This is a genomic window from Stenotrophomonas sp. TWI169 (assembly GCF_039674705.1).
GTDB lineage: Bacteria > Pseudomonadota > Gammaproteobacteria > Xanthomonadales > Xanthomonadaceae > Stenotrophomonas > Stenotrophomonas maltophilia_P.
Window position 1 is genome coordinate 170553 of sequence record NZ_JBDJOB010000002.1, and the last position, 54911, is coordinate 225463.

Consider the following 54911-nt stretch of genomic DNA (forward strand, 5'->3'; position numbering starts at 1 on the left):
GACAACCGGCGGGCCAGATCCTCTTCCTTGCGCTCACCGGAGTCGGCCGGCAACTGCAGGCCCTTCAGCAGCTGCGGCAGCGCCACGCTGGCGCCGACCAGCGAGAACAGGATCACCGCTGCAGCCAGGAAGATCACCAGGTCGCGTGCGGGGAACGGGCTGCCATCGGGCAGGAACAGTGGCAGCGTCAGCACGCCGGCCAGGGTGATCGCACCGCGCACGCCCGCCACCGAGGTGGCCACCACGATGCGCCAGTTCGGCGCCTCGCCCCGCTCCAGGCCACGCCGACGCGCACGCAGCAGGTTCCAGCGCAGTGACAGCCACACCCACAGCAGGCGCAGGGCGATCAGGCTGGCATTGATCACCAGCACGTACACCAGCAGCCACCACGCGCTCTGGTGACCGGTCTCGTTCATCGTGGTGGTTGCACGCTCGACGATGCCCGGCAACTGCTCGCCCAGCAGCACGAACATGATGCCGTTGAAGCTGAACTGCAGCATGTTCCACACGCCCGCGCGCTGCACGCGCATGCTGCCGGAAACACGGCCGGTCATTTCCACGTAGCTCATCGAGATGCCGGCCGCGACCGCCGCGAGGATGCCCGAGGCATTGATCTCTTCGGCCAGCAGGTAGGCCGCGAACGGGATCAGCAGGTTGACCAGCATCGCCGCACCCGGCTCTTCACCGAAACGGCGCCACAACCAACGCTGGAAGGTCGACACGCCCAGCGTCACCGCCACGCCCACCGCCAGGCCCGCCACCGCCACCCACAGGAAGGTCAGCGAAGCGGTGGCCAGCGAGAAGGTACCGGTCATCACCGCCGCCACCGCGAAGCGGAAGCAGACCAGACCGGAGGCGTCGTTGAGCAGTGATTCGCCCTCGAGGATGTGCATCAGCCGCTTGGGAATGGGGGCCTTGGAGGCGATCGCTCCAACGGCCACCGGATCGGTCGGCGAAACAATCGCCGCCAGCGCGAAGCACACCGCCAGCGGCATCACCGGGATCATCCAGTGGATCAGCAGGCCGGCGCCGATGACGGTGAACACCACCAGGCCGAACGCCAGCTCGAGAATCGCGCCCTTGTCGCGGAACAGGCCCTGCTTGGGGATGCGCCAGCCGTCAAGGAACAGCAGGGGCGGCAGGAACAGCAGGAAGAACACTTCCGGCTCCAGCGCATGGCCGCGGTTGAACACGCCCGCAATGACCGCGCCCAGACCGATCTGCACCAGTGGCAGCGGCAGTGAGAACGGCAGGACGCGGACGAGGTATCCGCTGGCGACGACCGCCACCAGCATCGCCAGCACGACTTCAATGGTATGCATGCTTCTTCCAGGAAGCGGCGCGCGGGGGGGGGGCATGAAGCCAGCGCCGGAAACCCGGAAAAAACTACCACAGGCGACCACGGCTGCGACAACCGCGGCGACGCTGCGTCAGCACAGGCTCATGCCCCGTCGAAGCGGTAGATGTCCATCGCCAGGAAGCCGCCATCGACGCCGGCATCGATGCGACGTGCGCCGAAGCGGTGGTCACCGGCCGCACCCATCGCGAAGAACAGCGGCAACAGGTGTTCATCGGTGGGATGGGCGCGTTCGGCGAACGGTGCCTGCCGGCGGTAGTCAAACAGCGCCGGGCGGTCATCGGCCGCCAGCCGCTGCTCCACCCACTCGATGAACGGCCGCACATAGGGCGCTTCCTTGCCGTCCTGGTAGTCGCCCCAGTCGTGCAGGTTGTGGGTGATGCTGCCCGAGCCGACCAGCAGCACGCCCTGTTCGCGCAGAGGTGCCAGCGCGCGGCCCAGCGCAAACTGGTGCGCAGGCCCCAGCAACGGCTGGATCGATACCGGCACCACGGGAATGTCGGCCTGCGGACGCAGCAGGCGCAGCGGCACCCAGGCGCCGTGGTCGAGACCACGCTGGGTATCGATGGCCACCGGCAGGCCTGCCGCGGCGATGCGCCCGGCTACGTCTTCGGCCAGCGCCGGATCGCCCGGTGCCGGGTACTGCAGTTCAAACAGCGCGCGCGGGAAGCCGCCGAAGTCATGGAGGGTCGGCGGTTGCGGGTGGGCGCCGACCAACGGCTGCCGCCCCAGCCAGTGGGCCGAGGCGATGACGATGGCGCGCGGCGTGGGCAGGTCGCGGGCCAGTTCGGCCAGGCGCACGCCCACCTCGCCCGGCTGCAGCGCAGTCATCGGGGAGCCGTGCGAGATGTACAGCGAAGGCAGGCGGGACATGGAATTCTCCGTTTGCAGTATCAGCCAGCGCTCAACGCGAACGCAGGGTCCAGCGACCGTCACCGACCAGGAACAGCACCACCAGCGCCAGCGCCCAGAAGGCCGGGTACTCCCAGCCACCGCCAGCATTGGCAAAGCCGAAGCCGTTCGCGCCGTGCACGGTGACGATGGTGCCCAGCAACAGGGGCACGCCGGCCAGCCCGAACCAGCGCGCGTAGACACCGAGCAGCAGGGCTGCGGAAATCACCAGTTCTGCCGCGAGGGTGAGGTAACCCAGCACACCCGGCAAACCGAGCGACTCGAAGAACGCCGCGGTACCGGCTGGGGTGAACACCAGCAGCTTGGTCAACGCGTGGACCAGGAACAGGACGCCCAGGGCCAGGCGCAGCAGCGTCGCGCCATAGGGCGCCAGGGGCGGAGCGGAAGCAACAGAGGTCGTCATGGCGGGGCCTCGAAGGGAAGAAGCACAGCTTATTGCGCCGACCCATGCCAATAAATACGATGATTCGACCGTATTTATTTCATAAGGCGCAACAATGGACACTCTGGACGCCATGCGTGTGTTCGTGGCCGTGGTCGAGCGCAACGGCTTCAGTGCGGCCGCCCAGGCACTGGATCTGTCCACCGCCGGCGTCACCCGGCAGGTTGCGGCGCTGGAGAAGCGCCTGTCGACGCGGCTGCTCCACCGCACCACCCGCCGGGTCAGCCCCACCAGTGCCGGCGCCGCGTACTACGCGCAGTGCGTGCGCCTGCTGGCGGAGTTCGACGCACTGGAGGCCAGCATCGGCGCACAGGCACTGGAACCGTCCGGTCTGCTGCGCATCAATGCGCCGGTCAGCTGGGGCATCGCCCGTCTCGGCCCGCTGCTGGCCGGCTTCCGCGAGCGGTTCCCGCAGGTGGAACTGGACCTGGCCCTGTCCGACCGCCTGGTGGACATGGTCGAAGAAGGCTACGACGTGGCCATCCGCATCACCCGCGAGCCCGGGCCCACGTTGATCGCGCGTCGCCTGGGCGAATCGCGGATCAGTCTGTGCGCGGCGCCCTCCTACCTGGCTGCGCACGGCACGCCGGCCACGCCGCAGGCACTGCAGGATCACGCATGCCTGGGCTACAGCTACTGGGCCGGCGGCGACCAGTGGCCACTGCACGGCCCCGGAGGCGACGTCCAGGTCACGGTGAACAGCGTGCTGCGCGCCAACAACGGCGACGTGCTGCGCGAGGCGGCCATTGCTGGCATGGGCGTGATCCTGCAACCGGATTTCCTGCTCCAGGAGGCGCTGGCCGACGGCCGCCTGGTGCGCATCCTGCCGGACTGGGAAGCGGCGCCGATCGGCATCTTCGCCGTCTACACCAGTCGCAGCCACCTCGCGCCGAAGGTACGCAGCTTCATCGATTACCTGGTGGAGGCCGGGGTCTGACCGCACCACCGGACAACACCCGTGACACGCGGGCGCAAGGCCGTGCCCGGCGAGCCGCAACATGGGCTAGACAGCGACCTCGTCCAGCATGCCGATGATCCGCTCCAGAGGGGCCGGACGTCCCAGCAGGTAGCCCTGCACCTGGTCGCAGCCGTGCGCGGCCAGCCAGTCGAGCTGCCCCGGCGTTTCCACGCCTTCGGCAATGATGGTCAGGCCCATGCTGTGGCCCAGCGACAGCAGCGCCCTGCAGATCGATGCGTTGCGCGGATTGGTCTCCACGTCGGCGACGAAGCTGCGGTCGATCTTGAGGATGTCCAGCGGCAGGTGCTGCAGGTAGGACATGCTGGAGTAGCCGGTACCGAAATCATCCAGCGACACGCAGATGCCCTGCTCGTGCAGGCGCTGCATGGTCTGCATCGCCTGCGCCGGCTTGCGCATCAGGCTGCTCTCGGTCAGCTCCACATGCAGCGCGCCGCGGGCCAGGCCGAAGTCCTGCTGGGCACGGGTGAACTCGGCCACCAGGTCGCTGTTGAAGAACTGCACGGCCGACACGTTCACCGCGATCGGCAGATCGCCCCAACCCGCCTCCACCAGGCGCCGCTGCGCCTGGGCCGCCGCACGGATCACCCAGCGCCCCAGGGCCAGGATCAGGCCGGTGTCCTCGCACAGCTGGATGAACTCGTTGGGAGGAATGAAGCTGCCATCGGCCTGCGGCCAGCGCAGCAATGCCTCCAGTGCCGCCGGACTGCCGTCGCTGGCGTGCCGGATCGGCTGGAAGTACAGCTGGAACTCGCTGTCGATCGCCGCATGGATGCGCCCGGCCAGGCGCAGGCGATCAGCCAGGCGCGTGGTCACCGCAGCGTCGAACCAGGCCACCACATCCCCTTCGGCGCGCGCGGCGTGCGCCGCCTGTGCCGCCATGCCGATCACCTGCTCGGCGCTGTGGCCATCATCTGCCGTGTGCACCGCCACGCCGATGCGCGGCTCGAACTGGTGCAGCGAATCCTTGCCACGCATCGGTGCCGACACGATCTGCAGCAGATCGTCGAGTACGCGCCGGGTGTCATGCGCGGCGCCGATGGCGAACACGAAATCTTCCGCCGGCTGGAAGGCCAGCGCGCCGTAACGTGCCGCCAGCACAGCCAGGCGCGAGGCCATCGACTGCAGCACCGCATCGCCGATCTCCCGGCCCAGCGTGTCGGCCACCAGTTGCAGGCCACGCAGCTGCACGAAGGCGATGGTATAGCCCTCCGCCTGGGCATCCAGCTGCTCGGTCAGCGCGCGCACGTTGAGCAGCCCGGTCGCCGGGTTGTGCCGCGCCTGGTAAGCCAGGTCGCGCTCATAGGCCATCCGCTCGCTGACATCCTCGGCCAGTACCAGGCAGGCCGGCTGGCCATCGAAATCCAGCCGGGACAAATGCGCGCGCACTTCGAACACACTGCCATCCTTGCGCCGGTGCAGGCGCACGGCAGCATCGGGAAGGTCGCCCACGCGCGCCCGCGCGATGGCTCCCTTGACCTCGTCCCACCCTTCCCGCGGCCGGATGTCGAGGATGCTCATGGTGAGGAATTCCTCACGGCTGTAGCCGTACTGCCGCACGGCCGCATCGTTGACCTCGATGAAGCGCAGCGTGTCCGGATCGAACACCCAGAACGGCGCAGGATTGCGGTCGAACAGCAGGCGGAAGCGCCGTTCGACCTGGTTCATCTGTTCACGGGCCTGATACCGCTCGCTGAGATCGGTGAGCGCGCCGATCATGCGCCGCTGGCGATCGGCCACCGGCACGCGCTGGCCCCGCGCGCCGACCCAGCGCACCGCCCCCCCCGGCAGCACCAGGCGGAATACCTCATCCATCACCGCGTTGCCGGCAAATGCCTGGTCAAACGCCTTCTGCAGCCGTGCGGCATCATCGCGGTGCACCCGGGCAAAGAAATCGGCCACCGGCAGCGCGTCGGTCTGTACGCCGAAGATCTCGCGTGCCAGCGGTGACCAGCGCAGCAGTGCAGCGTCCTCATCGACGTACCAGGTGCAGACCCGCCCGACCTGGTGGGCCAGCCGCAGTTCCGCATTGCCGGCCTGCAGTTCCTCGGCCATCGATTGCTGCCGGCGGATCGTTCGCCGGACGGCGAACAACAGCACCAGCAGCACGGCCACATAGACCAGCACGATGGCCACCGATGCCTGCAGGTAGGGCCACCACGGCGCCAGCACGTCCTTTTCGGCCAGGCCCACCTGCACCGCCAGCGGGTTGCGCTCCAGCGTACTGATGGTGGTGATGCGCGGCACGCCATCGACCACGCCGGGCACGTTCCCCAGTTCGATCACCGCCTGCCTGCCGAGCAGATCGCGCCCGGGCAGCGCGTAGCGGTGGCCGACCGTGCCATGCGGATCGGGCACGCGCGCCAGCATGTAGCCTTCGGCATCACTGATCGACACCAGGCCGTTCGGGCCCACGTCCAGCCCGCCGATGATGCGCTGCAGTTCGCCGCAGCGCAGGCGCGCCAGCAGCCAGCGGTCGTCGTCCAGCGGCAGCGCCAGCGGCACCACCCAGCCATCATCGCTGCCCCGCTGCGGCGGCCCGATGTACAGCGCACTGCCAGGGCCGCGCCGTTGCGGATCGGTCCACAGGGGCAGCTGCAGGTCGCCCTGGCCCGCGGTCAGCGCACGTCCGTAGCTGTCTAGCACCACGATGCTGTGCAGCTCGGCGTGCCGTTGCAGCACGCCGGCCACGGCCGCATCGAGCAGCCGCGGTGCCTGTGCCGGCACGCTCCGGAACAGCTCGGCGGCGTCGGCGGAAATGCCGCCCATCGCCCGCTCCAGATTACGCAGCTGCAATGCCAGCAGGCGCTCGCTGCCGACCGCCAGTGCCCGGCTTTGCCGCTGCGCCGCTTCCAACCGCCGATGATGGTCATTGACCAGCATCATCGCCAGACCGGCCACCAGCAGCACGCCCAGCACCACCCCGCCCCAGGTGATGGCGCGCAGTGGCCGGGCCAACGCGCGTTTCAGCGCGGGCATCGGTGGGTGTTCCCTGTCCAGTCGGCTGGCTTCATGCGCGAACGATTCCTCCACATCCCCGACCTCAGCGGCCGGCGACTGCCATTCTTGACCGCCGGGCCCGCCACGCCGGATCACCGCCCTGCGTCCGCGCAGGGGTCCGGCATGCAGCATGCACCACGGCGGTGACGGCGTGAAGATCGCCGCACCGCGTTCAGCCAGATCGTGCACAGCCTTGCGCCACAACGGTGCGACCCATCGCATCGGAGCGGATTAGACTTGGCGTTTTCCCGCCGCAAGAGAAGTCCATGTCCAAGCTGCCCCGTCCCACCCTGGCACTGGCCATTGCTGCCAGCCTGTCCCTGGCCGCCTGCGACCGCGCCGCCGATCCGGCGGCCAGTACCGCCGCGCCGGCCGCATCCGCCCCCGCAGCCGCCAAGCCGATGCTGGGCAGCTTCGGCTTCGATGCCAGCGGCATGGATCGCAGCATCGCCGCCGGCGACGATTTCTTCGGCTTCGCCAATGGCACCTGGGTGAAGAACACCCAGATCCCCGCCGACCGCTCGCGCTTCGGCAGCTTCAACGTCATCGCGGAGAAGACCCAGGCCGACACCCGCGCCATCCTCGAAGGCGCTGCCGGCAATGCCCAGGCCAGCGGCGAGGACAAGCTGATCGGCGATTACTACGCCGCCTTCATGGATGAGGCCGGCATCGAGCAGCGCGGTATCGCGCCGGTGCAGCCGCAGCTGAAGGCGATCGATGCGATCACTGACAAGGCCGGCCTGGCCCGCGCGCTGGGCGGCGACATGCGCGCCGATGTCGACCTGCTCAATGCCACCAACTTCTACACCGACCGCCTGTTCGGCCTGTGGGTCTCGGTCGATCTGCTGCAGCCGGACCGCACCGCGCCGTATCTGGTGCAGGGCGGACTTGGCATGCCCGACCGCGACTTCTATCTGGGCGACGGCCGCATGGCCGAACTGCGCAAGCAGTACCAGGCCTATATCGCGCAGCTCCTGCAGCTGGCCGGCAGCGCCGACCCGGCCGGCAAGGCGCAGCGCATCGTTGCGCTGGAAACGAAGATCGCGCAGGCGCACGCCACCCAGGAAGAAACCAACGACGTGACCAAGGGTGCCAACCCCTGGACCCAGGCTGACTTCAACGCCAAGGCCCCGGGCATGGACTGGACCGCCTTCCTCGATGCCGCTGCACTGGGCAAGCAGCAGGACTTCATCGTCTGGCAGCCCAGGGCGGTGGCCGGCCTGTCCAGGCTGGTGGCCACCGAGCCGCTGGAGGTCTGGAAGGATTACCTGGCCTTCCATGCGCTGGATCGCGCCGCGGCGTACCTGCCGAAGAAGTTCGCCGATGCCCGCTTCGCCTTCCACGGCACCGCGCTGAGCGGCACGCCACAGCAGAGCGATCGCTGGAAGCGCGCGGTGGATGATGCCAACCACGCCGTCGGTGAGGCCATCGGCAAGCGCTATGTCGAGAAGCACTTCGACGCCAGGACCAAGGAGCGCGCGGACGAAATGGCGAAGAACATCATCGCCGCGTTCGCCAGGCGCATCGACGCGCTGTCGTGGATGTCGCCGCAGACCAAGGCCAGCGCCAAGGCAAAGGTGGCCGGCCTGACCGTGGGCATGGGGTATCCGGAAAAATGGCGCGATTACAGCGGTCTGGAAATCCGCCGCGACGACCCGCTGGGCAATGCACAGCGCGCCGAGCTGTTCGAGTACCAGCGCAACATCGCCAAGCTGGGCAAGCCGGTCGACCACGGTGAGTGGGCGATGCTGCCGCAGACCATCAACGCGATGAACGTGCCGCTGGAGAACCGCCTGGTGTTCCCGGCCGCGATCCTGCAGCCGCCGTTCTTCGATGGAGCCGCCGATGATGCGGTGAACTACGGTGCGATCGGTGCAGTGATCGGCCATGAGATCAGCCACGGGTTCGACAATGCCGGCGCGCTGTTCGACGAGACCGGCAAGCTGCACAACTGGTGGACCGCCGAGGACCTGAAGCAGTTCAACGCCGCCGGCGACGCGCTCGCGGCCCAGTTCAGCAGTTACGAGCCGTTCCCCGGCGTGCACGTCAACGGCAAGCTGACGCTGGGCGAGAACATCGCCGACGTCGCCGGTCTGGGAACGGCGTACGACGCCTACCAGCTGTCGCTGCAGGGCAAGCCGGGCCAGACCCTGGAAGGCTTCACCCCGGACCAGCGCTTCTTCCTCGGCTTCGCCCAGGCATGGCGCAGCAAGAGCCGCGAGCAGGCGCTGCGCAATTCGCTGCTGACCGACGTGCACGCGCCGGGCCAGTTCCGCGCGCTCACCGTGCGCAACATCGACGCCTGGTACCCGGCGTTCGAGGTGAAGGAGGGCCAGAAGCTGCACCTGGCCCCCGACAAGCGGGTCAAAGTCTGGTGAGATGAGGGAAACGGGCGCCGCGAGGCGCCCGTTTTCATCCGCACCGGGCCTGGCAGGCTGCGCGGTCGGTGCCGATTCAGGCCGAAGACGAGGCCGATTGCCGGGATCCCTGCTCATCCCCGGTTTCATGTGCGCCCGCAGCACGTTTCACCCTGCGACATCCTGTCGCAGGGTGCGGGCACTGTGCTGCATCGCACAAAACTTCACCCGGCCGGATAAGACCCTTACGCCGCTTGGCGTTCCGCCCATTGCACCGCTCGCTGGAAGTGCTAGAACTGAACCCGCCACACCGTCCAACGCTGATCGACGCACGTTCCACAAGGAGCCAGCCATGATTGCTTTGTTCAAGGGTTTGGGAATTCTGCTTCGCGACAACGAGCTCTACAGCAGCCCGTTCGACAAACAGGTCGCGCACTGGCGCAATCTCAGCGAGCAGCAGATCCGCGATGAAGTGGCGGTGCTGGCCCAGGCCAAGTGCCAGTGGCTGATCGCCTCCATCATCGGCTGGCAGGCGGCGTCGCTGGTGATTCTGGGCCTGATCGCCAACTACCTGTGGCGTGACGACTTCCATATCACCTTCACCCGCGTGGTGATCGTGTTCGGCTCATGGGTCTCGATCCTGTTCGTGATCTGGTTCATGGCCAACATGTTCGACCAGCAGGCCGGGTTCGAGCGCTGGATGAAAGCCTTCAACAGCCGGGCCCGCATCAGTTCCAAGGCCGACAGCGTCGAGCATGTGGCCGAGGCGCTGGACCTGGCCGAGCACTACCCGGAAGTGCTGGACTACAAGCAGGCGGTCACCGCCAGGCGCGAGCTGCGCCATGAGGACATCCGCATCATGACCGAGATCGGACGGATGAAGCAGCACTCCGAACTGGTCGGGCGGCTGAACCATGTAGGCGAAACCGAACACCATCACGAACTGACGCTGCAGCCTGCCTACTGACCCTTGCGGAAAACGGGGGGGTCCACAATGCCACCGTGATCACTCACGGTGGCATTGTTCTATCGGGTCCTGGCTGACGCATTGGTGGAAGCCCTCGGGCAGGCCTCGCATGGTTTCGGTTTGGCCTACGGCCACCGAAAAACGCCGCAGGGGCGGCGTGGCGCAGGTGGCCTCGGTGCTGCAGGCCGGATCCAGCACGAGATAGTGGCACCTGCCACTGCTGCTGGCGATGCATTGGAACCGCGCCTGACCATCGACGACGGTGCCCTTGCTGTACAGCGTGTCCACGCCGTTGGCGCGCGCGCGGGTAATCGAGGAATTACTGGATTTTTCGCAGCCGGCCAGTGCCAGCAGCACAGCACACACAAGCAGCAGACGGGGCATGGTCATTCCTCGGGGCAGATGCAACGTCGCGGCTACATGCCGCGGAACAGGCTCATGAAGGGCTGGCTGACCACCAGCGTTTCCGGCCGCTGGCGCAGGCGCAGCACACCGCGCCCGGTATCGTCGCGGCTGACCGCAGCGACCGATTTCATGTTGACGATGGTCGAGCGGTGGATCTGGCGGAAGTGCTGCGGATCGAGCAATTCCAGCAGTTCGCGCAGCGGGGTGCGCAGCAGGCTCTCGCCGGCGGCGGTGATCACGGTGGTGTACTTGTTGTCCGCGCGGAAGTAGACCACGTCCTCCAGCATGATCAGCTGGGTCTCGCGGCCATTGCTGGCGGTGATCCACGCCAGCGGCGGGCGGTCATCGTTCTGTCCCGGTCCCAGACGCTGCAGCAGGCGTTCCAGCACCGCATCATCGTGGCGCGTGGAGGGCAACCGCGCCAGGATGCGCTCGCGCGTGGCCAGCAGGCGCTCATCGCTGACCGGCTTGAGCAGGTAGTCCATCGCACCCTGTTCGAAGGCATCGATGGCGTACTGGTCGTAGGCGGTGACGAACACCACCTGCGTGCGCGGGCTGAGCTCGGACAATGCACGCGCGACCTCGATGCCGGTGATGCCCGGCATGCGGATGTCGAGGAACGCGATGTCCGGCTGCTTCTCGGCCAGCTGCTCCAGTGCACTGGCGCCGTCTTCGCACTCGGCCACCAGCTTCAGCTCCGGCCACAGCCGGCGCAGCTGGTCCACCAGCGACTGCCGCAGCAGTTCCTCGTCCTCGGCAATCAGGGCTTCAAGCGGCATGGCTGCGCTCCTTGCTGGATGGCGGCAATGTCATGGTCGCAGCAACGCCGCTGGGGAAATTGGCGACGATCGCTACGCCGGACTGCTCGCCGCAGGTCAGGCGCAGCCGCTCGCGCAGGTTCTTCAGGCCGATGCCGGTGCCACTGGTGGTGCCTTGGCTGAAGCCGAGCCCATCATCGGCCACGGTCACCGTCACGTGGTCGTCGAAGCCGCGCGCCAGGATCCAGATCGTTCCACCTCCGGGCTTGGGCTCCAGGCCGTGCTTGATCGCGTTCTCGACCAGCGTCTGCAGCGCCATCGCCGGCAGCTTCACCGCATGCAGTTCCGGCGGCACCTGCACCTCCACCGCGAGCCTTGCGCCCATGCGGATCCGCAGGATCTCCAGGTACGCGCGGGTACGCTCCAGCTCCACGCCGAGGGTCGACATCGATTCGTCCACCTGCGGCAACGAACTGCGCAGGTACTGGATCAGGTGCCCCAGCATCTGCTCGGCCCGCGCCGGATCGGTGCGGGTCAGCACTTGGGCATTGGCCAGCGTGTTGTACAGGAAGTGCGGCTCGACCTGCGCGTGCAGCAGGTTCAGGCGCGCCACCGACAGCTCCTTTTCCACCTGGGTCTGCTCCGCGGCGGCCTGCTCGGTGCGGCGCTGGTCGGCCACCCGACGGCTGATCGCACGGGTGACCGCTTCGGCATTCTCGTAGTTGCTGCCTTCGTCCAGCGCCAGCAGATCGGCCCACCAGCCCGCATCGGGCTCGAACAGCAGGGTGACGGTACTGGTGCCCTGCCCGGGCGTGACCGTGGCCAGCACACCGTTGCGCTTGATCGCCAGCCGCGCGGGCAGGTTCCAGCGCGAGGGCTGGCGGCCGTTCCAGGGGTCGACGCGGCGCACGTAGGCGCGCACCTGCAGGCTGCCGGCCGCGCTTTCCACGTCCTCCACCCGGGGCAGCTCGGCCACGGCCGCCTCGACCACGGCAAAGGCCTGGCCGGCATCCATCGGCAGTTCCACCTGCCGACGCTGGCGCCCGGACAGCGTGCTCGCGTCCAGGCGCCCGGCCACCAGCCAGACCCGGCGCACATGGCTGATCGCACTGCCCAGCGCGGTAATCATCAGGAACATCGCCAGCAGGCCGAAGATCCAGCCCGGGCCATCGTTCATGCCGCTGAAGATGCCGCTCCAGACCATGCCGGCCACGACCAGCGCCGCGGCCCAGGCCAACAGATGACGGAAAATGAGAGTGAGGCTGGCGAACACGGCGGCGCCTTGGTGAAAGGGGTAAGCCGAGCATAGGGCGGCCTGCCGGGCAGACAAGCGGCCTGCGACGAAGTGCGGGAAAGCCGCGATGGAACCCCTCACGGAAACGCCGGGCGTGGCCCGGCGCTACCGGGGGGGGGCGGGGCAGCGCCCCGCCTTCCCTTACTTCCGCTGCCCCGCGCTTTCGTCACGCACGGCGCGGAACGATTCGTCCTTGCTCCAGTTCGGCCAGCTGCGCGAGTTCGCCAGCTGGTTGCCCAGGGTGTACAGCACCTCCAGGTCGCGGGCGGCGCCGGCGAACACCCAGTCCGGCTGCCACTCGTCGCCCTGCTGGTGGTAGCGCTTGGCGGTGTAGTCCTCCGACGCCTTCCTGCCAGCAGCCACGCCCCCGTCCACCCAGTCCTGTCCGGCCGACCAGGACAGCGCCGGCACGCCGCGCTTGGCGAACGGGAAATGGTCAGAGCGGAAGAACAGGCCCGCTTCCGGCTTCGGATCGGGCGTATAGCGGATGTCCCAGCCCTTGGCCACCTCTTTCAGCTGGTCCAGCAGCTCGAAGCGCGCGGCACCGTAGATGCCGAAGTCGCGCGAGGGGCCGAACGGCGCCATGCCATCCATGTTGATCACCGCCACGGTCTTCTCCAGCGGATACAACGGGTGGGTCGCGTAGTACTCCGAACCCAGCAGGCCCTTTTCTTCGGCGGTGACCGCCAGGAACAGCAGCGAGCGCTGCGGCTGCTTGCCCTTGGCGAAGCCACGGGCCAGTTCGAGCAGCGAAGCGGTGCCACTGGCATTGTCCAGCGCACCGTTGAAGATGCGGTCGCCGCGGGCATCGGGCTCGCCCACGCCGATGTGGTCCCAGTGGGCGCTGTAGATCACGGTCTCGTCCGGGTGGCTGCTGCCTTCCAGCCGCGCCGCCACGTTGTGCGAGGTGATCACCTCGGTCTTCACCGCATACTTCGCATCCAGGCTGGCGCCGGTCAGCGTGATCGGCGTGAAGTCGCGCTGCTGCGCCTTTTTCTTCAGTGCCTCGAAATCCTGGCCGGCCGCGCGGAACAGGTCCACGGCCAGGTCGCGCTGGATCCAGCCTTCCAGCAGAGGGTGACTGTCGGCCGGGTTGTCGCGCACCACATCGAACATGGTGTTGGTGTTGGAGCCGGCGACCGTGGCCCAGCCGTACGAGGCCGGTGCGGTCTCATGCACGATCAGCACGCCCAGCGCGCCCTGGCGTGCGCCTTCCTCGTACTTGTAGGGCCAGCGGCCGTACCAGGTCATGCCCTTGCCGTCGAAGTCGCCCTTGCCGGTCTCGAAGTCCGGGTCGTTGATCAGCACGACCGCGATCTTGCCCTTCAGGTCCACGCCCTTGAAGTCGTCCCAGTTGCGCTCCGGTGCCTTCACGCCGTAGCCGAGGAAGACCAGCGGCGCCTTGCTGATGTCCACCGTGCTGGCGCCGTTCATGGCCGCGCGCACGGCGATCTGCTTGCCCTGCTCCAGCGCGATGGTCCTGTCGCCCTGATGCAGGGCCAGCTGCGGCGTACCCACGATGTCGCCCTTGCGCAGCGGCACGGCCTGGGTCCACAGGCGCTTGCCATCCTTCAGGTCGCCACCCGGCTGCAGCCCGGCGTCGGCAAACTGCTTGCTCAGGTAGGCGATCGTCTTCGCTTCGCCTGCCGTGGCCGGCGAACGGCCCTCATAGGCGTCCGAGGCCAGCTCCTTCACGTCGGCGGAAATCCGCGCGCCATCGAATTTCGGCGTGGCCGCCATCAGTGCGCCCGACACCGACAGGGCCAGCACGCCCAGTGCTACTCGCTTCATTGCTCTCTCCAGCAGGGAAATCCCAGCCGAGTGTACAAAAGGGGCCCGAGGGATTTAAGGCGCTTTTGGCACTGTCGGATGGGCCCGCGCCAGCAGGTGATCGCGTTCGCGCACGTTGTCGGTGAGCGCGGCAGCGGCCTGGAACGCCTGCCGGGCGTCTTCGACCCGACCCAGGTGCTGCAGCACTTCACCACGGACGACCTGCAACGGTGCGTAGTCACGCAGACGCTCATCGGAGAGCAGCGGCTGCAGATGCGCCCAGGCAGCGAACGCGCCCTCACTGCGCAGGATGGCTACCACCCGGTTCAGCGCCACCACAGGCGAAGGCTGGATCTGCAGCAGCCGCGAATACAGCCCGGCGATGCGTGCCCAATCGGTCTGGTCGGCCTGGCGCGCCGTTGCATGGCACTCGGCAATGCAGGCCTGCAGCACGTAGGGATCGTCGCTACCGCCGGCCGACAGCGCGCGGGCCAGCGCCTGCCGCCCGCGTTCGATCTGCAGCCAGTCCCAGCGTGCGCGGTTCTGCTGGTCCAGCAGCACCGGCCGGCCCTGCGCATCCACCCGCGCCGCGGCGCGCGACGCCTGCAGTTCCATCAGTGCCAGCAGTCCCAGCACGGCGGCGGCCGGCATGCGGTGGGCGAGAATGCGCACCAGGCGAAGCGCCTCCTCGCACAGCGCTGGTCGCATCCAGTCATCGCCGCCACTGGCGGCGTAGCCTTCGTTGAACACCAGGTAGATCGCTTCCAGCACGGAGGCCAGGCGCGCGGGCAACGCCTCGGCACGCGGCACTTCATAGGGCACCTGCTTCTGCGCGAGCGTGCGCTTGGCGCGCACCACGCGCTGGGCGATGGTCGGTTCCGGCTGCAGGAACGCGCGCGCGATCTCGCTCGTGGTCAGCCCGCCGAGCAGGCGCAGGGTCAGCGCCACGCGCGCGTCCGCGGGCAGTACCGGATGGCACGCCACGAACATCAGGCGCAGCAGATCGTCGCCAAGATCGTCTTCCAGCGCGGTGCTGTCGTCCGGTGCCGGCAGCGCGGCCGGATGCAGTGCCTCGCCCCACTGCGCATGCTGCTGCGCCACCCGCTGGTGCTGGCGCAGTACATCGATGGCCCGGTTGCGCGCAGTGGTCATCAGCCAGGCTCCAGGATTGTCCGGGATGCCCTGCTCCGGCCAACGCTCCAGCGCGGCCAGCCAGGTGTCCTGGGCCAGTTCCTCGGCACGGCCGACATCACCGCCGAGCAGCCGCGCCAGGCGCGCGATCAACACTGGCGATTCCATCCGCCAGAGAGTCTCCAGGCGCTGGGTCAGGGCGGGCTCGTGCATGCGCCGATCACAGCATGCACGATCCCGCCGCACAAGCACCGGCAGTCACGCTTCGACGATGGGCCTGAAACCGCCCCAGAACATCCGCCGGGTATCGAACGGCATGTCCTTCGGGCCGATGCCGGCCAGGCGCGGATCGGCCATCACCTTCGCGTTGATGCGGTCACGTGCCGCACGCGATCGGAACACCACGAAGGCCACGATCACGGTCTCGCCCGGCTTGGCCTTCACCGCACGCGGGAACGAGGTCGACGTGCCGGGTTCCACGTCGTCGGCCACGCATTCCATGTACTGAAGCGCACCGTGATCCTTCCACACCGCACCGGCCTTGCGGGCAAGGCGGCGGTAGGCCGCGACCTTGTCCTCGGGGCACGGCAGCACATAGGCATCGACGTAAGCCATGAGCGTTCTCCTGTCGTCGGGCGTGGCCGCTCAGCCCGGCTCGCCGTCCATGTGGGCGATTTCCCAGAGATGTCCGTCCAGGTCCTGGAAGCCACGCTGGTACATGAAACCATAGTCGCGCGCCGGCTGCGGTTCAGTGGCACCGGCGGCAAGTGCCTTGTCCACCATCACGTCCACTGCGTTGCGGCTGTCGGCGGACAGGCAGGTGATCACCTCGGTCTGCGCCTGCGCGTCGGCGATCGCCTTGGTGGTGAACTGCTGGAAGAACGGCTTGACCAGCAGCATCACGAAGATGCTGTCGCTGACCACCATGCAGGCCGCGTTCTCATCGGTGAACGCCGGGTTGAAGCGGTAGCCCAGTGCGGCGAAGAAGGCCTTGGACTTGTCCAGATCCTGCACGGGCAGGTTGACGAAGATCATCTGCGGTTGCGGTGTGCTCATTGCTCAGGTTCCCTGGGAAATGGAAAGAAGGCGGGCGATCAGGGCTGCTTCATGCAGTTGACCATCCACGGCTTGCCGTAGCGATCGGTCAACATGCCCCAGCGGTGCGCCCAGAACGTCTCGGCGATCGGCATCTGCACCTGGCCCCCATCGGCCAGCGCGGCGAACACGCGCTCGGCCTCCTCGATGCTGTCGACATCGACATTGATGGTGGTCGAGCCGCCTTCGCCGGCACCGGGGCCGTCGGCGGCCATCAGGATGGCACTGCCGATTTCCAGCTGGCTGTGGGCCACGTGGTCAAGGGTGTCGGCCGGCATCTCGTTGCACCCCGGCGAGCCGTCGGAGGGGGGCATGTCGCGGTACTTCATTTCCGAGGTGACCTGGCCACCCAGGGCCTTGGCGTAGAAGGCCATCGCCTCGTGGGCCTGGCCGCTGAAGCCAAGGAAGGGAATCAGTTTCATCGGGGTGCTCCGTTCGGTTGAAGATGTCGAGTGTTCGCGGCGTGGCGGGGCTCAGCCTTCGAGCTGCTCGCGCAGACGCTGTTCCTGCTGCTGTAATTCGGGGGTGAAGGCTTCGCCGAAGTCTTCGGCGGAGATCAGCGGGCGCACCTCGAGCGTGCCACCACTGCCAAAGGGGGCGCGGCTGGCCCATTCCACGGCCTCGTCGAGCGAGCGGACGTTCCACAGCCAGAAGCCCGCGATCTGGTCGGCGACGGGCGCGAACGGGCCGCTCTCGACCTGCGGTCCGCCGCCGCCGAAGTGAATGCGGCGGCCACGCGCGGTGGCATGCAGGCCTTCACCGGCCAGCATGATGCCGGCGGCAACCAGCTGTTCGTTGTAGGCGCCCATGGCCGTCAGCTCCTGCTCGCTGGGCAGGCGTCCAGCTTCGGAATCGGCGTTGGCTTTGACGATCACCATGACTTTCATGTGGGTCTCCCGTGGGACGCAGGTGCGCGCCCTTCACTGTTACAACGAACGAGGGGACGGGGAATCGACAAATTCTCAAAGTTTTTTTTGGGGGGACCGGGGACCGGTCTCCCGCGCTGCAACATGCCCCGGCGCAAACCTGCGCGATCATGCAGGTCCGCCCCGCCCCGCCAGGATCGCGCCATGCAGCAGTACCTGCTTCTGATCTACATCGAACCTGCCTTGCTGCAGGCCCTGCCGACCGAGGCGTTCAACACCTTGATGCGCGACTGCCTGGCCCACGCCGACAGGCTGCAGGCCGAAGGCACGCTGCTGCTGGCGCAGAAGCTTCAGCCGGTGGATACCGCGCAGACCCTGCGTGTCCGCGATGGCCACAGCCGGGTGCTGGATGGCCCGTTCGCCGAAACCCGCGAGCTGCTGGCCGGCTTCAATCTCATTGTCGCGCGCGACCGTGACGAGGCGATGCGCATCGCGCGCGAGTTCCCGTGGGCACGGTTCGGCAGCATCGAAGTGCGCCCGCTGGAGGACATGGACGCCGAGCGTGAGCGCTGCGGCGCCCCGCCCGCTATGGCAGCAGCCGTACTCTGACCTCGCGCTTGCCGATGCCCTCGTTGCCGCTGTAGTCGCGCACGCTGGCACGCACGATGTAGTCCCCCGGCGGCAGGGCTGCCGGCTGCCAGCGACCGGTCTCCATCAGGCCATCGCGCACGGTGTTGGTGACCAGGTAGCGGAAACGGGTGACGGCGCTGCCGTGCACCGTGATGCCGCTGTCCGGTGCGTAGGCAACCTTTACGGCGGCATTCTGCGGCGGCATGCGGTTGAACACGATGTTCCAGCGCGGCTGCTCGTAGCCCTGCAGCGGCCGACCGGCCGCATCCAGGATCTGGTAGCCCACCTGGTACGCGCCCAGCCTGCGCCGGGCCAGGTTGTTGTCGACCTGGTCCCAGGCCTCGACCACGATCTGCACGCCCCGTCCCTGCCGCGCGACCATCACGCTGCCGTCGCTCCCCGCCGTCATCGGTTGGTCGTTGGCGTCCAGCAGCGCCACATCGGTGATGCGCGGCGCGAAGTGATCGGCGAAGTTGCGGAACCCCAGCGCGACCGCGTTGGTTTCAAAGCCGCTGGTGCCCACCGCCAGATGCACGTGCGCCTGGCTGTTGATGCTGCCCAGGCGATCGCCCACGTGGATGCGCGTGCCCCGGCGCACGCGGATGCGTTCCAGCGCGCCCTGGTCGTCATACAGCGCCTGCCAGCGCGCGTCGAACGGTTCCCCGCGCGGCGTGCGGCCCACCCGCATGTGGATGTACTTCAGCCGGTCCACCGCCAGCCCTTCGCCCTGCCCGCCCAGGCTCCAGCTGGCCACCGGGCTGCTGATCTTGCCCTCGGCAATGGCCAGCACGGTCTGGCCGACATCGCCGCGCACATCGAAGCCGCCGTGCAGATGGTGCCGGCTCTCACCCCTGAAATTGCCCCGCACCTCACCCAGCGTGCCGACCACTTCGTGCCAGCCCTCCTGCGGTGCCAGCGGCCAGCGCCCGGCCGTGTCCGGCAGCGCTGCATCAGCGGCGGGTCCAACCAGCGCAGGGGCCGGAAGCTCGCCCACCGGCAGCGGCCGCAGCCGATGCAGCCGGTATCCGGCCGCGTCGGCCACCAGCAGGCTGCCATCCGCATCCAGCGCCAGGCCGCTGGGGCGCGCCAGCCGCGGCAGTCGGTCATTGCCCACCAGTGCGATCTGGTGGCCCTGTGCGGTGACCTGCACCACGCGTCCCTCAAGGTCGCCCACGTACAGCACGCCATCATGGGTCGCGGCCAGCGACAGCGGCCCGTTGATGACCCCGCCACTGCCGACCCACGTTCTGACCGTGCCATCGGCACCGACACGACGCACCGCGTTGTTGAACAGATCCGCCACCAGCAGGACCCCGTGCGCGTCGAAGGCCAACGCCACCGGTGTATCGAACCGCGCCTCGCCTCCTGCCGCGTCGATGAAACCAGGCCGATCGCCCCCGGCGAGGGTGCGCACACTGCCGTCGGTGCCGATCACCCGGATCCGGTCGTTCCAGGTATCGGCCACGTAGATCTGCCCCTGCGCATCCACCGCAATACCCATCGGCGCATCGAAACGTGCCTGCGCGCCGGGACCGTCGGCGTATCCCTGCTCGCCGCCGGCCAGCGTGGTCACCTGGCCATCGACGCCAATGCGGCGGATCGCATGGTTGCCGGTGTCGGCCACGTACAGATTGCCCTGTGCATCGGCGGCGATGCCGGACGGCGTGTGGAAGCGTGCCTGTAGTGCCGGGCCATCGACGCGACCTTCGCCCTGCCCGGCCACGGTCTCGACGCGGCCATCGGGCAGGCGGCGGCGGATGCGGTTGTTGTCGCCGCCATCGGTGAAGTAGACGCTGCCATCGGCCAGCCGCAGCAGCGCGTAGGGATCGGCGAAGCGCGCCTGCGCGGAGGCGCCATCCCGATCGCCCGGATGGCCATCACCGGCCAGCAGTTCGATCTGCGCGGTCCATGCCAGCGGCGTCGGCGCCGGTCCCGCAGGTGTCTCGGGGTGGGGTTCGTCCGGCAGCCAGAAGGTCGCCGCCAATGCACCGGCGGTTGCCACCGCAACCGCCGCCATCCAGTATCGCCGCGCCATCGTGTTCCATCATTCAACGGGGAGCGACGAACTTAGCCAGTAGTTCCACCAATGCCAACCCGCATCGGCCTCAGCCGCACGCTCGGGTGCTGTTGCAGCGCGCACTTTTATTTCGTCAGGCCAGGCATCGCTGTGCTTCAGCGGCCCTACCCTGCGCTCGCACAGCGCAGCCTGGTTGGCCGGCTCCAGCGCGGTGTCGAGCAGCAGCGCGTCCGCGAACAGCTTCCAGTCGCCATCCTGCATGTAGGACGCTACCGCATGGGGATGCGATCTCAGCGCGGGCTGCGGAAACGCGACGGCCCACACCTGCTTTCGCCCGTGCGATTCGCTGCTGCGCAGGTAGCGCCGTACCGCTGCGCAGGAATAGCGGATGTGGGTGGCCATGCAGGTGTTGCCCGCCATCCTGCACGACCCCAGCCGGCGGCCCTTGCCGGTGGCGAAATCGTGCCGGCTCAGGCCCAGGATCAACCGGTCGGGGATCGTGCCGAAGGTCTGCTCCAGGCGCGGATGATGGTAGTTGGCCATCGCCGTCGGCGGCTGCGCCGGCACCAGCATGGCCATGCGCAGGTTGCGCAGCGGCGGGAATCCATAGCCATCCAGACCGGCAGCGCGACGGTAGTAAGCGTCCTGCATGCCGCGCAGCGGCGAAGAGCCGTTGCCCAATGCGTTGTTCATCACGTACGCACCCGAGCTGTGGGTGAACACCCGCAGCGGCATGTCCGTGTTGTCCACACCCGCCAGCACCCTGCGCAGCTCCAGTCCCACGTAGGGCCCGTTGAGCTGGGCGGCCCCCCAGATCAGGAACGCGTTGCCATGCATGCCATCCCAGTACACGCGCACGAATGACAACGTCTGCCCGCTGGCCGCCCCGCGCTCGCGGAAATCACGCTCCACCCGTTCGTACCAGGCGGCCGCCTCGCGGTAGTCGTTGTTGTAGCCGTGCACCAGCAGCACCACCACACGGCCGTCCTCCGCAGCACGATCCAGCTGCTGCGAGGCGCGCGCACGCAGCACCTGCTGGATCTGCTGCCAGGTGTCAGTGAAGGCGGCGTCGGGCGTCACCCCGGTATCGGCAAGCAGGCTGCGCCACGCCGCTGCCGAGGCGGCACCTGGCACTGCCGACTGCTGGTAGAGATGCCGGAGCGTCGCGAACTCCGCCGACGACGGGCGTGCCCCTTCCAGCATCTGCTGCACCGGCACCGCCACGCTGGCTGCGGGGTAGAGACTTCCTTCACGGTCCAGGAACAGCGCGGTTGCGTCCTGTCGTCGTTCGGCATCGCGATACAACACGTTCTTGCTGGCACAGCCATTGCATGCGATCGCGAACAACAATGCCGCGACCACGCTCCTGATAGGCTTCATGCACATCCCCCTGTGGATTCGATGCTGCAGGCCGGATCGTCCCTCGACGCCCGGGCCGGCGCTCCCCGCCCACCCGTGCAGCGCCATCCTGCCGCGGCCGAGGGGCGCCCACAATCACCGTCCGACGAGTGGCTACTTTGCCGGCACCTCGATGCGGATGCCCATCGCCTCGCGATAGCGCGTGTACAACGCCATCACCTTGTCCACGTAGGCCAGCGTTTCCGCGTAGGGCGGTACGCCCTTGTAGCGGGTCACCGCGCCGATGCCGGCGTTGTACGCGGCCGCGGCAAGCGTGCGGTCGCCGTTGTAGCGGCGCAGCAGCGCGCGCATGTAGCGCGCGCCACCGTCGATCGACTGCTGTGGCGAGAACGGGTCGCTCACCCCGTACTCCAGTGCGGTCTCGGGCATCAGCTGCATCACGCCCTGGGCGCCCTTGCTGGACACCGCCAGCGCGTCGAAGTTGCTTTCTGCGTGGGCGATGGCACGCAGCCAGGCATCATCAACACCGGTCGCCTTCGCTGCCACCCTGAACTGCCGCGCGTGCGGTGCCAGCTGCGGCTTGCCGACCCGGCCCAGGCCCTCATGCGCAGGCTCGCCCGGCGGCGTGGCCACGGTGAATTTCAGGAACACCCGCGAGCCCGGCAGATTGCGGGTGGAATAGACCAGCCGGCCGTCCTGCTCACGTTCGTACAGCACGCCGCTGAACACCCCCATGTTGCCCCACAGGTTCGGGGTCTGGATGGCGTTGTCGTCGATATCTCGCGCGGTGCAGCGCGAACCGGGTTCCGGCGCGGTGGCCAGGCTGACGGTGTTGCCCTGCACGCAGCGGTACACCGTGCGCGCAGCCGCCGTCCCGGCCCACAGGAGGGACAGCAGCATCAGCGCAGCGAGGACGGGGCGGCGGGTCATGGCGGCCGGATCATCCGGCCGCCCCCGCTAACGATGGGTGAATGCGGTGGCGGCCGCGCCCCTAGCGGGCCATCCGGCCGCGCAGCGCGTAGCCCACGCCCAGCAGCACGAACCACGCCGGGCTGGCGATCAGGGCCTGGCGGGTATCGGCCTGCAGGCTCAACAGGACCAGCACGCCCGCGAAGAACACCAGGCACGCCCAGCACATCGCCACGCCACCGGGCATCTTGAAGATCGAGGCCTCGTGGCGCTGCGGGTAACGGCGGCGGTAGACCATGTAAGCCACCAGGATCAGCGACCAGACGAAGATGAAGAGCACCGTCGCCAGCGTCGTCACCAGGGTGAAGGCGGTCACCAGATTCGGGATCAGGTAGATCAGCAGCGTGCCGCCCAGCAGGCACAGGCAGGAGAACAGCAGCCCGCGGGCCGGCACCGCCGCGCGCGACAGTTTCGACAGGCCGCGCGGCGCGTGGCCTTCTTCCGCCAGGCCATACAGCATGCGGCTGGTGGAGAAGATGCCGCTGTTGGCCGAGGACGTTGCCGAGGTCAGCACCACGAAATTGATCAGGCTGGCGGCGGCAGGGATCCCGGCCAATACGAACAGCTGCACGAACGGGCTCTTGTCCGGCACCACCTGCCGCCACGGCGTCACTGCCATGATCGCCACCAGCGCAAGCACGTAGAAGATGATGATGCGCACCGGGATCGAGTTGATCGCCTTGGGCAGGTTGCGCTCCGGGTCGGCGGTTTCAGCGGCGGTGGTTCCCACCAGCTCGATGCCGACGAAGGCGAACACCGCGATCTGGAAACCGGCAAAGAAGCCGACCAGTCCCATCGGGAACATGCCACCGTCGTTCCACAGGTTGGCCAGCGAGGCGGTGTGCCCGCTGGGCGAGGTGAAGCCCCACGCCACCAGGCCGGCGCCGGTGATGATCAGCGCGCAGATCGCCACGATCTTGATCAGCGCGAACCAGAACTCCATCTCACCGAACAGCTTCACTGTCACCAGATTCAGCCCCAGCAGCAACAGCACGCACATCAGTGCCGGAATCCACGCATCCAGGCCGGGGAACCAGAACTGTGCGTACGCAGCGATGGCGATGACATCGGCGATGGCGGTGACGATCCAGCAGAACCAGTAGGTCCATCCACAGAAGAAGCCGGCCCAGGGCCCGAGCAGATCGGTGGAAAAATCGATGAAGGATTTGTACTGCAGGTTGGACAGCAGCAGTTCGCCCATCGCGCGCATGACGAAGAACAGCATCGCGCCGATGATCAGGTAGACGAACACGATGGACGGCCCGGCCAGGCTGATGGTCTTGCCCGATCCCATGAACAGACCGGTGCCGATGGCACCGCCGATGGCAATCAGCTGAAGGTGGCGGTTGGACAGGCTGCGGCGCAGATGTTCGGGGGGCTGGGCAGGGTCGGTCATGGCGCGGAATCGGCGGGCGAAGCGTCCGACGGTAGTCCTCCCGGGCCGGTTGCGCCAGCTGGGGACGGGCTGAATCCGGCAAAGTTGGCCGCTTTCACCACAATGTGACCGAATACCTGATTCGTCCCATTCCGCCCGGCGCGGCGGCATGCTCAGATAGCCGCATCTGCCCAAGGATCGGCCCGACCATGCGCCCTGCCCTGCCTGCCTTGCTGGAGCCCCGGACGTGAGCCGACTGCGGATCATCATCGGGGGAACCGCGCTGGCGCTGCTGGCGGCGGCCATTCCCATCGCCGTCATGGCCTACGCCACGTGGGACCGCGCCGTCAGCGTGGAGCAGCAGCGCCTGCATGACATCGCCGAACGCACCCTGCGGCGTGCGGACCTGTCCTACCAGGAAGCACTGGCCGCACTGAAATCAGCCGAGGCCACCGCACTCCCCGCCTGCAGCCCGGAGCACATCCGGCGCATGCAGACGCTGGTGATGACCACCCCTTCGGCCGATCAGCTGGGCTATTTCGAAGGCGGCAAACTGCGGTGCACCTCATGGGGGCCGTTCCTGTCCGACGTGAACCAGCCCAGGCCGGACCACGTCACCAGCGACGGCGCCGGCATCGCGGTCGATGTGCGTCCCGAGACCAGCGGCCGCCGCAAGGTGCTGTCGATCCTGTATGGCTCCTACGACGTACTGGTCGATCCCCGCCGCTTCGTCGATGTCATCGTTGATCCGAACGTGCGGCTGGCCCTGGCCAGCCCCGACGGCCGCCTGCTGGCCCGGCAGAACGACATGGATCCGGCGCTGCTGCAGAGCCTGCTGCGCGATCCCGGCATTGGTCTGGACCAGAACACGCTGTACGCCACCGCTCGCAATGAAGAATGGCTGGCCATCGCCACCACCCCGCGGACCGCGCTCACCGCCAGCTTCCGCCAGCAGGCGTGGCTGTTCGTGCCGCTGGGCGTGCTGCTGGCCGCCGCCGGTGCCGGCCTGGTGATCTGGTTGTCGCGCCGCCGGCTGTCGCTGCGGGGTGAACTGGCCACCGCCATCCGCCGTCGCGAGCTGTACCTGCATTACCAGCCGATCATCGAACTGGACACCGGCATCTGCGTGGGCGCCGAAGCGCTGGTGCGCTGGCAGCGTCCGGACGGCACCCAGGTGCGTCCGGACCTGTTCATTCCGCTGGCCGAAGAGGCCGGCATGATCGGCGATGTCACCGATCTGGTGATCGAGAACGTGGTGCGCGACCTGCGCGAACTGCTGGTCGGCGATCGCAGCGCGCACGTGGCGATCAACCTTGCGGCCGAAGACATCAGCAGCGGCCGCGCGTTGAAGATGATCGCCAAGCACATGACCGGCAGCGGCATCCTGCCGCAGCAGATCTGGATGGAGGCCACCGAGCGCGGCTTCCTCGACCTGGACCGCGCCCGCACGATGCTGGCCGCGGCACGCCGCGCCGGGCACAGCGTCGCCATCGACGATTTCGGCGTGGGCTATTCCAGCCTGCAGTACCTGGCACAGCTGCCACTGGATGCGCTGAAGATCGACAAGTCCTTCGTCGATGCGATCGGCACCGACAGTGCCACCAGCCCGGTCACCCCGCACATCATCGGCATGGCGCGCGAGCTGGGCCTGTGGGTCGTGGCCGAAGGCGTGGAGACAGAAGCGCAGCTGGCCTATCTGCACGGTCAGAAGGTGCAGTTCGGGCAGGGCTGGCTGTTCTCCCGGCCGCTGCCACGCGACGAATTCGTGGCGTTCCACCACAAGCGGCAGCAGCGCTACGGCGCAGCGCGCGAACAGATGCAGAACCCGCGCAGCGTACCGATCGAACAGGAGCCACTGCCGTAAGCGTTACGCCCAGGCCTTCGGGCGTGCGATCAGCCACACCGCACTTGCCGCCAGCAACAGCAGCGGCAGCCAGCCCAGATGGCGCGCGTCGCCGGACTGCAGCACCAGGCCACCGGCCACGCCGCCGGCCGCAATGGCCAGGTTCCAGCCGGTCACCAGCATCGACTGCGCAAGGTCGGCCGCCGCGCCGGCGCGCCGCGCCAGTGCCGTCTGGAACAGGGTCGGCACCGCACCGAACGCCATGCCCCACACGATCGTCGCCAGCAGCAGTGCGGTCGCGCTCACCGGCCACAACAGCAGCGCCATGACGGCGGCGATGAAGCCCAGCACCGTGCTCCAGACCAGCGCATGCAGGTGGCGGTCCACACCCCAGCCAGCGATCGCGATACCGACAAGGGCCGCCATGCCGAACGCCAGCAGCAGGCGGTCCAGCCAGGCCCCCGCACCGGCCTGCAAGGCCAGGGGCTCGATGTAGGTGTACAGCACGTTGTGCGCGAGTACGTACAGCGCCATCACCAGCAAGGTGCTGCGCACGCCCGGCATGCGCCATACCGCAGCCAGCGACACACGCCGTCCGGAGCCGGCTGCGGGCAGGGCCGGCAGGGCCCAGCGCGCATAGACCAGCAGCAGCACCGCCAGCACGCTCATCAGGGCGAACGCCCAGCGCCACCCGATCTGCTGGCCCAGCAGGGTACCGGCTGGCACGCCCAGTGACAGGGCCAACGGCGATCCGATCATCGCCACCGCGATGGCGCGTCCCTGCAGCTCAGGCACCACCATGCGCGCGGCGTAACCTGCCACCAGCGACCACAGCAGGCCGCCACTGACGCCGGCCAGGAAGCGCGCCGCCAGAATCAGCGCGTAGCTGCTGCTCAACGCGGTCAGCGTATTGACCAGCACGAAGCCGGCGATCGCGGCCAGCAACAGGGGACGACGCGGCAAACGCTGGGTCAGCGCGGTCATCGGCAGCGCCGCCAGTACCGAACCCAGCGCGTACACGCTGACCAGCTGACCCACCGCCGCATCGCTCACACCCAGGCTGGCGCCCATCGGCCGCAGCACCCCGGCCGGCAGTGCTTCCGTCAGCAGGGTGATGAAGGCACCGCCGGCCAGCGCCAGCAGGCCGGCCCAGGGCAGGCGCGAGGCCGCACCCGCGGGGGCTGCCGCATCGATCGCGTGGCCACTCATCGTGCAGCCTCCAGATCGGCGTAGATCGCATCGCGCAGTTCATCCACGAATGCACCGTCCATGCCCTCGTACAGCGTATTGGTCAGCGCCACCACGCTCAGGCCCCGTGCCGGGTCGACGAACCAGCTGTGGCCGTACGCACCGCCCCAGCGCCAGCTGCCTGGCGCCTGCGGCGTTGCGCCGGCAACCGCATCGCGCAGCACGGCAAATCCCAGGCCGAAGCCCCAGCCTGCCGGCTCCGGCGGCCCCGCCTCACCCACCTGCGGCGTGCCCATCTGCGCCAGCAGCGGGGCCGGCAGCAGCGCAGGCGCCTGCCCGTCGCGCAGCGCCTCGAGCACTGTCATCAGATCGTCGGCCGTGCCGACCAGGCCCGCGCCGGCCGATGGATAGCGGCTGGCATCGGTGGCCCGGGCCAGGCTGTACTCGATACCGACCGTTTCCGGGAACACCGGCACGACCTCGCCCTCGCGCAGGCGGTGCGGCAGCGGGTCGTCGCTGACATAGGGCGTGGCCAGGCGGCTCGCGTCGCCGGTTGCGAAGGCGGTGTCGCGCAGGCCGAGCGGCGTCGCCAGCAGGCGCTCGAACAACGCCTGCAGGGTCTCGCCCGTTGCGGCTTCGGCCACCGCCCCGGCCACGTCCACGCCCAGCGAATACATCCACTGGCTGCCCGGCGGGAACAGCAGGGGCACCTGTGCGATACGCCGCACGTTGTCGGCCAGCGACAGCGGATTGGCATCCATGCCATCACTGACGCCGGCCCGCGCGTAGGGGCCGTGCGCATCGGCTTCCAGGAAGCGGTAGCCCAGGCCGCTGCTGTGACTGAGCAGCTGGCGCAGGCTGATGGCCGGCGTGCTGCCGTCGGCGAGCGCCGGCCGGAAATCGGGCAGCCAGCGCTGCACCGGCGCATCCAGATCAAGCACGCCCTCGGCGACCAGGCGCAGGATCACCACCGTCAGCAGAGGCTTGCTCACCGATGCCAGGCGGAACAGATGGTCACGGCGCATCGGTTCGCCGCGTTCACGGTCGGCCAGGCCGGTGGCGCTGGCGTGGCGCAGCACCCCGTGCACGCGCACCTGCACGACCGCACCGACCAGCCGGTGAGGGTGCACCTGCTGCAGCAGGCGCTGCACCGACGGCAGGGCGGGTTCAGTCACTGGGGAAAGAGCGGCATTCATGGCGGCAGTCCGTGGGAGGAGAGGCCGCCACCTTAGGCAGCCTGGACGCCGGCAAAAAGCCGGTTGCCGCTCCGCGCATCATGGACCGGGGAGTCCGCAATGGGCATGATGCCCGGAACCGGAAGGCCATCATGCCGCTCCCCTGCCTGCCACGCCCATGTCCGTTCTCGACAATCTCGCCAACCTGCAGACCTTCGTGCACGCCGCCGACACCCGCAGCTTCGTCGAAACCGGCCGCCTGCAGGGCATTTCCGCCTCCGCGGCGGGCAAATGCGTGGCGCGGCTGGAACAGGCTCTGGGCGTACGCCTGTTCCACCGCAGTACGCGCAGCATCACCCTCACCGCAGAGGGCCAGCTGTTCCTGGCCCGTTGCCGGCGCATCCTCGACGAGCGCGATGCCGCGCGTACCGAACTGGCGCAACCGCATGCCACGCCCAGTGGCACCCTGCGCATCAGCCTGCCGCTGGTCGGCGACCTCACCCTGCCGCTGATGGCCGAATTCATGGCGGCGTATCCGGACATCCGCCTCGACCTGGACTTCAGTGACCGCCTGGTGGACGTGATCGAAGAAGGCTTCGACGCAGTGCTGCGCGTGGGTGAGCCCAGCGATTCGCGCATGAACGCGCGTCGGATGGGGGTGTTTCCCCGGCGTGTCGTTGCCTCGCCTGCCTATCTGCAGCGGCGTGGCACGCCCCGCACCCCGGCCGACCTGCTGCAGCACACGCTGCTGCACTACCGCTTCCCCAGCAGCGGCAAGCTGGAGCCATGGCCGATCCACTGGCCCGAAGGCGAACCCGTGCAGGAACTGCCCGTGCACATGGTCGCCAACACCATCGAAGCCCGCGTGGCCCTGGCCCTGCGCGATGTCGGCCTGGCCTTCGTACCCGTGCATTCAGTGCGCGATACGCTGGCCGACGGGCGCCTGGTGACGGTACTGGACGAGTACGTGCACTCCTGCGGCACCTTCCACCTGTTGTGGCCCTCGGGGCGCCACGTACTGCCGAAGCTGCGCGTGTTCATCGACTTCGTCGGCGCGCGCCTGGACACCGTGCCGTAGCCACGCCGCGGCGCGACCATTCAGCCACCGGCGCTATACTGGCCGCTCATTCCTCCTTGAGGCTCGCGACCGATGCGCCATTGATGCCGCCGTCTTCGAACTAGACGGCCCGACGCTTCCCGCCCCTGTGCGCAGGGGAGAACACGGCATCCATGGAGGTCGCATGACCGCACATTTCCTCACGCTCGATCGCGTGTCGTATCGACTGGCCGATGGCCGGTCGCTGTTTTCAGACCTGTCGTTTTCCTTTGAACCGGTCGCCACCGGCCTGGTCGGCGCCAACGGTGCCGGCAAGAGCGTGCTGGCGCGCCTGCTGGCGGGGCAGATCACGCCGGACAGCGGCGACGTGCACCGCAGCGGCAACGTGTTCCTGCTGCCCACGCCCGGCCACCCACCCCGTGGCAGCGTCGGCGAACTGGCCGGCGTCGGCCCGCAGCTGGCCGCACTGGCGCGGATCGAGGCTGGCAGCATCGACGAGGCCGACTTCGCCTGCATTGGCGAGCATTGGGATCTGCGCGAGCGGCTGGCACAGCACTGGCAGGCGCAACAGCTACCGGACAATCTCGATCCTGCGCAGCCGGCGGCCCGCCTCAGCGGTGGCCAGGCGATGCAGGTGGCGCTGTCCGGCGCCTGGGCCAGTGGCGCCGACTGGCTGATTCTGGACGAGCCGAGCAATCACCTCGACGCCCGCCATCGGCAGCAGCTCTACGCGCAGTTGCAGCAGTGGACCGGCGGTCTGCTGGTGATCAGCCACGACCGCGAACTGCTATCGCACATGCAGCAGATCGTCGAGCTGGACGCGCACGGCCTGCGTCGCTACGGCGGACCCTGGCAGCACTATGCCGAGGCACGCGCCGCCGAGCGGGACGCAGCGGACGCACAGCTTGACCACGCACGTGCACAGCACCGGCGGCAGCAACGCAGCGCGCGCGAGCAGCACGAACGCCAACAGCAGCGGCAGGCACGCGGCACGCGCGAGGCGAAGCAGGCCAACCAGGCACCGATCCTGCTCGGCCGGCAGAAGCAGCGCGCAGAAGCCAGCCACGGGCGTGCGCAGCAGATCCAGAACGAGCGCCTGCAGGCCAGTGCCGCGCAGGTGCGCGCCGCTTCATCGGCCGTGCAGGCCATACCCGAGCTGGCCCTGTTTGCAGGCGAGGGCGAACGTGGCAGCACGCGCCTGCTGCAGGCAACTGATCTCGTACTGCCATACGGTTGCAGCCTGCCGTTGCAGCTGGAGATCCGTCGCCGGCAACGCATCGCCGTGATCGGCGACAACGGCAGTGGCAAATCGACCCTGCTGCGTGTGCTGGCCGATCACCTGCCCGCGTGCAGTGGCGCCGTGCAGCGCCTCGCGCCGCTGGCCCTGCTGGACCAGCAGCTGCTGGGGTTGTGCGGTACGCGCAGCATTCTGGACAGCGTGCAGGCCGCCAACCCCGCCGCCGATCCTGCTGAGCTGCGCACGCGCCTGGCGTTGCTGGGGCTGGATGCGCAGCGCATCCAGCGTCCCACCAGCAGCCTCAGCGACGGCGAACGGGTGAAGGGCGCACTGGCCAGCGTGCTGTATGCCGACCCGGCACCCCAGCTGCTGCTGCTCGACGAGCCCGGCAATGCCCTGGACCTGGGGGCACTGCAGGCGCTGGAACAGCTGCTGGATGCATGGCCGGGTGCGTTGATGATGGTCAGCCACGACCGTCACCTGCTGCAGGCCTTGCGGCCCACGCAGGTACTGCAGGTAACAGCAGACGGTTGGCAATGGCACGACCCACGCCCTTGAACCCCTCCCGTCAGCGCTTCCATGCCGGGAACGACTGAGGCAACTGCTGCCACAACAGCGGGCCGGCGCGGAGCTCCTGGTCATCCAGCAGGCACGCATCCAGTTCCGCGCGCACCGCGCGTTCGTCCATGTGCACGCCGATCACCACCAGTTCCTGCCGACGGTCCCCCCATAGCGGATGCCACAGCCGCGCCATTGCGGCATGCGCGGCGCGATCCGAGAAGTCCTCCACGCCCGGCAGCGGAGCGCTCCAGCAGTTGGCCTGCTGGCGCGCCCAGCCCACATCGCTGTACGGCAGGGGTGTCGGCGGCAGCAGCGGCGTGGTGTCTTCCAGGCCTGCACGTACGCGATCACGCGCGGCGTACCAGAACCCTGCGGCCTGCGTGCGCGTTGCCGCGCCAACCGCGTTCAACTCGCCCACCCAGTCCATGCGGTTGGCCAGCCAGAACCAGCCCTTGCTGCGGATCACGCCGGGCATGCCACTGCGCAACGCGCGCGCGAAACGGGCCGGATGGAACGGCCGCCGTGAACGGTAGACGAAACTGGCAATGCCGTACTCTTCGCTTTCCGGCGTGTGCTCGCCACGCAACTCCTTCACCCAGCCCGGTGCGCGCTGCGCCCGCTCGAAGTCGAAGCGGCCGGTATCGAGCAGTTCCGTCAGCGGTACATCACCGAAGCTGGACAGCAGCAGCTTCGCATCGCGGTTGAGGCCGCGCAGCACGGCCAGCGTGTCCTGCAGCACTTCCTCCTCCACCTGGTCGATCTTGCTGACCACGATCACGTCAGCGAACTCGACCTGCTCGCAGAGCAGGTCGACCACCCCGCGGTCGTCGTCCGGTCCCGCCTGCTGGCCACGCTCGGCCAGGCGCAGGGTCGATCCGAAGTCGGCCAGGAAGGCACTGCCGTCGACCACGGTGACCATCGTGTCCAGCCGGGCGATGTCGCTCAGGCTGAAGCCCTGCTCATCGCGCACCGCGAAGGTCGCGGCCACCGGCATCGGTTCGCCGATACCGGTGGATTCGATCAGCAGGTAGTCGTAGCGGCCGCTGTCAGCCAGCCGCCGCACTTCCTGCAGCAGGTCCTCGCGCAGCGTGCAGCAGATGCAGCCGTTGCTGAATTCCACCAGCGTCTCTTCGGTGCGGCGCAGTTCGGCGCCACCGTCGCGCACCAGCTGCGCATCGATGTTGACCTCGCTCATGTCGTTGACGATGACCGCCACGCGCAGGCCCTCGCGGTTGCGCAGGATCTGGTTGAGCAGGGTGGTCTTGCCGGCCCCCAGAAAGCCGGACAGCACGGTGACGGGCAAGCGGCGGTCGGCGCGGGAAACAGTGTTCATGTCGGAGCGGTCTGGCTGCGGGAAAGAAATGTTACTATATAACAATTGCTACGCAAGGAACCTCCCCATGAAGTCCCCTTCCCCCGCACTGCTCGATGCCGGAGCCCTCGCCCTGTCGAGCCTGTGCCTGCTGCACTGCCTGGCGCTGCCCCTGCTTGCCGCCGCGTTGCCACTGTTCGGCGCCTGGGCCCAGGCCGAATGGGTGCATCTGCTGTTCGTGGCGATCGCCCTGCCGCTGACCGGCTACGCCCTGTGGCGGGCCGACCGCCGCCATCGCCTGCCCGTCATGGCCTGGACTGCGGCCGGTCTCGGCCTGGGCCTGCTGCTGGCCGGCGCGCTCGAGCTGCCTTCGCATGCCTGGGAAACGCCGCTGACCGTCACCGGCAGCCTGCTGCTGGCCGCCACCCACATCTGGAACGCGCGGCGCCGGCACCGCCACTGCTGAGCATCGCCGACGGCCCGCCCGGCGTTACTTCCCGTAACGCCGCAACAGTTCGACCAGCACCTCGGCCTCCGCCGCCCGCTGCTGCGGGTCTTCAGCCCCGACCACATGCTCCTGCAGGTGCTCGTGCAGCAACTCCATCAACAGGCTGTGGGCTGCACCACGCACCGCCGCGACCTGCACCAGCACGTCCGCACAGTCGCCCGCTTCACCCTCGGGCCTGTCCAGCGCCTGCTCCAATGCCGCCACCTGGCCGCCGATGCGGCGCACCCGGGTCAGCAGCTGTTTTCGATTTCTGTGTACATGTGCCATGGGTGGATCGTATACCCTATGGGGGTATCAACTCCACCCGCCGGTCACTCCATGCATCTGGACACGCTCGCCGCTGCCCGTCGCCACGACCATCGCTTCGACGATGGCAATCCCCTTGCCGAACGCAATACCCGCCGCGCCCTGTGGCTGACCGTCGGCATGATGCTGGTGGAGATCGTCGGCGGCTGGTGGTTCAACTCCATGGCCGTGCTGGCCGACGGCTGGCACATGAGCTCGCACGCACTGGCGCTGGGCCTTTCGGTGTTCGCCTACCGCTGTGCACGGCGCTACGCGCACGACCCGCGGTTCGCCTTCGGCACCTGGAAGATCGAGATCCTGGCGGGCTATACCAGCGCCATTGCCCTGCTGGGTGTCGCCGCGCTGATGGCCGCGCAGTCCGTGCAGCGGCTGTGGGTTCCCGCGCCGATCCATTACGACGAAGCCATCGCCATCGCCGTGGTCGGCCTGGGCGTGAATCTGCTCTGTGCGTGCTGGCTGCACGACAGCCCCGGCCACGCGCATCACGCGCATGGGCACGACCACGCGCATCATCACGGGCATCACCACGATCACGTTCATGCCCCTTCGCATGGCCACGATCTCAATCTGCGCTCGGCCTACCTGCACGTGCTGGCCGACGCGGCCACCTCGGTGCTGGCCATCGTCGCACTGCTCGGCGGCAAACTGCTGGGCCTCACCTGGCTGGACCCCGTGATGGGTCTGGTCGGCGCCGTGCTGGTCACGGTGTGGGCGGTCGGCCTGCTGCGTGACAGTGGCCGTATCCTGCTCGACGCGCAGATGGACGCGCCGGTGGTGGCCGAGGTCCGCGAGGTGATCGAGCAGGGCCCATGGCCGGCACGCCTGGCCGACCTGCACGTCTGGCAGGTGGGCCGGGGCAAGTACGCGGTCAGCGCCAGCGTGGTGACCAGCGACGCCCGCCTTGATGCCGATACCGTGCGCCAGGCGCTGGCGATCCACGAGGAGCTGGTGCACGTGACGGTCGAGATCCATCACAGCCCGTCCTGACAGCGCCGAGCCCTCGCCCCGGCTTCAGAGCTTCAGCATCATCCGCAGCAGGTACATCAGCAACGGCAGCGCACTCAGCACCGCGCCCACGATACCGATCCAGGGCCAGCGCTCACCCCGCACCCGCGATGCCACCGCCAGCCCGCAGCCCACCAGTGCCGAGCCCAGCACGCCCACCCCGAGGCCCGCGGCGATGCCATTGCCTCCCGCAGCCACCGCCGCCTGTGCCGCAAGCGTGCCTGCAGCCCACCCCACGACCAGGCCCAATCCACTGGCCACTCCGCACCACGGTGCCTTGCCCTGCGCCATTGCACGCGTCCTCTTGCCGAATTTCTGTACGGGCCACGCCCGGCTGCTGCCTACACTAGCCGCACCTGCCTCGTCGGGACATCCCATGCGCGCGCTTCGCCTGCTGCTGCCCGGTGCCCTGCTGCTGCTCACCGCCTGTGGCGGCGATGCGCGGCTGCCGTTCTCTTCCGATGCCCTGCAAGGCTGCTTCGCCACCAGCCCGCGCAGGACCGCCGATTTCCGCATCGAGCGCGAAGGCAGCCAGTACTTCGTTTCCTTCAACCGCGATGGCCAATGGCAGCGCGACCCGAACGGGCTGCACAAGGCCACCTCCAGCGAGATCAGCCGCTACTTCCGCGACGATGCGGCTCAGATCGACAGCGCCGTGATCCGCATGGCCGGCGGCTTCGGCCTCTTCCACTTCAACAGCGGCGCCACGCTGAAGGGCAAGGCCAGTGACAGTGACTACATGGCGCTGATGCTGATCGGTGCCGGGCCGGTGTATGCGGTGAAGTGCGATTGATCGAAGTGCAGGGATTCAAGCGGATGAGGAAAGTTTCAAATTCGACCAGGCACAACTTCGGTCACAATCAAGATGCCGGATATTGTTGAGCCTACTGTCTCCGCAACCATGAAACGGAGACTCACACATGAGCAGACGCGCGCGGATGCTATGTTTAGCGGCGGCCATGGCTGTACCTGCGTTCGCAGAAACACCCTTGAGTGTCGACAGAACGGAGTTGGACTCCAAGGGCGAGATCATCATCGTTCGTCGTACAACCTGGCCAGACTTCGACGGAGCACACATCCAGGTTGACCAGCATCTCAAGCCAGATGGATTTGGACGCCTGATCTATCGATACAGTGACCAGTCGGAAGCCACCAAGCTCTATCATCAGGCCTTCTGCGCCTCGATGGATATGGAACCGTCTCAGGGGGAAGGGACGATTGAAGGGCCGGCGGCGGGCTGGGTATGCACTCGTGAAAATGCCCCCGGCAGCTGCGTTGGGATCCAACACCGCTCTTTCTATCCTTCATGGCAGCTGCGGTACCATGCCCTCCCCCGAACCACCCGATGCCTGCCGTGCCCCACTACACCGGCCCTCTGCTGACCCGCGACAGCGCCGACGCCCTGCGTCGTGCCCATGACAAGGGTGCACCCGAGTGGCAGGGCTCGCTTGACCTGGGGCGCAGCCAGGACACGGTCACGCTGGATGCTGACGGCTTCAGCTTCCGCGGCCAGCACTACCCGTGGCCGGGCAAGCTGAAGGACCGCACGCTGTACTACTGGGAGGGCGAAGACTTCGCTCCCATCTCACGCTACAGCGGTTCACTGATCAAACTGGTGCCTACCGAGTGGGGTGCGCCGACCTTCGAAATCGACGGCATCAAGATGCTGCCCACCTCGAAGCTGTCGCCGTTCGAGGACGCGCGCCGCAAGGTCGAGCTGGTTGCACCGGCGGGCAAGGCGCTGCTTGATACCTGCGGTGGGCTCGGCTACTTCGCCGCCTGCGCACTGGAGGCCGGCGTCGGCCAGATCCGCTCGTTCGAGAAGAACGCCGACGTGATGTGGCTGCGCACGCTCAACCCGTGGTCGCCCGATCCCGACTCGGCCGCTGCCGGTGGTCGCCTGCACTTCAGCCAGGGCGACGTCTCGCAGCAGATCGAGCAGATCGCCAGCAACAGCGTCGATGCGATCCTGCATGACCCGCCGCGCTTCGGCATCGCAGGCGAACTGTATTCGCAGGTGTTCTACGACCATCTCGCCCGCGTCCTGCGCAAGGGCGGCCGCTTGTTCCACTACACCGGCGCGCCCAACAAGCTCACCAGCGGCCGCGATGTGCCGCGCGAAGTGGCCAAGCGCCTGGAAAAGGCCGGATTCAAGGCCGAGCTCGCGCTGGACGGCGTGCTGGCGGTCAAGCGCTGAGCGCTACTCCGAATCCACCTTCGCCAGCGTCATCACCCACGCCGGCACCACCGGTTCGCCGGCATAGAAATCCTTCGGCTTGTTCTCGGCCATCGCCCAGCGATGCAGCCAACTGGGGCCGTAGCGGCCGTTGTAGCCTTCCGCGCCGCGCGCATAGGCGGGGTCACGCATGGCTTCTTCCAGCGTGATGAAGCGGTAGCCGCGCCGCCGGGTGGCCGCCACCAGTTCGGCGAAGGTGGCCGCGTTCAGTTCATTGGCATGCATCAGCCAGACCTGCGGCAACGCATAGCCCAGCAGCGCCTGCGACTGCCGCTCGTAGTAGTCCAGCTTGTTGAGCATGTACGGCACATAGCCCTTGCGCAGCTGCGCCAGCGTAGCCTCGCGGGCTGCGGACGGCGGCTGTTCATTCATCACGTTGGCGTAGGCGAAGGCCCAGACCCATTCGCCGTTGTCCACCGTCACCGGCGCCACGCGGTACCCGTGGTCGCGGAAGAATCCGTCCATTGCCGCGCGGTCCTCGGCCGTCCGGCCCGCACGCAGATACGGATGGCGCATCCACTGTGGCCGCTGGCCACGCTCGGCCAGCAGTGGCCGCAGCACCTGTTCGCCACGCAGGAAATCCTGCTGGAAGGCGGCTACGCCCTGCGCATTGAGGTCCATGTGCGAATAGGTGTGGTTGCCCAGCCCATAACCCGCGTCGAGCCAATCGCGCAGCATCTGCACCCGCGCCGGCTGCACCTGGCCATCAACCTCCAGCTTGTTCTCGTTGACGAAGCCCACCACCGGCACATCGGCCTGGCGCAGCTGCGCCATCAACGCCGCATGGCGCGTCTGCAGATCCGCAGGCAGGATGGTGTCCACGCGCGCCCACGGCAGATCATCAATGGTCACCGCGATGCGCCGGTCCACCTCCGCGGCGTGCACCGCCAGCGACAACAGCAGCAACGGCAGGGCACGCAGCCACGTACGCATGGACCATCCTTGTGTCGGCAGGAACGCCGACTGTAGCCCAGCGCGCGAGCGCCGTCAGCGCCCCTCTTCCGCAGCCGCGGCCCGCCACAGCGCAACACCGCCTACCATCGCGGCCGTCAGCAGCGCCACCAGCACCAGGGCCAGGTCATCCGGATTGCGCTGCAGCGGCGCGTGCGCGCGGGTGAAAATATGGAAGACCACTTCCTGGGCCTGCTCCAGTGGCATGCGTCCCTGCTGGGTCAGATCGACCAGACACGCCGTCGGAGACAGCCTGACCACGCTGTTCCACGCGTCTTCGTACAGATGCAGGGTCCACGCCGCCAGCGCCATGGCGCTGGCATGCAGAGCCATCAGCCCCAACGCGGTGGTGCGCAGGGGCCGCCGTACCCGGTGCCACCAATGCACGCAGATGGCCATCGCACCCAGCAGTGCGAGCGCCATGCCCGCTACCGGCAACCACCGCAGCGGCTGCCAATCATCCAGTGCGCCGGCACGCGCCATCAACACTTCGGCCATCCGCAGTCGCGCCGCGGGGTCCGGGCCACCGCAGGCAGCCGTCACCGGCTCCAGCAACAGATCCACACGGTGATGGAAATAGCCTGAGGCCAGGCCAAGGCCCAGCACGGCGACCACCTGCAGCAGAAGCAACATCAGTCCCGGGGCGCGCGTGCGGCCCTGAGGGAACGGAGTGGATGTCATCGTTACACTCGTGTCGGCGGTCTGTCATCGTAACCAAGCCGATCACGGCTGTCGGCTGGCGGATGCGACAACACGTGTGCTCGGCGGTACGATGTCCACCGAGGAAGAACCGCTGCATGGAGTGCGCTGGATGCTGACGCTGTACCTGCTGGTGCATTACGGCACCGGCCTGTTGATGATCGCAGGGGCGGCCTACGCCGTGTCGCGTGTCATCCAGACCCAGCGCGCAAAGCTGCCACCGGTCACGCAATCCCTGCTGCCTACGGCCACACCACCGCGCCGTCGCGAACGCAAGGCACTACGGCGCCTGCAACGTCGTCATCCGCAGTGGAGCTACCACGTTGCCGCACCGGTTCCCCGCCGCTGGTACTTCGTCGGCTGCATACCGATCTTCGCCACGGCAGCGGTATGGGCCGTCGCCATGCCGGACGGCGCACGCTTCCAGGTCATGGTTGAAAGCACCGTCGGCTACCCGGCGAGCATCGCCCAGGTGCGCCTGCCCGCATCCCGGCACGCCGCGCTGTTGCAGGCGTGGCAGCCTGTCATCGCACAGGGCGCACGCACGGTCGAGATGGACTACACCATCGGCCGCCCACCGCTGGCAATCCAGTCGCGCGATGTCCTGCCGGTACAGGTACGGCAGCAGGGTGACCTGCTGCAGGTCGCGTTCGCACAGCCGATGCAGACACACCGGCTGCAGGCCGCACTAACCGCACGCGGCGCTCTGGCCGCCGGTGCGGTGCAGGTCCACCCACGCACGTTCGCACCTTGGCGCGAACGCGGTTGGACGCCCCTGCTCGCCCCTGCACCAGCGGGCCGCCCAACGCCGCGCTAACCGCGCGGCAGCTTGGCCGCCCACATATTGTCGACCAGGTTCGGATAGGGTCGCCCGTTCTCCTCCGCGCGCTGCCGCGCCGCCTCCTTCTGTGCAGGCGACAACGGCTGCGACTTCTGGCCCTTCGGGTTGGGCTTCTTCCACGGTGGCGTGCGGGTCTGGCGCATGCGACGAGTGTAGAGGCCGGTCACTGCTTGAGGAAGTTCAGCAGCGCCAGATTGAAGTCGTCGGTGTGGCTGGTGTTGCAGCCATGCGGCGCGTTATGCAGCACCACCAGCTCGCTGCCGCGTATGGCGCGCTGGGTGCGCTTGCCCGAGCCCTCCAGTGGCACGGTGGCATCACTGTCGCCGTGCAGCACCAGGGTGGGAACGCTCACCTTCTGCAGATCGCGACGGAAGTCGGTAGTGGCAAACGCCTTCATGCAACCCAGCGCCGCCGCCTGGTCGGACTGGTGGCACAGCGCAATCGCCGCCTGGCGCTCGGCCTCGGTGACCATCAGCTTGCCGTTGGCGCTGAAGAAATCGCGGGTGAAGCCATCGAAGAAGGCTTCGCGGTCCTGTTCCAGGCCGGCGCGCATCTCGTCCGCCTTGTCCTGGGTCAGCGGGCCCTCCGGGTTGTCCTCGGTGCGCAGCAGGTACGGCGGCACCGCAGCCGCGAACACCACGCTGTGCAGGCGCGCCTCGCCGTGATTGGCGATGTAGCGCGCCACCTCGCCGCCACCCATCGAGAAACCGACCAGCGTGACCTCCTTCAGATCGCGTTGCTCGATGATGTCGGCCAGATCGGCCGCCAGCGTGTCGTAGTCATAGCCGTCGGCCGGCTTCTCGGAACGACCGAAGCCACGGCGGTCATAGCTGATCACGCGGTAGCCCGCATCCCGCAGGATCGGCACCTGATCCTTCCACGCCTCGGCCGAGAGCGGCCAGCCATGGATGAGGATGACCGGGCGGCCCTCGCCGCCGGTGTCTTCGATGTGCAGCCGGATGGAGGAAGCAGGCATGGGAACTCCTGGTGAAAGGATGGCACCAGCCTAGGCAGCGCCGCCTGTGGCGACCGTGAGGGAATCCGCCCGCGCCATGACATGCCCTACACGCTTGGCGCCCTGCACCCGCACCCGGAATCCGGCCGTTCGTACCCGGCCGACGCGGCTTCGTCGCACCCGTGCACCGACCGCCCCCGCAGCGTGCCACTGTGCGCCCGACATCCACGGAGACGCGCCATGCTGTTCGCCCTGCCCCTGCTCGCCGCCGGCCTTGCTGCCAGCCCGGCCCCGTCCGATACCCTGCGCGAGCAGATCCGCCAGGCCGATACCCAGCTGTTCGCGGTGGCGTTCGAGGCCTGCGATGCCGATCGGGCCGCGGCGATGACCACCGGGGACATGGAGTTCTTCCACGACAAGGACGGCAAGTCGGCCAGCAGCCGCGAGGACTTCCGGCGCAGCGTGGCCCGCATGTGCGACAACGCGCGCGAGGGCGGCTGGCGCCTGCGCCGCGAATTGGTGGACCGTTCGCTGCAGGTGTTCCCGCTGCACGACGAGCGTGCATTGGAGATGGGCGACCATCGCTTCTACGAACGCGGCAAGGACGGCGTGGAGCGGTGGGTGGGGCAGGCGCGCTTCGTGCAGGTGTGGCGACGCGTGGACGGCACCTGGCAGGTGGAGCGGGTGATCAGCTATGACCACCGCGGGGTGGATTGAGGTTAGGGGGCGCTTACAGGCCTGCCCCTTCGATCCACCCCAGCAGTCGAGTGGCGGCCTCACGTCATTCCGAGCCAACGCTCAATCGCTGCGCTGCCTGCACTGAACAGCAGGTAGCGATGGAGGCACCACCCCGCCAACACGCCAGCAATCGCAACCCATAGCCAGTACGGGGCAGATGCACGCAGCGAGAAATCGCCGACCAGCAAGAAGTACGCCAGTAGCATGGCCACCATGGCCGTAATGCCGTAGCCCGCCATGAATGCGCAAGCGAGATACCTTCTTCGTTGTGGAGTGGAATGCCGCCGATGGCGCCATGTCAGCTCACCCGTGGTGTCGTCCAGATCGATGAGTTCCCACGCATCAGCGATCTCCATGATTGCGCGCGCCGGCTGGTCCAACCGGGAGAGTTCCTTAATCAGCGACACCGGCAGATAGGCGCCAAAGTGATGTCGCACAGCAACGGAGAGCCAAAGGTCATCCTTGCCATCCGCACGCTGAAATAGCTCAAGAAACTCCTTTCGCGATGTACCTTTCGACTGCGCATTACTTGCAATCCACTTGAACAGCAGAACAGCGATAGCGCACAAGATGAGTGGGAGGAGCAATTGCCCACCATTCAAGTCCACCAGTCGATTGATGATGCCATCCATGCGTTATCTCCCTGAGATGCGAAACAGCGGTGCCGAGCTCTCGTTCTACCTCTGGAACCGCCGGTTACGGTGGTAGTCGAGGTACCGCCGCTGCGCTGCATTGAACGGCTGCTGCGCCCGTCGCTGCTCGAGCGACCAATCCTGCAACAGCGTTGCGGGCAACTTGGGACTCACGATAAGTCCACCCTCGTCATCGAAAGAGATGAACCCCCGATCGAATAGTCGATCGACATGCGGCGCAAGCATTAGGCCATTGTTGCCATCTAGACGCTCGGCGTTGTCACTATCCGCCCACGGCTTGATGTGGCTTGCGATAAGAAAGTTGACATCACTGGTTCCCGTGACGCGGCACCTGAGCTCAATGGCCTTCACGTTGTTGCGGAACTTCCCCTGTCCCAGGCGCGCGGTAATCAACTGCTTCTTTTGAGTTACCGAGAGCTCGCGATCATTCTCAATCTTTTCGATAGCGCGGTTGATCGGCACGTCCTCCCGCCACTGCGACACCTCATCAACATCAACCCTCATCAGTGCTAGGAGTTCATCTGCCATGCGCTGCGGCACCGGGCAGAGGTACGCCTCGTTCGCCTTGCCGTTTCGCTTGAGGGGCGAGTACTTGTCCGGGAGATGAGGATCGAGACGATCCATATGCTCGCTCACCGGCAGCGGTGCCTCGAGCAGGCGGTACGTCACCGGGACGGCCCAACCATCCTTGCCCCACTCACTATCCGGAACATCGAACGCGTCTGGTCGGTCCTGGGAGTGGTGCGGGTCAGTTACCACCGCAAGGGCTTTGATCCGCTTGTTCGCAAATGCGAAGACCATGTCGCCGGGCTGGACCTGCGTCATATGGTCATAGAAGGGACTGGAGTACCCGCCCTTCTTTTTCTTTGGGGACCACAGAAAGCCGCCCTGGAACGATGCGTCGAACGTCTTCTTCTGATTGACCCACCAATACCTCATTCCTGCCCCCGTCTCGTCCAGATGACGCAGCCTCCTGGCCGCCTGACGGGATACTACCTAGCAATGTCGTAATCGGCACGATTTCGTCCAAAACAACAGAGGCAGGGGATCGCCCAGCCTCTGCCTTTGACCTGTCGCGTGCTGCGCTTACAACTGGATGCGCGCCACGCTCTCGTTCGCGTCCTTGGCATCCTTCTCGCCGTTCTTGATGCTCACGTACAGCACGTTGTTCTTGGCATCCAGCGCCAGGCTGTTCGGGTGGGTCGGCACCGGGTAGGTGGCCACCTTCTGGTAGCTCTCACTGTCGTACGCGGTCACCGTGCCGCCGTCGCGGTTGGTCACGTACAGGCGCTTGCGCGGTGCGTCCAGCAGGATGCCCAGCGGGCCGGCGTCGGTCGGGATGCTAGCCAGTTCCTTGCCGGTGGTGCGGTCGAGCACCAGCACGCGCTGGCCCGGGTGCTTGCTGGTGAAGCCCGCGCTGCTCTTGGTCATGTAGCTGCGGATCATCTCCGAGCCCTGGTCGGTCACGAACAGGCGCTTGCCGTCCGGGTGCAGTGCGATGTTCATCGGCTGCTCGGCGCTGATCTTGTGTTGGGCCACCACCGTGTTGGCGTCGGTGCCGACCACCACCAGGTCGGCCAGCAGGTTGCTGGTGTACACGCGCCTGTTGGCGGCATCCAGCGCCAGGCCCGGCGCCTTGGCGTTGCCTAGGCCCGGGATGGTGTCGATCACTTTCAGCGTGGTGGTATCGACCACGAACAGCACGCTGCCCTCGCTGGAATGGCCGGTGACGTACAGACGGTTGGCCGGGCTGTCGACCACCAGTTCGCGCAGGTCGTGGGTGTAGGCGGCCTTGCCGTCCTTGCCGACCTTCTTCTCCATCAGCTGCACGATGCCGATGGCCTTGTTCTGGGCGGTATCGACCACGGTTACCGAGGTATCAACGGTGTTGCCCACGTACAGGCGGTTGTGGGCGTCATCCAGCACTACGCCGAACGCCTTGCGCTCCAGCGGGATGCGAGTTTCCACGGCCAGCGTGGCCGGGTTCAGGCGCAGCACCTGCGACGGGCCGGCGTCATCGCCGAAGCCGCCGGATGACGCAACGAACACGGCGTTCTGGGTGGGGCTGTACGCCAGTTCGTACAGGCCCTTGGCGATGGCCTGGCGCTGCACGGCATCGGGGGTGCTGGCGGCGGGAGCGTTATCGGCGAAGGCCGCCGGGGCGCCGACGCTGAGCGAAATGGCAAGGGCCAGGGCGGCCGAGCGGAAAGCGGAATGACGGAACATGCGAGCATCCTTGAAAGGGCACGGAAGGGTGTCCTGGCTCGCTGGGCCGTACGGCGACGGCCCGCCCCGGGTGTGTCTGCACGGGGTGGGCTGGCTGGGTTGCGGGGGAATGGTAGCAGGCTGGGGAGAGGCGTGGTGCCGAGGACGACGGCCGAAGTGTCGTTTTTGGCTCGCCTTTTCGGCTGCGGGGCGGTGACGAGGGCCCGATTCCGGCGTGGACGGAGGATTTCGGAAGGCCCTGCGCGATCGGCAGGCGGTTGCGTTCTGTGCGGGCGCACAGGCTGATTACGATCTTTCCTGTCGCAAAAACCTTCCTTGAAGTTCGATTGCGGAGATTGTCGTCGCATACGGCACGCTGGCCATATGCGACAATAGTTCCGCTCTGTGGAACTGCGTGTTTCCTCCGCAATTTCCAATTGGATTTCAGGGCGCAGGCGTGAGCAGATTGGCGGGCCACCGGAAAAGGGTGGCGCGGGACTCGAAAACCCGTCCAAGTATCAGATGTTCACGCTTGTCAGCCGGCGTCACGTTTGCGTGGCGCCGGCTGGCAATCCGTTCGCGTTCCATGGCGGGCGGTGCGTGGGGGTCTTCGGACCCGCCGGTCTGATACTTACCGGTTTTCGAGCCACGCATCGTCCCGCCACCTCCATCGGTGGCGTTGCTTTCTGTCCTGTACGGAGCATTGCCATGAACGAATCGGATTTCCGTTCCCTGCACGCGCAGTACGATCCGGCCAATACCGAGCCCGAGCGCGACGCATCCCCCGATCCCAACGGATTTGTCTCTACCCTGCGTCGCATCGGAAAGGGTGCGGCTGCGGACGGTCAGCCGTGGCCAGAGCGGCATCAGTTGCCTGGGCGTTGTCTTCAGCTGGCGGATGCGGATTGCGCGCTGGCGGGATTGCGCGTGGTAGCAGAGCTGATGCTGGCTGCGGAGCGCACGCGGCAGAACGGTGCGCCCGAAGAGTATGTGGGGGATCGGGTGATGGAGGGGTTGAAGATGGCTTGTGTGGCGTTGACTGCGCAGGTTACTGAAAGATTGCAAGTTGGGGAATGAGGTGACCCTTCCGTGCCGTCTGTGCTCCAGGCCGATAGGTTTCCTCTCTGGCCTACCCAATACGGAACCACCACGTCAGCAAACCCGACGCGTGAAACGCGGGTTCTGTCACTCTGCTGACATGAGGCGTCCGAGAATAGTTGTCACTCAATCGTGCTATGAAGCGATCCGCGAACGAGAGCTTCAGCTCTCAAAAGACACGCGCTCCGGATCACCACCTGACTGATGCCGAGACAACACAATGCTCTACGATTTCCTCCATTCGGCCAACGACCCGGATTACATCTCCCACAGAAATTGTGCCGCCAACGGCCTCTGGAGACAGAGTGCCATGAGCGACATCATTTCGACGATCCGCAAGTGTATTTAGCTCCTGCCGGTGTATTGGCGAGACAAAAGACGCCCCAGGAAGATCAAAAACTCGCCATGCCAGATCAATATGATCGGGACGGATTGTCTTTCCATCATAAGGAATCGAAAAGGGCGGCAATGGCGAATTCCCTCGAATACAGTCCAGGATATCCGCTACCTTTTCCCACCGCTTTACCGCCTTGCCCTCAGATGCCGTGCCTATTTTTTCAAATATGAAAATACTAGAAGAAGAGAACCCCTTTCTCTTTTTTCTAGAAGATGATGCCTGAACCCTGCCGCACACCTCATTCAGGTATCTTTTCCAAAAATCCTCAATTGACGCGGTCATCCAAACCAAAGCAAACGCCTTGCTTGACTTCGTGAATGAATTGTACCTAGCACTTATCGCCAATCCATCAAGCAGAACCAAGTTTGATCTAATTGACTGCGTATCTTGCAAGAACTTTCCATGTCCGAAATCCATACATCAGTTCTCAGGATCTTCGCCAAGAAGAAGTTCACGAGCTCGATCAATACGTCCAAACAAAGATTTCTTAGTATTCGTCCCACCAGTACTAAATGCCAAAAGCTTACGATCCTTAAGCCAGCCAGGCTTTGGAACCAGCTTTTTTCTTTGGCGCGAAAGCTCGAGCGCAGCAATCAGAACGCCTTCAGCCAGATTCAATGGCGTTACTGGATAATTCTCCTTGAGAATAGCCCCTTTATGAATTTTTGAGAACTTCCTGACGACACTTTCGAACTCAGAGCGCATGACAGCTACTGATGCCATAGTCTGATTATCTCTAGCAAAAGAATTCAGAAAAACAGTAACCTTCCCGTCAAACTGATCCCTATTGTTTGAATAAGCAAAAAGCTTAAGAACAAACTCTTCAAGAGTACCGTCGTCCTTATGACCCTTTTGTAGCTTGATTAAATTTGTGAGACCACGACTTTGTGCAGCCTCGCTCAGAAAATCTGAGAGCACCCCCTGATAAACGCACGCGCGAATTTCCTGAGATGACAAAGCGATGCCACCAGTGTTAAGTCTTTCGAAGGTATCAAACCTCACGTCCATGTCCGACTTATCACTAAGCGATGTAACGCGAAGCGCGCGCTTCATCAAATGAAGCTGAATTGACTCAGGGAGCTCATCAAAAGTTTTCCCGTTAAAGGCCGACAGCTTTTCCAGGCCACTAAGCCTAAGTGAAGATGCCTTTCCAATCGAGGCCTGGAGTGACTCCTCCCCGCCCGCAAAATGCACAAGTGAACTTATCCGCTGCAATCCATCCACCAACTCCCATGTTCCATCCTTGTTAGTCGCCATAAAGATGGTCGGGACTGGAAGACCAAGGAGAACAGACTCAACAAGACGAGATTCTCTGGTCTCGTCCCAACGGAATTTTCTCTGGTATTCAGGCGCGCGGTCGATTTCGCCTTCTTCGACCATCCGCACCAACTCGCGAACTGTGACATCGAAGTTGTCGACGTCAACCTTCTTTCGCTGCGAGTCAAATTGAGTGTTCAGATCAATTGCCATCTCACCGCTCCTTATAAAGAGACAGGGCGAGGCATCAACGATACCTCGCCCTTTTCAATCTCGTCCTTAATTCAATCAAACCCCAACAGGATTAGCCTTCTCCGGATCAATCTTGTACTGCTTGATCGCCCGGGCCACATCCTTCGCGGTCATCTTCCCTTCCTTCGCCAGCGCCGCAATCGCGGCGTGCGCGATGTAGTACCGGTCAACCTCGAAGAAGCGACGCAGGTTCGCACGGGTATCCGAACGACCGAAACCATCCGTACCCAGCACGGTGTAGCTCATCGGCACGAACGCGCGGATCTGGTCCGCATACGCACGCACGTAGTCGGTAGCGGCAATCGCCGGGCCCTGGCGGCCTTCCAGCAGCTCGGTCACGTAGGCCTTGCGCTGCTCGCCTTCCGGATGCAGGCGGTTGTGGCGCTCCACATCGAAGCCGTCGCGGCGCAGTTCGTTGAAGCTCGGGCAGCTCCAGATATCGGCGGTCACGCCGAAGTCCTTGTCCAGCAGCTCGGCGGCGGCGATGGCTTCGCGCAGGATGGTGCCCGAACCCAGCAGCTGCACGCGCAGTTCGCCCTTCTTCGGCTTGCCGGCGTCGGTCAGCAGGTACATGCCCTTGACGATGCCCTCGGCTGCGCCTTCCGGCATGTCCGGGTGGGCGTAGTTCTCGTTCATCAGGGTCAGGTAGTAGTACTCGTCTACCTGGTCTTCCATCATCGCCTTGGTGCCGTGCTGCAGGATCACCGTCACTTCGTAGCCGAAGGTCGGGTCGTAGCTGCGCACGTTCGGGATGCCACCGGCCACCAGATGGCTGAAGCCATCTTCGTGCTGCAGGCCTTCACCGTTCAGCGTGGTGCGGCCGGCGGTGCCACCCAGCAGGAAGCCGCGGGTACGCATGTCGGCGGCCTGCCAGGCGATGTCGCCCACGCGCTGGAAGCCGAACATCGAGTAGTAGATGTAGAACGGCAGCATCGGCACGTTGCTGACCGAGTAGCTGGTACCGGCGGCCATCCACGAGCTGATCGCGCCCGGCTCGCTGATGCCCTGCTGCAGCACCTGGCCGCTCTGGTCTTCGCGGTAGAACATCAGCTGGTCGGCGTCCACCGGCTTGTACTTCTGGCCGAACGGCGCGTAGATGCCGATCTGGCGGAACAGGCCTTCCATGCCGAAGGTGCGGGCTTCGTCGGCCACGATCGGCACGATGTGCGGGCCCAGCTCCTTGTCGCGCAGGGTGATGTTCAGGCTCTGCACGAACGCCATGGTGGTGGAGTAGGTGCGTTCGCCGCTGCTCTTCAGCAGGCGCTCGTAGGTTTCCAGCTTCGGTGCGTTGAAACTCTTGTCAGCCTTGCGGCGGCGCTGCGGCAGGTAACCGCCCAGGGCAGCACGGCGCTCCTGCAGGTACTGCACTTCCGGCGAGTCCGGGCCCGGGTTGTAGAACGGCACCTGGCCGTCCTTGAGCTGCTCGTCGGTCACCGGAATGTTGAAGCGGTCGCGGAAGTGCTTGACGGCTTCGTCGTCCAGCTTCTTGGTCTGGTGGGTCGGGTTCAACGCTTCACCGGCGCTGCCCATGCCATAACCCTTCACGGTCTTGGCCAGGATGACGGTCGGCATGCCCTTGGTGTTCACGGCCTGGTGGTAGGCGGCGTACACCTTGTGCGGGTCGTGGCCACCGCGGTTGAGGCGCCAGATGTCGTCGTCGGACAGGCCGGCGACCATCGCGGCGGTCTCCGGGTACTTGCCGAAGAAATGCTCGCGGGTGTACGCGCCGCCGAAGGCCTTGCAGTTCTGGTATTCGCCGTCGACGGTTTCCATCATCAGCTTCTTCAGGACGCCGTTGGTGTCCTTGGCCAGCAGGGCATCCCAGTAACCGCCCCACAGCAGCTTGATGACGTTCCAGCCGCCGCCGCGGAACACGCCTTCCAGTTCCTGGATGATCTTGCCGTTGCCGCGCACCGGGCCGTCCAGGCGCTGCAGGTTGCAGTTCACCACGAAGATCAGGTTGTCCAGGCCTTCACGGCCGGCCAGGGCGATGGCACCCAGGGTTTCCGGCTCGTCCGACTCGCCGTCGCCGATGAAGCACCACACCTTGCGGTCGGACTTCTCGATCAGGCCACGGTTTTCCAGGTAACGCATGAACTGCGCCTGGTAGATGGCGGCCAGCGGGCCCAGGCCCATCGACACGGTGGGGGTCTGCCAGAAGTCCGGCATCAGCCACGGGTGCGGGTACGAGGACAGGCCACCGCCGTCCACTTCCATGCGGAACTTGTCCAGCTGCTCTTCGCTGATGCGGCCTTCCAGGAAGGCGCGGGCGTAGATGCCCGGGGCGCTGTGGCCCTGGATGAACAGCAGGTCGCCCGGGTGGTTGTCGCTCGGGGCGCGCCAGAAGTGGTTGAAGCCCACGTCGTACAGGGTGGCACCGGAGGCGAACGAGGCGATGTGGCCGCCCAGGTCGCCCGGCTTGCGGTTGGCGCGGACCACGGTGGCCATCGCGTTCCAGCGGATGATGGAACGGATGCGCCATTCCAGCTCGGCATTGCCCGGGCTCTTGGCCTCGAACTGCGGCTCGATCGTATTGACGTATTCGGTCGTGGGAGAGAACGGCAGGTAGGCGCCCGAACGACGGGTCAGCTCCACCATGCCTTCCAGCAGCTGATGCGCGCGCTCGGAGCCCTCGACATCAATAACGGCCTTCAACGACTCGATCCACTCCTGGGTTTCCACAGGATTCGGGTCGTTGTTCAGCACCTCGTTCAACCAGTTCATTAGCGCTCCCATAACCGCACGCACGCGCGCGACTGTTGTATAGATATCTAGACCGCAAAGTGTAGCGCACCAAGGGCTTTCGTCACTTGGCTACGCTGGCGTATGGACGCATGCAGCCAGTGTCCGCAAGGCATGTCCCGCCTGTCTTCGGCGGGCCAGCAGGCGCGCTCCAGGCCGCTGCGGCGGGCCTTGGACCGCTTCGGGCACGTCGCGATTGCCCGCCTGGCGCATGTGCAGAACGAAGTGTTACCCAGGGCGATGACCGTTGTAGGGCACGGCCGACCGCGTGTGGGCCTGCGCCGGGGGCACCGCAGCTGAATGACTGATGCGGTGTCGCGCCCGGCTCTGGACCGGGCTGCGCCGGCCGCGCAAGGTGACGGCGAGTGTTGGCACTGCCGCAACGGCCCGCCGTCTGGCTGCCTCGCTCCCTTCCACAGTGGTCCCCGGGGCGCACCGCAAGGGCGCCCTTTCTGTGTACGTGGCCCAAACGCGGCACGGTTGTGGCCGGATCGACGCTTGCCGGCGGCCGTCCTATCGATATATCGTTTCGATACTCGTTACCGATATATCGAAATGAGCCGTTCCCCTTCCCCCAGAACCCGTTCCAGCGAATCGGACGTGCCCCGCCGCCATGGCCAGCCACGCGTGCTGAGCCGGGGCGACCTGCGCCTGCTGGTGCTGGCCCTGATCGGCGAGCAGCCGCGCCATGGCTACGAGCTGATGCAGTTGATCAGCAACCAGTTCCTGCAGGCCTACACGCCCAGCGCCGGCACCATGTACCCGCTGCTGGCGAGCTTCGAGCAGGCCGGCTGGGTGGCATCGGAGGAAGTGGATGGCCGCCGGGTGTTCCGCATCACCGCCGCCGGCGAGTTCGAGCTGAAGGTGCAGCGCACCCAGGTGCGCCTGGCCCAGCGACGGGCCTTCGACCGCGCCCGCGAGATCACCAAGGCATCGCTGCCGCCGCCGCTGGCCAGCGCCCTGCGTGACTTCAAGCGGGCGCTGGTGCATCACCACGGCCGCTGGGCCGAAGGCGAGGCCGAGCAGGTGGCCGCGCTGCTGTCGCAGGCATCGGCACTGATCAACGGCACCACCGGTAGCGAGCCCACCTCTTCAACGACCCAGCCAGACTGACTCCAGCCAGGTCTCCCCCTACGCCGCGCCCCCTGCGCGACACCTTTACAGGTACTCCCATGACTGAGCATCACAACGCGCGCCTGCGCCTGGATGTGAGATTCCGCGAACTGACGGTGCTGCGCACCGAGGTGGTCACCCCGCACATGCGCCGCGTCGTGCTGGGCGGCGATGATCTGGCCGGCTTCGATTCGCCCGGCGCCGACGACCACATCAAGCTGTTCTTCCCCAACGCCAGCGGCGAAATGGTGCTGCCGGTGCTGACTGCCGAAGGCCGCAGCTACCCGGACGGCAAGCAGCCGTCTCCGGCACGCGACTACACCCCACGCTGGTGGGACCACGACGCCGGCGAACTGGCCATCGACTTCGTGCTGCACGACCAGGGTATTGCCGGGCCATGGGCCGAACGGGCGCAGCCGGGCGACAGGCTGGTGATCGGCGGCCCGCGCGGCTCGTTCGTGGTGGCCGACAGCTACGACGCCTACGTGCTGATTGGCGATGAAACCGCGCTGCCGGCCATTGCCCGCTGGCTGGATGTGCTGCCGGAGGGCGCCGAGGTGCAGGCTTTCATCGAAGTGAGCGACGAAGCCGAGCGCCAGGACCTGCCGCAGTACGAGAACGTGCAGATTCACTGGCTGGAGCGCAATGGCTTCCCGGCGGCCAGCAGCACGCTGCTGGAAGACATGCTGACCGACTTCGAGGCACCGGAGGGCGACACGTTCTACTGGATCGCCACCGAATCGCGTCGCGCACGGATGATGCGCAAGTTCATCGAAGGCCATCTGGGCGTGCCGCGCGACTGGATCCGCTCGACCGGCTATTGGAAGGCGCACCCGGACGATACCGACGGCGACTGAGCGCGCCGCGTTTGCCTCAGTCTGCGTGAGCCGGGCATGGCCCGGCTCTGCAGCAGGCAGCCACCGGGATGTGTTGCTGTCGCCATCCGAACCGGTGCGCGGCCCAGATCTCCAGCGCCATCAGCAGCACAACGACCAGCCACGGCAGCAGCAGGCCGAAATACACGCCCGGCATCATGCCGTTGATCTGCGCTTTCACCAGCCGCAACACGCCGCGGGTGTGCAGCAGTTCGTCCACGCGCATCGTCAGCGCTTCGCGCACCACCGTCGGCTCCACGCCCAGTACACCGGCCTTGTCCACCAGGGTGTCTTCCACCAGCCCGCGCAGCACGCCTTCGCGCACCTTGCCGATCACCCAGCCACTGGCGCGTGCCAGTACGCCGTCACCCAGGCGATCCAGTACCGGCAGCGGGTGTTCGCTGAGGTAGGCCGAGGCGACGGCTTCGGCCACATCGCCCACCGTGCCTTCGCTGTGCAGCGCATCGCGCATGCGCGGGTCGTCAAGCGAGTCGGTGAACCCGTGGCTCCACTGGGCCACGAGCGTCTGCAGATGCGGCTGGAAATGGTCCATCTGCTGGAGCAGCGCGCGGTGCGCGCCCGCGGTGAAACCCAGCTGCAGGCCGAACAAGGCGGTGCCCAGCGGCAGCAGCAGCGCGTAACTGGCCAGCAGCCAGTGATGCCAGCGCCTGCGCCGCTGCAGCCAGCCGCGGCGGCGCAGCGCGTACCAGCCGGCCAGGCCGACCATGAGGCCCAGCAGCGCGCCCAGCACGCTGCCCACTGCCAGATCGAGCACGCTCAACCCGGCCCAGAATTCGTTCAACCAGTACTTCACGTCCTGCATGGCCTTACCTTCCGTGGATGAAACAGCAGGCGATTGTAGGACCGGGTTCACCCTCGGTGGCTCTTCGGCCCATGCCACGGGGTCAGACCCCTTGTCTCACGGAGCGGCGCATGACGCCGGCAGCGGATCGACCCGGGCAGATGCGACAATCGCGCTCCTTCCCAGTTGCAACGAGGCCCCTGTGGGCAAACTGACCTTGGCCGGCGTCGATGCGCTGCGCTCCCGCTTCAACGACGACGCCGCCTGTGATGGCGCGCTGGCGGCCTTCGCTGATCCGGCCGCCCTGCGTGCACCGCTGCGGGATCTGTTGGACGCCGAACGCCGGTTCCTGCAGGCCGAGTACGAAGTGGCGCAGGTAGCCGATGTGCTGCGCCGCGACCAGAAATACGCGCCGGTGGGCCGGCCGTCGGTGCATATCGTGCAGCTGCGCAAGCAGCAGGCGGCAACCAGGCAGGCCGCGTTGATCGCCCGTCAGGTGGTGGCGCAGGCCGCGCAGACCTTCGTGCGGGTGAGTGGCATGACGGTGAAGGCCAAGCAGAGCCCGAGCGAGGCGTGTGCAGCGTGGCTGGGCGCGCTGCGCTGAGCGCGCGTACCCGGTAGCGGCCAACGCGCGTTCCCGGCGCTCAAAAAAGAAGGCCCGCTTCGCAGCGGGCCTTCTGCCTTCTCACGACGAGTGAGCGGGGTGCATCAAGCCGCCGGCTTCTCGCCGGTGGCTTCGGTGGTGATGCGGATCTTCACTTCATCGCTGACGTTCGGGGCATAGGCGCCCACGCCGAAATCGCTGCGCTTGAGGGTGGTGGTGGCATCGAAGCCGGCGGCCGGAACCTTGGCCATCGGGTGCTCGCCGCCGCCGTTGATGGTGACGTCCAGGGTCACCGGCTTGGTGATGTCCTTGATGGTCAGATCGCCAGTGACGGTCAGCTTGTTGGTGCCGGCCGATTCCACCTTGGTGCTCTTGAAGGTGGCCGCCGGGAACTTGGCAGCGTCGAAGAAGTCGGCGCTCTTCAGGTGCTCGTCGAACTTGGCGGTGAAGCTGTTGAGGCCGCTCAGCGGCAGCTTCACTTCCACGGTGGACTTGGTCACGTCGGCGGCGTCGTACACCAGGGTGCCTTCGGCGTTGCCGAAGTGCGCGCTCGGGTTGGAGAAGCCGAAGTGGCTCCACTGCGCCAGCACGTCGGTGTGGCTCGGGTCGAGCTTGTAGGTACCCGAGGCGATCTGGATCGCTTCGGCGGCGGGCGCGGCAGCGGCAGCATCGGCAGCCGGGGTGGCGGCCGGCTGTTCGGTGGCGGCCGGAGCGGCATCAGCGGCCGGGACAGCGGTATCGGCCGGCTTGGAGCAGGCGGCGATGGCCAGGGTCAGGGCCAGCGGCAGCAGCAGTTTACGGGTGGCGCTCATCTGAGGAACTCTCCGGATCGTAGGGTGGGTACAGGGTGCAGCAATGGCCCGCCGCAACCGGCGGGCCCGAAACCGATACAGCGACTTACGCGATGCGCGCCGCTTCGTCGAACGACAGACGCGGCAGGCGCGGGAACAGGCCCGCCGGGTCACCGTACCCCAGGTTGACCAGGAAATTCGACTTGATGCTGGTGCCGGCGAAGAAGGCTTCATCGACCTTGGCCGGGTCGAAGCCGGACATCGGGCCGGCATCCAGGCCCAGCGCGCGCGCGGCCAGGATCAGGTAGGCGCCCTGCAGGCTGCCGTTGCGGATGGCGGCCTCGTGGCGGCCTTCCTGCGGGCCGTCGAACCAGGACTTGGCGTCGGCGTGCGGGAACAGGTACGGCAGCTTCTCGTGGAAATCCAGGTCGAAACCGATGATGACGGTGACCGGTGCGGCCATGGTCTTGTCATGGTTGCCTTCGGACAGCGCGGGGGCCAGCTTGGCCTTGGCTTCGGCCGACTTCACGAACACGAAGCGCGCCGGGCTGGCGTTGGCCGCGGTTGGGCCCCACTTCACCAGCTCGTACAGTTCCTGCAGCAGGCTGTCGTCCACCGGGGTGTCGAGGAAGGCATTCTGGGTGCGGGCGGTGCGGAACAGCTGATCCAGTGCGGCGGCGTCAAGCGCGTGGGACATCGGTGCATCTCCAGGGCGGCGAAGGGGAGTCAGTGCCCGCGGGCAACGCGGGGCGAAACGACCAGCCGCAGTGTAGAGTGTCGCGACTGTTGCAACACCCAGCAGGGCTGAAACGAATTAATGCCAATGGTGAAACGATCGAGCGCACCGTGGACGGTCACCGATGGCCGTGCAGGCAATGTCCGCCAGGCGGTCGCGCTGGCCTCGGCGCTGCGCCAGGGCACCTATCGACCCGTGGTACTACAGCCTCGGGCGCCCTGGCGCTGGGTCACCCCGCGGCGCCTGCCCGGGGATGCCAACGGCTACGGCGATGCGTTCGCGGCACTGGCTGCCGAGCCCCCTGCGCTGGCGATCGGCTGTGGCCGCCAGGCCGCCGGTGCGCTGCGCGTGCTGCGCGCCCGCGGCACGCAGGTGGTGCAGATCCTCGACCCGCGCATCGGCGCCAGGCATTGGGACGTGGTGGTGGTACCCGAGCATGATCGCCTGCGCGGCAGCAATGTGCTGACCCTGATCGGCAGCCTCAACCCGGTCGATGACGACTGGCTGGCCTGGGGACGGGCCGCGTTCGCCGGCTTCAGCACCCTGCCCGGTCCGCGCACTGCACTGCTGGTGGGCGGTCCGACGCCGCTGGCGCCCTGGGACGAAACGGCGATGGTCGGTGTGTTCCGCGCCCTGGCCGCGCAGATTCGCAACGAAGGCGGCAGCCTGCTGGCCACCACCTCGCGACGCACCCCGCCGGCACTGGCCGAGATCCTGCGCGCGACCTTCGCCGACCTGCCGCACGTGATCTGGGGCGATGGCGGCGACGGGGTGAATCCCTACGGCGGCCTGCTCGGCTGGGCCAACCGTGTGGTGGTATCGCCCGATTCGGTGAACCTGCTCTCTGAAGCCTGCGCCACGCGCATGCCGGTGATGGTGGCGCTGGCGGAGACCGCGCAGGGACGCCTCGCCCGCTTCCAGCAGCAGCTGCACGAGCGCGAGCGATTGCAGACACGCTGGCTGGACTGGCAGTACGACCGCATCGAACCACTGCGCGAAACCGCGCGCATCGCCGCCGAGGTCAGGGCGCGGCTGGCATTGGGGTAACGCCCCACCGTTGGCGGCGGGCGTGTTCCTGAACGGGTGGTTTTGGA

General features: G+C 66.8%; 53 protein-coding genes (1 of these 53 only partly in view). 18 read left to right on the forward strand and 35 right to left on the reverse strand.

Going from position 1 to position 54911, the window contains the following annotated elements:
- The 3 genes from ABE543_RS02510 to ABE543_RS02520 form a co-directional block, all read right to left on the reverse strand.
- A protein-coding gene (locus ABE543_RS02510) for a Na+/H+ antiporter (protein WP_053520275.1) crosses the window boundary here: on the reverse strand, positions 1 to 1322 show its 5' portion. 322 nt of this gene lie to the left of the window's left edge; 1322 of the gene's 1644 nt are visible here — the first part of the coding sequence; its start codon is at positions 1320 to 1322; its stop codon lies beyond the left edge, outside the window.
- Positions 1323 to 1441: 119 nt separating this feature from the next.
- Positions 1442 to 2230, reverse strand: a complete 789-nt coding sequence (locus ABE543_RS02515) for a class III extradiol ring-cleavage dioxygenase (RefSeq protein ID WP_346475245.1) — start codon at positions 2228 to 2230, stop codon at positions 1442 to 1444.
- A 31-nt stretch (positions 2231 to 2261) separates the two neighbouring features.
- Positions 2262 to 2672, reverse strand: a complete 411-nt coding sequence (locus ABE543_RS02520; protein WP_164151003.1) for a DoxX family protein — start codon at positions 2670 to 2672, stop codon at positions 2262 to 2264.
- A 94-nt stretch (positions 2673 to 2766) separates the two neighbouring features.
- Between ABE543_RS02520 and ABE543_RS02525 the strand changes: the two genes are divergently transcribed.
- Positions 2767 to 3648, forward strand: coding sequence for a LysR family transcriptional regulator (locus tag ABE543_RS02525; protein ID WP_197600636.1), 882 nt, complete (start codon positions 2767 to 2769; stop codon positions 3646 to 3648).
- A 66-nt stretch (positions 3649 to 3714) separates the two neighbouring features.
- On the opposite strand, the gene ABE543_RS02530 is transcribed toward ABE543_RS02525, so the two are convergent.
- A complete protein-coding gene (locus ABE543_RS02530) occupies positions 3715 to 6666 on the reverse strand; it encodes an EAL domain-containing protein (protein WP_227255456.1) in 2952 nt (983 codons plus the stop codon).
- A 287-nt stretch (positions 6667 to 6953) separates the two neighbouring features.
- Here ABE543_RS02530 and ABE543_RS02535 point away from each other — a divergent pair, with 287 nt between their 5' ends.
- Together ABE543_RS02535 and ABE543_RS02540 are read left to right on the forward strand one after the other, a co-directional pair.
- Entirely contained in the window at positions 6954 to 9065 is a 2112-nt protein-coding gene (locus ABE543_RS02535) for a M13 family metallopeptidase (protein WP_346475246.1), read from the forward strand.
- A 331-nt stretch (positions 9066 to 9396) separates the two neighbouring features.
- Positions 9397 to 10011: a hypothetical protein gene (locus ABE543_RS02540; protein ID WP_053518857.1), complete on the forward strand. Its 615-nt coding sequence runs from the start codon at positions 9397 to 9399 to the stop codon at positions 10009 to 10011.
- A 39-nt stretch (positions 10012 to 10050) separates the two neighbouring features.
- Here the strand turns inward: ABE543_RS02540 and ABE543_RS02545 are convergent, their stop codons facing one another.
- The 9 genes from ABE543_RS02545 to ABE543_RS02585 form a co-directional block, all read right to left on the reverse strand.
- Positions 10051 to 10395: a hypothetical protein gene (locus ABE543_RS02545; RefSeq protein WP_053518860.1), complete on the reverse strand. Its 345-nt coding sequence runs from the start codon at positions 10393 to 10395 to the stop codon at positions 10051 to 10053.
- A 32-nt stretch (positions 10396 to 10427) separates the two neighbouring features.
- Positions 10428 to 11195 carry a LytTR family DNA-binding domain-containing protein gene (locus ABE543_RS02550; RefSeq protein WP_346475247.1) on the reverse strand — a complete coding sequence of 256 codons (768 nt, stop codon included), beginning with the start codon at positions 11193 to 11195 and terminating at the stop codon, positions 10428 to 10430.
- Positions 11185 to 12447, reverse strand: coding sequence for a histidine kinase (locus ABE543_RS02555; RefSeq protein ID WP_053518853.1), 1263 nt, complete (start codon positions 12445 to 12447; stop codon positions 11185 to 11187). The genes ABE543_RS02550 and ABE543_RS02555 overlap by 11 nt, the downstream gene beginning before the upstream one ends.
- Before the next feature lie 162 nt (positions 12448 to 12609).
- Positions 12610 to 14259 (reverse strand): M28 family metallopeptidase, encoded by a 1650-nt coding sequence (locus ABE543_RS02560; protein WP_346475248.1) that lies wholly within the window; start codon positions 14257 to 14259, stop codon positions 12610 to 12612.
- 54 nt (positions 14260 to 14313) lie between these two features.
- Entirely contained in the window at positions 14314 to 15582 is a 1269-nt protein-coding gene (locus tag ABE543_RS02565; protein WP_346475249.1) for a sigma-70 family RNA polymerase sigma factor, read from the reverse strand.
- Between the two features lie 45 nt (positions 15583 to 15627).
- Positions 15628 to 15984, reverse strand: a complete 357-nt coding sequence (locus ABE543_RS02570; protein WP_053518847.1) for a DUF1428 domain-containing protein — start codon at positions 15982 to 15984, stop codon at positions 15628 to 15630.
- A 30-nt stretch (positions 15985 to 16014) separates the two neighbouring features.
- Positions 16015 to 16425, reverse strand: a complete 411-nt coding sequence (locus ABE543_RS02575) for a VOC family protein (protein ID WP_193396624.1) — start codon at positions 16423 to 16425, stop codon at positions 16015 to 16017.
- Positions 16426 to 16463: 38 nt separating this feature from the next.
- On the reverse strand, positions 16464 to 16886 hold the full coding sequence (locus ABE543_RS02580; protein ID WP_065182537.1) for a VOC family protein: 423 nt from the start codon (positions 16884 to 16886) through the stop codon (positions 16464 to 16466).
- Between the two features lie 51 nt (positions 16887 to 16937).
- Positions 16938 to 17351 (reverse strand): YciI family protein, encoded by a 414-nt coding sequence (locus ABE543_RS02585; RefSeq protein ID WP_111186600.1) that lies wholly within the window; start codon positions 17349 to 17351, stop codon positions 16938 to 16940.
- Between the two features lie 183 nt (positions 17352 to 17534).
- On the opposite strand from ABE543_RS02585, the gene ABE543_RS02590 reads away from it, so the two are divergent.
- A complete protein-coding gene (locus ABE543_RS02590) occupies positions 17535 to 17939 on the forward strand; it encodes a YciI family protein (RefSeq protein WP_065175397.1) in 405 nt (134 codons plus the stop codon).
- On the opposite strand, the gene ABE543_RS02595 is transcribed toward ABE543_RS02590, so the two are convergent.
- The 4 genes from ABE543_RS02595 to cycA form a co-directional block, all read right to left on the reverse strand.
- A complete protein-coding gene (locus ABE543_RS02595; RefSeq protein WP_346475250.1) occupies positions 17917 to 19995 on the reverse strand; it encodes a gluconolaconase in 2079 nt (692 codons plus the stop codon). The genes ABE543_RS02590 and ABE543_RS02595 overlap by 23 nt on opposite strands.
- A gap of 9 nt (positions 19996 to 20004) precedes the next feature.
- Complete coding sequence (locus ABE543_RS02600; RefSeq protein ID WP_346475251.1) at positions 20005 to 21357, reverse strand: hypothetical protein; 1353 nt, start codon at positions 21355 to 21357, stop codon at positions 20005 to 20007.
- Between the two features lie 132 nt (positions 21358 to 21489).
- Positions 21490 to 22266 (reverse strand): lytic transglycosylase domain-containing protein, encoded by a 777-nt coding sequence (locus ABE543_RS02605; protein WP_346475252.1) that lies wholly within the window; start codon positions 22264 to 22266, stop codon positions 21490 to 21492.
- Between the two features lie 61 nt (positions 22267 to 22327).
- Complete coding sequence (gene cycA, locus ABE543_RS02610; protein WP_164151019.1) at positions 22328 to 23701, reverse strand: D-serine/D-alanine/glycine transporter; 1374 nt, start codon at positions 23699 to 23701, stop codon at positions 22328 to 22330.
- Between the two features lie 226 nt (positions 23702 to 23927).
- On the opposite strand from cycA, the gene ABE543_RS02615 reads away from it, so the two are divergent.
- Entirely contained in the window at positions 23928 to 25544 is a 1617-nt protein-coding gene (locus tag ABE543_RS02615) for an EAL domain-containing protein (RefSeq protein ID WP_065182542.1), read from the forward strand.
- Between the two features lie 3 nt (positions 25545 to 25547).
- On the opposite strand, the gene ABE543_RS02620 is transcribed toward ABE543_RS02615, so the two are convergent.
- Together ABE543_RS02620 and ABE543_RS02625 are read right to left on the reverse strand one after the other, a co-directional pair.
- Complete coding sequence (locus tag ABE543_RS02620; protein ID WP_346475253.1) at positions 25548 to 26732, reverse strand: MFS transporter; 1185 nt, start codon at positions 26730 to 26732, stop codon at positions 25548 to 25550.
- Positions 26729 to 27907, reverse strand: a complete 1179-nt coding sequence (locus ABE543_RS02625) for a serine hydrolase domain-containing protein (RefSeq protein ID WP_180875805.1) — start codon at positions 27905 to 27907, stop codon at positions 26729 to 26731. The genes ABE543_RS02620 and ABE543_RS02625 overlap by 4 nt, the downstream gene beginning before the upstream one ends.
- A 157-nt stretch (positions 27908 to 28064) precedes the next feature.
- Here ABE543_RS02625 and ABE543_RS02630 point away from each other — a divergent pair, with 157 nt between their 5' ends.
- Positions 28065 to 28964, forward strand: coding sequence for a LysR family transcriptional regulator (locus ABE543_RS02630; RefSeq protein ID WP_053518823.1), 900 nt, complete (start codon positions 28065 to 28067; stop codon positions 28962 to 28964).
- Between the two features lie 163 nt (positions 28965 to 29127).
- The gene (locus tag ABE543_RS02635; RefSeq protein ID WP_346475254.1) at positions 29128 to 30738 is read left to right on the forward strand and encodes an ATP-binding cassette domain-containing protein; all 1611 of its coding nucleotides are present in this window, start codon (positions 29128 to 29130) and stop codon (positions 30736 to 30738) included.
- Positions 30739 to 30748: 10 nt separating this feature from the next.
- On the opposite strand, the gene ABE543_RS02640 is transcribed toward ABE543_RS02635, so the two are convergent.
- Positions 30749 to 32074 (reverse strand): GTP-binding protein, encoded by a 1326-nt coding sequence (locus tag ABE543_RS02640; RefSeq protein WP_346475255.1) that lies wholly within the window; start codon positions 32072 to 32074, stop codon positions 30749 to 30751.
- A gap of 67 nt (positions 32075 to 32141) precedes the next feature.
- Here ABE543_RS02640 and ABE543_RS02645 point away from each other — a divergent pair, with 67 nt between their 5' ends.
- The gene (locus ABE543_RS02645; protein WP_164151030.1) at positions 32142 to 32519 is read left to right on the forward strand and encodes a MerC domain-containing protein; all 378 of its coding nucleotides are present in this window, start codon (positions 32142 to 32144) and stop codon (positions 32517 to 32519) included.
- Between the two features lie 24 nt (positions 32520 to 32543).
- Here ABE543_RS02645 and ABE543_RS02650 read toward each other — a convergent pair whose 3' ends face one another.
- Positions 32544 to 32828 carry a metal-sensing transcriptional repressor gene (locus ABE543_RS02650; protein WP_049417302.1) on the reverse strand — a complete coding sequence of 95 codons (285 nt, stop codon included), beginning with the start codon at positions 32826 to 32828 and terminating at the stop codon, positions 32544 to 32546.
- Between the two features lie 51 nt (positions 32829 to 32879).
- Between ABE543_RS02650 and dmeF the strand changes: the two genes are divergently transcribed.
- Positions 32880 to 33854 (forward strand): CDF family Co(II)/Ni(II) efflux transporter DmeF, encoded by a 975-nt coding sequence (gene dmeF, locus ABE543_RS02655; protein ID WP_346475256.1) that lies wholly within the window; start codon positions 32880 to 32882, stop codon positions 33852 to 33854.
- A gap of 24 nt (positions 33855 to 33878) precedes the next feature.
- Here dmeF and ABE543_RS02660 read toward each other — a convergent pair whose 3' ends face one another.
- Positions 33879 to 34163 (reverse strand): hypothetical protein, encoded by a 285-nt coding sequence (locus tag ABE543_RS02660; RefSeq protein WP_065175406.1) that lies wholly within the window; start codon positions 34161 to 34163, stop codon positions 33879 to 33881.
- 85 nt (positions 34164 to 34248) lie between these two features.
- Between ABE543_RS02660 and ABE543_RS02665 the strand changes: the two genes are divergently transcribed.
- Both ABE543_RS02665 and ABE543_RS02670 read left to right on the forward strand, forming a co-directional pair.
- A complete protein-coding gene (locus ABE543_RS02665) occupies positions 34249 to 34665 on the forward strand; it encodes a hypothetical protein (RefSeq protein ID WP_346475257.1) in 417 nt (138 codons plus the stop codon).
- A gap of 552 nt (positions 34666 to 35217) precedes the next feature.
- Positions 35218 to 36069, forward strand: coding sequence for an MnmC family methyltransferase (locus tag ABE543_RS02670; protein ID WP_229765849.1), 852 nt, complete (start codon positions 35218 to 35220; stop codon positions 36067 to 36069).
- A gap of 3 nt (positions 36070 to 36072) precedes the next feature.
- On the opposite strand, the gene ABE543_RS02675 is transcribed toward ABE543_RS02670, so the two are convergent.
- The gene (locus ABE543_RS02675) at positions 36073 to 37041 is read right to left on the reverse strand and encodes a polysaccharide deacetylase family protein (protein ID WP_111186613.1); all 969 of its coding nucleotides are present in this window, start codon (positions 37039 to 37041) and stop codon (positions 36073 to 36075) included.
- Positions 37042 to 37095: 54 nt separating this feature from the next.
- Positions 37096 to 37740: a hypothetical protein gene (locus ABE543_RS02680; protein WP_346475258.1), complete on the reverse strand. Its 645-nt coding sequence runs from the start codon at positions 37738 to 37740 to the stop codon at positions 37096 to 37098.
- 91 nt (positions 37741 to 37831) lie between these two features.
- Here ABE543_RS02680 and ABE543_RS02685 point away from each other — a divergent pair, with 91 nt between their 5' ends.
- Positions 37832 to 38575 carry a hypothetical protein gene (locus tag ABE543_RS02685; RefSeq protein ID WP_346475259.1) on the forward strand — a complete coding sequence of 248 codons (744 nt, stop codon included), beginning with the start codon at positions 37832 to 37834 and terminating at the stop codon, positions 38573 to 38575.
- Here the strand turns inward: ABE543_RS02685 and ABE543_RS02690 are convergent.
- Together ABE543_RS02690 and ABE543_RS02695 are read right to left on the reverse strand one after the other, a co-directional pair.
- Positions 38572 to 38742, reverse strand: coding sequence for a hypothetical protein (locus ABE543_RS02690; protein ID WP_164972344.1), 171 nt, complete (start codon positions 38740 to 38742; stop codon positions 38572 to 38574). The genes ABE543_RS02685 and ABE543_RS02690 overlap by 4 nt on opposite strands.
- A 20-nt stretch (positions 38743 to 38762) precedes the next feature.
- Complete coding sequence (locus tag ABE543_RS02695; RefSeq protein ID WP_346475260.1) at positions 38763 to 39575, reverse strand: alpha/beta hydrolase; 813 nt, start codon at positions 39573 to 39575, stop codon at positions 38763 to 38765.
- Positions 39576 to 39794: 219 nt separating this feature from the next.
- Between ABE543_RS02695 and ABE543_RS02700 the strand changes: the two genes are divergently transcribed.
- Complete coding sequence (locus ABE543_RS02700; RefSeq protein WP_346475261.1) at positions 39795 to 40271, forward strand: nuclear transport factor 2 family protein; 477 nt, start codon at positions 39795 to 39797, stop codon at positions 40269 to 40271.
- A 59-nt stretch (positions 40272 to 40330) separates the two neighbouring features.
- On the opposite strand, the gene ABE543_RS02705 is transcribed toward ABE543_RS02700, so the two are convergent.
- The 3 genes from ABE543_RS02705 to ABE543_RS02715 all read right to left on the reverse strand — a co-directional run bounded on the left by ABE543_RS02705 (position 40331) and on the right by ABE543_RS02715 (position 43171).
- The gene (locus ABE543_RS02705; protein ID WP_346475262.1) at positions 40331 to 40924 is read right to left on the reverse strand and encodes a hypothetical protein; all 594 of its coding nucleotides are present in this window, start codon (positions 40922 to 40924) and stop codon (positions 40331 to 40333) included.
- Between the two features lie 45 nt (positions 40925 to 40969).
- Complete coding sequence (locus ABE543_RS02710; RefSeq protein WP_346475263.1) at positions 40970 to 41884, reverse strand: HNH endonuclease; 915 nt, start codon at positions 41882 to 41884, stop codon at positions 40970 to 40972.
- A gap of 147 nt (positions 41885 to 42031) precedes the next feature.
- Positions 42032 to 43171, reverse strand: coding sequence for a YncE family protein (locus tag ABE543_RS02715; RefSeq protein ID WP_346475264.1), 1140 nt, complete (start codon positions 43169 to 43171; stop codon positions 42032 to 42034).
- A 687-nt stretch (positions 43172 to 43858) separates the two neighbouring features.
- Here ABE543_RS02715 and ABE543_RS02720 point away from each other — a divergent pair.
- Positions 43859 to 44227: a hypothetical protein gene (locus tag ABE543_RS02720; protein WP_346475265.1), complete on the forward strand. Its 369-nt coding sequence runs from the start codon at positions 43859 to 43861 to the stop codon at positions 44225 to 44227.
- A gap of 211 nt (positions 44228 to 44438) precedes the next feature.
- Here the strand turns inward: ABE543_RS02720 and ABE543_RS02725 are convergent, their stop codons facing one another.
- From ABE543_RS02725 to aceE, 3 genes are all read right to left on the reverse strand, one after another.
- Positions 44439 to 45062 carry a hypothetical protein gene (locus ABE543_RS02725; RefSeq protein ID WP_346475266.1) on the reverse strand — a complete coding sequence of 208 codons (624 nt, stop codon included), beginning with the start codon at positions 45060 to 45062 and terminating at the stop codon, positions 44439 to 44441.
- Positions 45063 to 45065: 3 nt separating this feature from the next.
- On the reverse strand, positions 45066 to 46115 hold the full coding sequence (locus ABE543_RS02730) for a DUF262 domain-containing protein (RefSeq protein ID WP_346475267.1): 1050 nt from the start codon (positions 46113 to 46115) through the stop codon (positions 45066 to 45068).
- Between the two features lie 75 nt (positions 46116 to 46190).
- Positions 46191 to 48878, reverse strand: a complete 2688-nt coding sequence (gene aceE, locus ABE543_RS02735) for a pyruvate dehydrogenase (acetyl-transferring), homodimeric type (protein ID WP_065175416.1) — start codon at positions 48876 to 48878, stop codon at positions 46191 to 46193.
- A gap of 573 nt (positions 48879 to 49451) precedes the next feature.
- Between aceE and ABE543_RS02740 the strand changes: the two genes are divergently transcribed.
- Together ABE543_RS02740 and ABE543_RS02745 are read left to right on the forward strand one after the other, a co-directional pair.
- On the forward strand, positions 49452 to 50009 hold the full coding sequence (locus ABE543_RS02740; RefSeq protein WP_346475268.1) for a PadR family transcriptional regulator: 558 nt from the start codon (positions 49452 to 49454) through the stop codon (positions 50007 to 50009).
- A 59-nt stretch (positions 50010 to 50068) separates the two neighbouring features.
- Positions 50069 to 50866 (forward strand): siderophore-interacting protein, encoded by a 798-nt coding sequence (locus tag ABE543_RS02745; protein ID WP_065175417.1) that lies wholly within the window; start codon positions 50069 to 50071, stop codon positions 50864 to 50866.
- Between the two features lie 16 nt (positions 50867 to 50882).
- Here ABE543_RS02745 and ABE543_RS02750 read toward each other — a convergent pair whose 3' ends face one another.
- Entirely contained in the window at positions 50883 to 51707 is an 825-nt protein-coding gene (locus ABE543_RS02750) for a hypothetical protein (protein ID WP_346475269.1), read from the reverse strand.
- A 181-nt stretch (positions 51708 to 51888) separates the two neighbouring features.
- Here ABE543_RS02750 and ABE543_RS02755 point away from each other — a divergent pair, with 181 nt between their 5' ends.
- A complete protein-coding gene (locus ABE543_RS02755; protein ID WP_346475270.1) occupies positions 51889 to 52290 on the forward strand; it encodes a hypothetical protein in 402 nt (133 codons plus the stop codon).
- Between the two features lie 104 nt (positions 52291 to 52394).
- On the opposite strand, the gene ABE543_RS02760 is transcribed toward ABE543_RS02755, so the two are convergent.
- Positions 52395 to 53102, reverse strand: a complete 708-nt coding sequence (locus tag ABE543_RS02760; protein ID WP_346475271.1) for a YceI family protein — start codon at positions 53100 to 53102, stop codon at positions 52395 to 52397.
- Positions 53103 to 53187: 85 nt separating this feature from the next.
- Positions 53188 to 53778: a malonic semialdehyde reductase gene (locus tag ABE543_RS02765; RefSeq protein WP_053520115.1), complete on the reverse strand. Its 591-nt coding sequence runs from the start codon at positions 53776 to 53778 to the stop codon at positions 53188 to 53190.
- A 126-nt stretch (positions 53779 to 53904) separates the two neighbouring features.
- On the opposite strand from ABE543_RS02765, the gene ABE543_RS02770 reads away from it, so the two are divergent.
- Positions 53905 to 54864 carry a mitochondrial fission ELM1 family protein gene (locus tag ABE543_RS02770; RefSeq protein ID WP_346475272.1) on the forward strand — a complete coding sequence of 320 codons (960 nt, stop codon included), beginning with the start codon at positions 53905 to 53907 and terminating at the stop codon, positions 54862 to 54864.
- Positions 54865 to 54911 lie beyond the last annotated feature (47 nt).

What these genes read in the sequence shown, in the direction of transcription:
- ABE543_RS02515 (WP_346475245.1), bottom strand. Translation starts at nt 2,230, where the DNA reads ATGTCCCGCCTGCCTTCGCTGTACATCTCGCACGGCTCCCCGATGACT.
- ABE543_RS02520 (WP_164151003.1), bottom strand. Translation starts at nt 2,672, where the DNA reads ATGACGACCTCTGTTGCTTCCGCTCCGCCCCTGGCGCCCTATGGCGCG.
- ABE543_RS02525 (WP_197600636.1), top strand. Translation starts at nt 2,767, where the DNA reads ATGGACACTCTGGACGCCATGCGTGTGTTCGTGGCCGTGGTCGAGCGC.
- ABE543_RS02530 (WP_227255456.1), bottom strand. Translation starts at nt 6,666, where the DNA reads ATGCCCGCGCTGAAACGCGCGTTGGCCCGGCCACTGCGCGCCATCACC.
- ABE543_RS02535 (WP_346475246.1), top strand. Translation starts at nt 6,954, where the DNA reads ATGTCCAAGCTGCCCCGTCCCACCCTGGCACTGGCCATTGCTGCCAGC.
- ABE543_RS02540 (WP_053518857.1), top strand. Translation starts at nt 9,397, where the DNA reads ATGATTGCTTTGTTCAAGGGTTTGGGAATTCTGCTTCGCGACAACGAG.
- ABE543_RS02545 (WP_053518860.1), bottom strand. Translation starts at nt 10,395, where the DNA reads ATGCCCCGTCTGCTGCTTGTGTGTGCTGTGCTGCTGGCACTGGCCGGC.
- ABE543_RS02550 (WP_346475247.1), bottom strand. Translation starts at nt 11,195, where the DNA reads ATGCCGCTTGAAGCCCTGATTGCCGAGGACGAGGAACTGCTGCGGCAG.
- ABE543_RS02560 (WP_346475248.1), bottom strand. Translation starts at nt 14,259, where the DNA reads ATGAAGCGAGTAGCACTGGGCGTGCTGGCCCTGTCGGTGTCGGGCGCA.
- ABE543_RS02565 (WP_346475249.1), bottom strand. Translation starts at nt 15,582, where the DNA reads ATGCACGAGCCCGCCCTGACCCAGCGCCTGGAGACTCTCTGGCGGATG.
- ABE543_RS02570 (WP_053518847.1), bottom strand. Translation starts at nt 15,984, where the DNA reads ATGGCTTACGTCGATGCCTATGTGCTGCCGTGCCCCGAGGACAAGGTC.
- ABE543_RS02575 (WP_193396624.1), bottom strand. Translation starts at nt 16,425, where the DNA reads ATGAGCACACCGCAACCGCAGATGATCTTCGTCAACCTGCCCGTGCAG.
- ABE543_RS02580 (WP_065182537.1), bottom strand. Translation starts at nt 16,886, where the DNA reads ATGAAACTGATTCCCTTCCTTGGCTTCAGCGGCCAGGCCCACGAGGCG.
- ABE543_RS02585 (WP_111186600.1), bottom strand. Translation starts at nt 17,351, where the DNA reads ATGAAAGTCATGGTGATCGTCAAAGCCAACGCCGATTCCGAAGCTGGA.
- ABE543_RS02590 (WP_065175397.1), top strand. Translation starts at nt 17,535, where the DNA reads ATGCAGCAGTACCTGCTTCTGATCTACATCGAACCTGCCTTGCTGCAG.
- ABE543_RS02595 (WP_346475250.1), bottom strand. Translation starts at nt 19,995, where the DNA reads ATGGCGCGGCGATACTGGATGGCGGCGGTTGCGGTGGCAACCGCCGGT.
- ABE543_RS02600 (WP_346475251.1), bottom strand. Translation starts at nt 21,357, where the DNA reads ATGAAGCCTATCAGGAGCGTGGTCGCGGCATTGTTGTTCGCGATCGCA.
- ABE543_RS02605 (WP_346475252.1), bottom strand. Translation starts at nt 22,266, where the DNA reads ATGACCCGCCGCCCCGTCCTCGCTGCGCTGATGCTGCTGTCCCTCCTG.
- cycA (WP_164151019.1), bottom strand. Translation starts at nt 23,701, where the DNA reads ATGACCGACCCTGCCCAGCCCCCCGAACATCTGCGCCGCAGCCTGTCC.
- ABE543_RS02620 (WP_346475253.1), bottom strand. Translation starts at nt 26,732, where the DNA reads ATGAGTGGCCACGCGATCGATGCGGCAGCCCCCGCGGGTGCGGCCTCG.
- ABE543_RS02625 (WP_180875805.1), bottom strand. Translation starts at nt 27,907, where the DNA reads ATGAATGCCGCTCTTTCCCCAGTGACTGAACCCGCCCTGCCGTCGGTG.
- ABE543_RS02630 (WP_053518823.1), top strand. Translation starts at nt 28,065, where the DNA reads ATGTCCGTTCTCGACAATCTCGCCAACCTGCAGACCTTCGTGCACGCC.
- ABE543_RS02635 (WP_346475254.1), top strand. Translation starts at nt 29,128, where the DNA reads ATGACCGCACATTTCCTCACGCTCGATCGCGTGTCGTATCGACTGGCC.
- ABE543_RS02640 (WP_346475255.1), bottom strand. Translation starts at nt 32,074, where the DNA reads ATGAACACTGTTTCCCGCGCCGACCGCCGCTTGCCCGTCACCGTGCTG.
- ABE543_RS02645 (WP_164151030.1), top strand. Translation starts at nt 32,142, where the DNA reads ATGAAGTCCCCTTCCCCCGCACTGCTCGATGCCGGAGCCCTCGCCCTG.
- ABE543_RS02650 (WP_049417302.1), bottom strand. Translation starts at nt 32,828, where the DNA reads ATGGCACATGTACACAGAAATCGAAAACAGCTGCTGACCCGGGTGCGC.
- dmeF (WP_346475256.1), top strand. Translation starts at nt 32,880, where the DNA reads ATGCATCTGGACACGCTCGCCGCTGCCCGTCGCCACGACCATCGCTTC.
- ABE543_RS02660 (WP_065175406.1), bottom strand. Translation starts at nt 34,163, where the DNA reads ATGGCGCAGGGCAAGGCACCGTGGTGCGGAGTGGCCAGTGGATTGGGC.
- ABE543_RS02665 (WP_346475257.1), top strand. Translation starts at nt 34,249, where the DNA reads ATGCGCGCGCTTCGCCTGCTGCTGCCCGGTGCCCTGCTGCTGCTCACC.
- ABE543_RS02670 (WP_229765849.1), top strand. Translation starts at nt 35,218, where the DNA reads ATGCCTGCCGTGCCCCACTACACCGGCCCTCTGCTGACCCGCGACAGC.
- ABE543_RS02675 (WP_111186613.1), bottom strand. Translation starts at nt 37,041, where the DNA reads ATGCGTACGTGGCTGCGTGCCCTGCCGTTGCTGCTGTTGTCGCTGGCG.
- ABE543_RS02680 (WP_346475258.1), bottom strand. Translation starts at nt 37,740, where the DNA reads ATGACATCCACTCCGTTCCCTCAGGGCCGCACGCGCGCCCCGGGACTG.
- ABE543_RS02685 (WP_346475259.1), top strand. Translation starts at nt 37,832, where the DNA reads ATGTCCACCGAGGAAGAACCGCTGCATGGAGTGCGCTGGATGCTGACG.
- ABE543_RS02690 (WP_164972344.1), bottom strand. Translation starts at nt 38,742, where the DNA reads ATGCGCCAGACCCGCACGCCACCGTGGAAGAAGCCCAACCCGAAGGGC.
- ABE543_RS02695 (WP_346475260.1), bottom strand. Translation starts at nt 39,575, where the DNA reads ATGCCTGCTTCCTCCATCCGGCTGCACATCGAAGACACCGGCGGCGAG.
- ABE543_RS02700 (WP_346475261.1), top strand. Translation starts at nt 39,795, where the DNA reads ATGCTGTTCGCCCTGCCCCTGCTCGCCGCCGGCCTTGCTGCCAGCCCG.
- ABE543_RS02705 (WP_346475262.1), bottom strand. Translation starts at nt 40,924, where the DNA reads ATGGATGGCATCATCAATCGACTGGTGGACTTGAATGGTGGGCAATTG.
- ABE543_RS02710 (WP_346475263.1), bottom strand. Translation starts at nt 41,884, where the DNA reads ATGAGGTATTGGTGGGTCAATCAGAAGAAGACGTTCGACGCATCGTTC.
- ABE543_RS02715 (WP_346475264.1), bottom strand. Translation starts at nt 43,171, where the DNA reads ATGTTCCGTCATTCCGCTTTCCGCTCGGCCGCCCTGGCCCTTGCCATT.
- ABE543_RS02720 (WP_346475265.1), top strand. Translation starts at nt 43,859, where the DNA reads ATGAACGAATCGGATTTCCGTTCCCTGCACGCGCAGTACGATCCGGCC.
- ABE543_RS02725 (WP_346475266.1), bottom strand. Translation starts at nt 45,062, where the DNA reads ATGGATTTCGGACATGGAAAGTTCTTGCAAGATACGCAGTCAATTAGA.
- ABE543_RS02730 (WP_346475267.1), bottom strand. Translation starts at nt 46,115, where the DNA reads ATGGCAATTGATCTGAACACTCAATTTGACTCGCAGCGAAAGAAGGTT.
- aceE (WP_065175416.1), bottom strand. Translation starts at nt 48,878, where the DNA reads ATGAACTGGTTGAACGAGGTGCTGAACAACGACCCGAATCCTGTGGAA.
- ABE543_RS02740 (WP_346475268.1), top strand. Translation starts at nt 49,452, where the DNA reads ATGAGCCGTTCCCCTTCCCCCAGAACCCGTTCCAGCGAATCGGACGTG.
- ABE543_RS02745 (WP_065175417.1), top strand. Translation starts at nt 50,069, where the DNA reads ATGACTGAGCATCACAACGCGCGCCTGCGCCTGGATGTGAGATTCCGC.
- ABE543_RS02750 (WP_346475269.1), bottom strand. Translation starts at nt 51,707, where the DNA reads ATGCAGGACGTGAAGTACTGGTTGAACGAATTCTGGGCCGGGTTGAGC.
- ABE543_RS02760 (WP_346475271.1), bottom strand. Translation starts at nt 53,102, where the DNA reads ATGAGCGCCACCCGTAAACTGCTGCTGCCGCTGGCCCTGACCCTGGCC.
- ABE543_RS02765 (WP_053520115.1), bottom strand. Translation starts at nt 53,778, where the DNA reads ATGTCCCACGCGCTTGACGCCGCCGCACTGGATCAGCTGTTCCGCACC.
- ABE543_RS02770 (WP_346475272.1), top strand. Translation starts at nt 53,905, where the DNA reads ATGGTGAAACGATCGAGCGCACCGTGGACGGTCACCGATGGCCGTGCA.